At 35.0% G+C, this 57,671-nt stretch carries 44 protein-coding genes (1 of these 44 running past the window's edge); 16 read left to right on the forward strand and 28 right to left on the reverse strand.

Annotated features, from left to right (window positions below):
* The 7 genes from AB8B52_RS10700 to gcvT all read right to left on the reverse strand — a co-directional run.
* Positions 1-236, reverse strand: a 236-nt coding sequence (locus AB8B52_RS10700) for a hypothetical protein (RefSeq protein ID WP_406027929.1), incomplete at its 3' end; no start/stop codon positions are given.
* Positions 237-293: 57 nt separating this feature from the next.
* On the reverse strand, positions 294-1,511 hold the full coding sequence (locus AB8B52_RS10705) for a tyrosine-type recombinase/integrase (RefSeq protein WP_406027931.1): 1,218 nt from the start codon (positions 1,509-1,511) through the stop codon (positions 294-296).
* Between the two features lie 121 nt (positions 1,512-1,632).
* Positions 1,633-2,379, reverse strand: a complete 747-nt coding sequence (locus AB8B52_RS10710; RefSeq protein WP_406027933.1) for a YebC/PmpR family DNA-binding transcriptional regulator — start codon at positions 2,377-2,379, stop codon at positions 1,633-1,635.
* Between the two features lie 274 nt (positions 2,380-2,653).
* Positions 2,654-2,941, reverse strand: coding sequence for a 4a-hydroxytetrahydrobiopterin dehydratase (locus tag AB8B52_RS10715; protein WP_406027935.1), 288 nt, complete (start codon positions 2,939-2,941; stop codon positions 2,654-2,656).
* 96 nt (positions 2,942-3,037) lie between these two features.
* Entirely contained in the window at positions 3,038-3,172 is a 135-nt protein-coding gene (locus AB8B52_RS10720) for a hypothetical protein (RefSeq protein WP_406027937.1), read from the reverse strand.
* Positions 3,156-3,989 carry a sugar nucleotide-binding protein gene (locus AB8B52_RS10725; RefSeq protein ID WP_406027939.1) on the reverse strand — a complete coding sequence of 278 codons (834 nt, stop codon included), beginning with the start codon at positions 3,987-3,989 and terminating at the stop codon, positions 3,156-3,158. The genes AB8B52_RS10720 and AB8B52_RS10725 overlap by 17 nt, the downstream gene beginning before the upstream one ends.
* Positions 3,990-4,015: 26 nt before the next feature.
* Entirely contained in the window at positions 4,016-5,098 is a 1,083-nt protein-coding gene (gene gcvT / locus AB8B52_RS10730; RefSeq protein ID WP_406027941.1) for a glycine cleavage system aminomethyltransferase GcvT, read from the reverse strand.
* Positions 5,099-5,351: 253 nt separating this feature from the next.
* Here gcvT and AB8B52_RS10735 point away from each other — a divergent pair, with 253 nt between their 5' ends.
* From AB8B52_RS10735 to AB8B52_RS10745, 3 genes are all read left to right on the forward strand, one after another.
* Positions 5,352-6,614 (forward strand): putative DNA modification/repair radical SAM protein, encoded by a 1,263-nt coding sequence (locus AB8B52_RS10735; protein ID WP_406027943.1) that lies wholly within the window; start codon positions 5,352-5,354, stop codon positions 6,612-6,614.
* Positions 6,615-7,385, forward strand: coding sequence for a TIGR03915 family putative DNA repair protein (locus tag AB8B52_RS10740; protein ID WP_406027945.1), 771 nt, complete (start codon positions 6,615-6,617; stop codon positions 7,383-7,385).
* A 241-nt stretch (positions 7,386-7,626) separates the two neighbouring features.
* Positions 7,627-10,659 carry an FAD-binding and (Fe-S)-binding domain-containing protein gene (locus AB8B52_RS10745; protein WP_406027946.1) on the forward strand — a complete coding sequence of 1,011 codons (3,033 nt, stop codon included), beginning with the start codon at positions 7,627-7,629 and terminating at the stop codon, positions 10,657-10,659.
* A gap of 39 nt (positions 10,660-10,698) precedes the next feature.
* Here AB8B52_RS10745 and AB8B52_RS10750 read toward each other — a convergent pair whose 3' ends face one another.
* Positions 10,699-11,547: a hypothetical protein gene (locus tag AB8B52_RS10750; RefSeq protein ID WP_406027948.1), complete on the reverse strand. Its 849-nt coding sequence runs from the start codon at positions 11,545-11,547 to the stop codon at positions 10,699-10,701.
* 162 nt (positions 11,548-11,709) lie between these two features.
* Here AB8B52_RS10750 and aroC point away from each other — a divergent pair, with 162 nt between their 5' ends.
* From aroC to AB8B52_RS10770, 4 genes are all read left to right on the forward strand, one after another.
* Positions 11,710-12,780, forward strand: a complete 1,071-nt coding sequence (aroC, locus tag AB8B52_RS10755; RefSeq protein WP_406027950.1) for a chorismate synthase — start codon at positions 11,710-11,712, stop codon at positions 12,778-12,780.
* 467 nt (positions 12,781-13,247) lie between these two features.
* The gene (locus AB8B52_RS10760) at positions 13,248-14,573 is read left to right on the forward strand and encodes a dicarboxylate/amino acid:cation symporter (RefSeq protein ID WP_406027952.1); all 1,326 of its coding nucleotides are present in this window, start codon (positions 13,248-13,250) and stop codon (positions 14,571-14,573) included.
* 94 nt (positions 14,574-14,667) lie between these two features.
* Positions 14,668-15,477 (forward strand): sulfurtransferase, encoded by an 810-nt coding sequence (locus AB8B52_RS10765; protein WP_406027954.1) that lies wholly within the window; start codon positions 14,668-14,670, stop codon positions 15,475-15,477.
* Between the two features lie 3 nt (positions 15,478-15,480).
* A complete protein-coding gene (locus AB8B52_RS10770) occupies positions 15,481-15,816 on the forward strand; it encodes a hypothetical protein (RefSeq protein WP_406027955.1) in 336 nt (111 codons plus the stop codon).
* Positions 15,817-15,844: 28 nt separating this feature from the next.
* Here the strand turns inward: AB8B52_RS10770 and AB8B52_RS10775 are convergent, their stop codons facing one another.
* From AB8B52_RS10775 to AB8B52_RS10810, 8 genes are all read right to left on the reverse strand, one after another.
* Positions 15,845-16,411, reverse strand: a complete 567-nt coding sequence (locus AB8B52_RS10775) for a pseudouridine synthase (protein ID WP_406027957.1) — start codon at positions 16,409-16,411, stop codon at positions 15,845-15,847.
* Complete coding sequence (locus tag AB8B52_RS10780) at positions 16,411-17,226, reverse strand: DUF1853 family protein (protein WP_406027959.1); 816 nt, start codon at positions 17,224-17,226, stop codon at positions 16,411-16,413. The genes AB8B52_RS10775 and AB8B52_RS10780 overlap by 1 nt, the downstream gene beginning before the upstream one ends.
* 337 nt (positions 17,227-17,563) lie before the next feature.
* Positions 17,564-18,547, reverse strand: a complete 984-nt coding sequence (locus AB8B52_RS10785; protein ID WP_406027960.1) for a type IX secretion system membrane protein PorP/SprF — start codon at positions 18,545-18,547, stop codon at positions 17,564-17,566.
* 27 nt (positions 18,548-18,574) lie between these two features.
* Positions 18,575-26,788 carry a T9SS type B sorting domain-containing protein gene (locus AB8B52_RS10790; RefSeq protein WP_406027962.1) on the reverse strand — a complete coding sequence of 2,738 codons (8,214 nt, stop codon included), beginning with the start codon at positions 26,786-26,788 and terminating at the stop codon, positions 18,575-18,577.
* A gap of 69 nt (positions 26,789-26,857) precedes the next feature.
* Complete coding sequence (locus tag AB8B52_RS10795) at positions 26,858-29,533, reverse strand: PorP/SprF family type IX secretion system membrane protein (RefSeq protein ID WP_406027964.1); 2,676 nt, start codon at positions 29,531-29,533, stop codon at positions 26,858-26,860.
* A 1-nt stretch (position 29,534) separates the two neighbouring features.
* Complete coding sequence (locus AB8B52_RS10800; protein ID WP_406027965.1) at positions 29,535-30,998, reverse strand: gliding motility-associated C-terminal domain-containing protein; 1,464 nt, start codon at positions 30,996-30,998, stop codon at positions 29,535-29,537.
* Positions 30,999-31,082: 84 nt separating this feature from the next.
* Complete coding sequence (locus AB8B52_RS10805; RefSeq protein WP_406027967.1) at positions 31,083-32,399, reverse strand: hypothetical protein; 1,317 nt, start codon at positions 32,397-32,399, stop codon at positions 31,083-31,085.
* A 242-nt stretch (positions 32,400-32,641) separates the two neighbouring features.
* A complete protein-coding gene (locus tag AB8B52_RS10810) occupies positions 32,642-33,094 on the reverse strand; it encodes a hypothetical protein (protein WP_406027969.1) in 453 nt (150 codons plus the stop codon).
* A 505-nt stretch (positions 33,095-33,599) separates the two neighbouring features.
* On the opposite strand from AB8B52_RS10810, the gene AB8B52_RS10815 reads away from it, so the two are divergent.
* Positions 33,600-34,202, forward strand: a complete 603-nt coding sequence (locus AB8B52_RS10815) for a hypothetical protein (protein ID WP_406027971.1) — start codon at positions 33,600-33,602, stop codon at positions 34,200-34,202.
* Positions 34,203-34,411: 209 nt separating this feature from the next.
* Complete coding sequence (locus AB8B52_RS10820) at positions 34,412-36,142, forward strand: patatin-like phospholipase family protein (RefSeq protein WP_406027973.1); 1,731 nt, start codon at positions 34,412-34,414, stop codon at positions 36,140-36,142.
* A gap of 189 nt (positions 36,143-36,331) precedes the next feature.
* Here AB8B52_RS10820 and AB8B52_RS10825 read toward each other — a convergent pair whose 3' ends face one another.
* Both AB8B52_RS10825 and pta read right to left on the reverse strand, forming a co-directional pair.
* On the reverse strand, positions 36,332-37,516 hold the full coding sequence (locus tag AB8B52_RS10825) for an acetate/propionate family kinase (protein WP_406027974.1): 1,185 nt from the start codon (positions 37,514-37,516) through the stop codon (positions 36,332-36,334).
* Between the two features lie 13 nt (positions 37,517-37,529).
* A complete protein-coding gene (pta, locus tag AB8B52_RS10830) occupies positions 37,530-39,638 on the reverse strand; it encodes a phosphate acetyltransferase (RefSeq protein ID WP_406027976.1) in 2,109 nt (702 codons plus the stop codon).
* A gap of 334 nt (positions 39,639-39,972) precedes the next feature.
* Between pta and AB8B52_RS10835 the strand changes: the two genes are divergently transcribed.
* The gene (locus tag AB8B52_RS10835) at positions 39,973-40,164 is read left to right on the forward strand and encodes a cold-shock protein (protein WP_092467858.1); all 192 of its coding nucleotides are present in this window, start codon (positions 39,973-39,975) and stop codon (positions 40,162-40,164) included.
* A 107-nt stretch (positions 40,165-40,271) separates the two neighbouring features.
* Here AB8B52_RS10835 and AB8B52_RS10840 read toward each other — a convergent pair whose 3' ends face one another.
* The 4 genes from AB8B52_RS10840 to AB8B52_RS10855 all read right to left on the reverse strand — a co-directional run bounded on the left by AB8B52_RS10840 (position 40,272) and on the right by AB8B52_RS10855 (position 43,145).
* A complete protein-coding gene (locus tag AB8B52_RS10840; protein WP_406027979.1) occupies positions 40,272-40,655 on the reverse strand; it encodes a hypothetical protein in 384 nt (127 codons plus the stop codon).
* Positions 40,656-40,947: 292 nt separating this feature from the next.
* Positions 40,948-41,691: an acyl-CoA desaturase gene (locus AB8B52_RS10845; RefSeq protein WP_406027981.1), complete on the reverse strand. Its 744-nt coding sequence runs from the start codon at positions 41,689-41,691 to the stop codon at positions 40,948-40,950.
* A gap of 124 nt (positions 41,692-41,815) precedes the next feature.
* Positions 41,816-42,385 carry a Crp/Fnr family transcriptional regulator gene (locus AB8B52_RS10850; RefSeq protein ID WP_406027983.1) on the reverse strand — a complete coding sequence of 190 codons (570 nt, stop codon included), beginning with the start codon at positions 42,383-42,385 and terminating at the stop codon, positions 41,816-41,818.
* A 13-nt stretch (positions 42,386-42,398) separates the two neighbouring features.
* Entirely contained in the window at positions 42,399-43,145 is a 747-nt protein-coding gene (locus tag AB8B52_RS10855) for an arylesterase (RefSeq protein WP_406027985.1), read from the reverse strand.
* A 26-nt stretch (positions 43,146-43,171) separates the two neighbouring features.
* Between AB8B52_RS10855 and AB8B52_RS10860 the strand changes: the two genes are divergently transcribed.
* Positions 43,172-43,861, forward strand: coding sequence for an ABC transporter ATP-binding protein (locus AB8B52_RS10860; protein ID WP_406027987.1), 690 nt, complete (start codon positions 43,172-43,174; stop codon positions 43,859-43,861).
* 48 nt (positions 43,862-43,909) lie between these two features.
* Entirely contained in the window at positions 43,910-46,405 is a 2,496-nt protein-coding gene (locus AB8B52_RS10865; protein ID WP_406028016.1) for an ABC transporter permease, read from the forward strand.
* Between the two features lie 78 nt (positions 46,406-46,483).
* Here the strand turns inward: AB8B52_RS10865 and AB8B52_RS10870 are convergent, their stop codons facing one another.
* Both AB8B52_RS10870 and AB8B52_RS10875 read right to left on the reverse strand, forming a co-directional pair.
* On the reverse strand, positions 46,484-47,593 hold the full coding sequence (locus AB8B52_RS10870; RefSeq protein ID WP_406027989.1) for an acyltransferase: 1,110 nt from the start codon (positions 47,591-47,593) through the stop codon (positions 46,484-46,486).
* A gap of 107 nt (positions 47,594-47,700) precedes the next feature.
* A complete protein-coding gene (locus AB8B52_RS10875) occupies positions 47,701-48,576 on the reverse strand; it encodes a LytR/AlgR family response regulator transcription factor (protein WP_406027991.1) in 876 nt (291 codons plus the stop codon).
* A gap of 83 nt (positions 48,577-48,659) precedes the next feature.
* On the opposite strand from AB8B52_RS10875, the gene AB8B52_RS10880 reads away from it, so the two are divergent.
* The 3 genes from AB8B52_RS10880 to AB8B52_RS10890 all read left to right on the forward strand — a co-directional run bounded on the left by AB8B52_RS10880 (position 48,660) and on the right by AB8B52_RS10890 (position 52,351).
* Positions 48,660-50,003: a DEAD/DEAH box helicase gene (locus AB8B52_RS10880; RefSeq protein WP_406027993.1), complete on the forward strand. Its 1,344-nt coding sequence runs from the start codon at positions 48,660-48,662 to the stop codon at positions 50,001-50,003.
* A gap of 116 nt (positions 50,004-50,119) precedes the next feature.
* Positions 50,120-51,433, forward strand: a complete 1,314-nt coding sequence (locus AB8B52_RS10885; RefSeq protein ID WP_406027995.1) for a DEAD/DEAH box helicase — start codon at positions 50,120-50,122, stop codon at positions 51,431-51,433.
* 18 nt (positions 51,434-51,451) lie between these two features.
* The gene (locus AB8B52_RS10890; protein WP_406027997.1) at positions 51,452-52,351 is read left to right on the forward strand and encodes an EamA family transporter; all 900 of its coding nucleotides are present in this window, start codon (positions 51,452-51,454) and stop codon (positions 52,349-52,351) included.
* Between the two features lie 45 nt (positions 52,352-52,396).
* Here the strand turns inward: AB8B52_RS10890 and AB8B52_RS10895 are convergent, their stop codons facing one another.
* On the reverse strand, positions 52,397-53,734 hold the full coding sequence (locus AB8B52_RS10895; RefSeq protein ID WP_406027999.1) for an exonuclease domain-containing protein: 1,338 nt from the start codon (positions 53,732-53,734) through the stop codon (positions 52,397-52,399).
* 784 nt (positions 53,735-54,518) lie between these two features.
* Between AB8B52_RS10895 and AB8B52_RS10900 the strand changes: the two genes are divergently transcribed.
* Positions 54,519-54,920, forward strand: coding sequence for a hypothetical protein (locus tag AB8B52_RS10900; RefSeq protein WP_406028001.1), 402 nt, complete (start codon positions 54,519-54,521; stop codon positions 54,918-54,920).
* A gap of 49 nt (positions 54,921-54,969) precedes the next feature.
* On the opposite strand, the gene AB8B52_RS10905 is transcribed toward AB8B52_RS10900, so the two are convergent.
* The 3 genes from AB8B52_RS10905 to AB8B52_RS10915 all read right to left on the reverse strand — a co-directional run.
* On the reverse strand, positions 54,970-55,593 hold the full coding sequence (locus AB8B52_RS10905; RefSeq protein WP_406028003.1) for a hypothetical protein: 624 nt from the start codon (positions 55,591-55,593) through the stop codon (positions 54,970-54,972).
* 204 nt (positions 55,594-55,797) lie between these two features.
* Positions 55,798-56,958 (reverse strand): iron-containing alcohol dehydrogenase, encoded by a 1,161-nt coding sequence (locus AB8B52_RS10910; protein ID WP_406028004.1) that lies wholly within the window; start codon positions 56,956-56,958, stop codon positions 55,798-55,800.
* A 106-nt stretch (positions 56,959-57,064) separates the two neighbouring features.
* On the reverse strand, positions 57,065-57,671 hold the 3' portion of the coding sequence (locus AB8B52_RS10915; RefSeq protein WP_406028006.1) for an NAD(P)H-dependent oxidoreductase. It continues 26 nt past the right edge of the window; only the last 607 of its 633 coding nucleotides appear in the window; its start codon lies off the right edge, out of view; it ends in the stop codon at positions 57,065-57,067.

Consider the following 57,671-nt stretch of genomic DNA (forward strand, 5'->3'; position numbering starts at 1 on the left):
TCTATTAAAATATAGATTTTTTTGTTCTCAGATGTGTAACAAAATAAAATATCCGTTTCTCCTAATCCGAAATCTGTAACACTTCTCCAAGTCCCATTGTTTTCCGTTAGTTTTGGAAACTCCATTTCATTAATTAACCATTCACAAAAAGTATTATCAGTTGTTAATTCTTCCAAAAGTATCAAATCAACATCTCTTTCTTGAATTGCTTCTACTGGTAATATTTTATGTTCCATATTAGGCTTTTTTCGGCAATTGGCTACAACTGGTTATATAAAAACAAATATAACAGTTTACGGGTAATAATTTCGGGATAACAAAACTTCTTCTTGTTGTTTTTTGGATTTTGTTAACGCCTCAACTGTAGTGTCTAACGGACTAATAATTTGCATAAGATCTTTATGTGCCACATGCGTGTAAATCATCGTTGTCTCAGGTTTGGCGTGTCCTAATAATAATTGTATATGTCGTAAATCAACACCGTTTTCCATTAAATGAGTAGCATAACTATGTCGCAATACATGAGGTGTGACTTGCTTTTTGATTCCTGCTAATCCACAGCTCTTTTTTAGAAATTGCCTGATACCAGTGGCGGAATAAGGACCACCATCGCGACCTTCTATTACAAAACGCTCTGGTTTGTAGGTGTTTAGGTAGTTTAACATTAAAGGTTTTAATACTTCGCTCATTACAACACTGCGATCTTTACGACCTTTACTTTGGTGTACCCTTAAAGCGTTTCTGTCAAAATCTAACGCACTTATCTGTAGTTGTAATAATTCACCTATTCTGAGACCACAAGAATATAAGAGTCCGATAATCGTTCTATGTTTAAGGTTTTTAGTAACCTGAAGAAGTGCAATGACTTCTTCTCGCGACAGTACAACAGGTAGTTTCTTACTCTTTTTTGGTCGTGTTAAACTTTCTGTATTAAATTCTGGTAATTGTAAAAAGGAAATAAAATATTTTAAGGCGCTAACACTCTGCCTGTGGCTGCTAATACTGAAATTTTCACCAGCTAAAACAACTTCAAAAAAGTGATCTAGGTCTTTCTTAGTCATCGTTTCTGTAGATTTTGGTTTGTGAAAATCCAAAAATCGTAACACAAAGTAGCCATAAGATCTTATGGTACTTGTGCTAAGGCGTTTACCTTTTAAAAAACCAGTATAGGCTTTTAAATATTCTTTAGCGTTTAATGGTAGGGCAGCATACATTTGTGCCATGCTTAAACCTGATTTTAACTTTTTTACAGGTTGGTATTTCTTTTTTGTTCGGTTTGAAAGCTTACTGTAATCAACATAAAAGCCAAGGTCTTTAAAATAATTAAACAGTGTATTAACCGAATCTTTTGTATAAAGTATATAAAAAGTGCTTTTGGTTTTAGACCATTTGACTCCTTCAATAGCTAAGACAACTCTTTTTGTGTTTTCAGAATATGTAAAACCAATTGCTATTTGATTTGTACTTTTATGAAAGAGATGAGACAATGTAATGATAGCTGTACCAGACATTTATTTATGGATTAATAACTCTAAATTATATCAAAAACATAAAAAAACATAAGATTTTTATCAGTTACTACATTTTGTAGTTAAAAATTAACATGTCATTTATATGAATGCATGCTAAGGATTATTCCGAAAGTTCTTCCATTGTATGGTACACATTCTGCACATCATCATCCTCTTCTAACTTTTCTAAAAGCTTTTCTACATCCTCAGCTTGTTCTGCGGAAATCTTTTTGGTCACTTGCGGAATGCGTTCAAAACCAGAGGATAAAATTTCAATACCTCGCTGTTCTAATTCGGCTTGTATGGCACCAAAACTCTCAAATGGTGCATAAATCATAATACAATTTTGTGCATTGCCGTCTTCATCTTCGTCTGTATCTTCAAATACTTCTTCAGCACCAAAATCGATAAACTCTAATTCTAACTCTTCAGGATCCAAATCATCACCTTTAATCTTAAAATTACAGGTATGATCAAACATAAAAACCACCGAACCAGATGTGCCTAAACTACCATCCGTTTTATTAAAATAACTGCGCACATTGGCAACCGTACGTGTGTTGTTATCAGTCGCTGTTTCTACCAAAACCGCAATACCGTGTTGCGCATAACCTTCAAAAATCACTTCTTTGTAATCTCCTTGATTTTTGTTAGTCGCTTTTTTAATGGCACGCTCTACATTATCTTTAGGCATGTTTACAGCCTTCGCATTTTGAATAACAGCTCTTAAACGCGAATTACTATCAGGATCTGGACCACCTTCCTTAACAGCCATAACAATATCCTTACCAATACGAGTAAAGGCTTTGCTCATAGCAGACCAACGTTTCATTTTTCTTGCTTTTCTAAATTCGAAAGCTCTTCCCATAGTTTAGAGTTGTTTGTAATTATGTAATACTTAAAGTGTTTAAAGTGTATCGCTTTTTAGGCTGAACAAATTTAATAAATTATTGAAAGGGTTGAAGTACCCTTGAAGCAAATTATTAATGAATTTGTGTATTAATACTAAAGTGGTTTGATTTATGACAGATGTAGAATGATTCAAAAGTGATTTATAATGCTGTAAAATTTATCCAATTAATTATTATGAGTACTAACAACTTTCCCTTTTGGGGAAGTGTCCGCAGGACAAAGGGGCTTTTCTACTCCTCAACCTCCACAATAGCTTCTATAGCATTAGCCAATTTAAAATCTTTTTCAGTAACTCCACCAGCATCATGTGTGGATAGCGAAATTTTTAGCACATTATAAACGTTACTCCAATTAGGATGATGATGTTGCGCTTCACATTCAAAAGCAATACGGCTCATTGCACTAAAGCAATCTTTAAAATTATCAAATTCAAATTCCGCATGAATGGCATCATCAAAATAATCCCAATCTGGAAATTGTACCAATTTTTTTTCTATCGTGTCTTTATCTAATTTCATAATATGTGATTTTATGCATTTAAAATTATAAAAATTCAATGGCTACAACAACCAAAAAGGATGTCTTTTTTCATTTTTCAATTTTAATCCCAAAAGCTAAAGGAACGTCGTCACCTTCATCTTCAACATCATCTTCGTCTTCGTCTTCAACATCACCTTCGTCTTCACCTTCGTCTTCATCTTCAAATCGTCTTCACCTTCATCTTCGTCTTCATTACTTCGAAAGCTCATCCAAAACCATCTCACTAGTAATTTCAAGATGTTTCGGCAATTTATTAAACTTAGGCAATACGGCTAAATACCGATCTTCGTTTGTGGTAAACACCTGTTTAATAATCACTTTTTTCTGTGTGATGAGTGTTAATATGCGTTCTACAAATTCATCATGATGTACCAAATCGGTACTTCCTAAGTGAAACACTCCATGTTTATTGCGGTTGACGATGTAATGGATTTGTTGTGTGAGTTTTTTATCGAGCGTGACATTCATAATTAAATTCGGAAAAACTTCAACCGACGCAGCCACTTTTATCGTCTCTTTTATTTCGTGAATTCTTGGACAACCAGCACCAAAAATCATAGGTAATCTCACAATGGCCACTTGTTTTTTGGGTAAGCGTAACAACAAGTTTTCAATTTTAATTTTGAAATGACCATAAATACTATGGCTCAACGTTTTGTCTAACTCATAGCTTGGATATTTACTGTAGGCATCAAAAACATTGGCAGAGGATAAAAAGATAATTTTACAACCCGAAGCCATTACATATTCCGCAATATGTTGATGCGCAATCACCTGAGCGTTAAAATCTCCACGAAGTGCAGAAATAATTACTGTTGGTTTACAGGCTTCTAAAATCTCGTAAACATCATCTTCTTCAACCGTATAATGAAAAAATTGTTTGTTTTTTTCAAATTCTTTTTTGGGAGTACGATAAGTTCCAAATGTTCTAAAATAAGGTCCTAATTCTTTATAAATGGCATTACCAATATAACCGCTGGCACCAAGTATAAGGATGCGATGTTTGTACTCTAAATTCTTCTTCATTAATCCATCTTCAGCATTCAAAAAAATTACCCTTTATAAAATGGTGGTTTTATAACGGTTGCAGGTATTGCTTTTTTCCTAACCTGAATATGTATGTTGCTATCGACTTTAGAAAATAGGGTTGGAACATAACCCATGCCAATACCAATACCCAAACTAGGGCTCATAGTTCCGGAGGTTACATTACCAATCGTTTTGCCGTTACCATCTACAATATCGTAACCATGGCGAGGAATACCACGTTCGTCTAATTTAAAAGCAACTAATTTACGCTCAGGTGTGCGTTCTTTTTCAGCTTTTAAGGCTTCGCTATTTGTGAATTCTTTATTGAATTTACAAACCCAACCTAAACCTGCTTCAATTGGTGATGTGGTATCATCAATATCATTACCATATAAACAGTAACCCATTTCTAAACGCAAGGTATCTCTTGCAGCCAAGCCGATAGGTTTAATGCCAAAATCGGCACCAGCTTCAAATACTTTATCCCAAATTTGTTTCACTTCAGAATTTTTACAATAAATTTCAAAACCTCCACTACCTGTATAGCCAGTTGCAGAGATAATTACATTGTCTATTCCTGCGAAATCTCCAACCACAAAATTGTAGAATTTTATGTCTGCCAAATCATGACTAGACAGCGACTGCATCGCTTCAATAGCTTTGGGACCTTGTATGGCTAATAAGGAATAATCGTCGCTTAAATCGCGCATCGTAGCACCAACGTCGTTTTTAGACGTAATCCAATTCCAATCTTTTTCAATATTACTGGCATTCACCACCATTAAATATGCATCGTCCTTAATTTTATAGGTAATTAAATCATCCACAATACCACCATCATCATTCGGTAAGCAGCTGTACTGCGCTTTTCCAACTTCTAACTTAGACGCATCATTACTAGAAACTTTCTGAATTAAATCTAAAGCATTTGGCCCTTCAATTAAAAATTCACCCATATGAGAGACATCAAAAACACCAACAGCTTTGCGCACTGTGTCATGTTCTGCATTGACGCCTTCGTATTGAACAGGCATATTGAAACCAGCAAAAGGAACCATTTTAGCTCCAAGTGCTATGTGTGTTGAGGATAAGGCTGTGTCTTTCATGTATTATCACCTGCGAAAGCAGATATCTTTTTTAGTTAATAGTCAATTTTTGAATCACAAATTTAAGTAAATTTTATCAGCTTGGCTTTATCAAAATGAACATCCCTCTTAAGTTTTATCAAAATTTTATGAGATTGAATTTTTGTCGGAATTAGCATGAAATAACCTTATTACTACAAATAGAAGCAATAAAAAGCCTTTATATGTAGTATTTTTGAATCCTAAGATTCAAACTAAAAATAGACCCAAGCATTTGTCCTTTTTACGCACCCAAGAAAAACTGAAAATACTTGCAGACGCAGCCAAATACGATGTGTCTTGTTCGTCTAGCGGAAGCAAACGTGCCAACACTAATAAAGGTTTGGGTGATGCTACAGGCATGGGAATTTGCCATTCGTATACCGAAGATGGTCGCTGTGTGTCGCTACTCAAAATTTTACTGACCAATCATTGCATTTTTGATTGTGCCTATTGCGTCACCCGAAAAAGTAACGATGTCAAACGTGCGGCTTTTAAAGTGCAAGAAGTGGTGGACTTAACCATTAATTTTTACCGTAGAAATTATATTGAAGGCTTATTTCTCAGTTCAGGTATTTTTAAAAGTGCTGATTATACCATGGAACGTTTAGTAGCTGTCGCGAAAAAATTGCGCTTAGAAGAAAATTTTAATGGGTATATTCATTTGAAATCCATTCCTGGAGCTTCAGATGAACTCATGCGTGAAGCCGGATTGTACGCAGACCGATTAAGCGTTAATATTGAAATTCCGACCGAAGCCGGACTCAAAAAACTGGCACCAGACAAAAAGCGTGAAGATTTTATAAAACCGATGCTTAAGGTGAAAAATGAGATCATTCAGTACAATGCTGAAAAGAAAATTATTAAAAGCACACCAAAATTTGCTCCTGCTGGCCAGAGTACACAAATGATAATTGGTGCCAGTGGTGAAAATGATTTTCAAATCATGCAAACCTCTAATCAGTTCTACAAAAATTATAATCTAAAGCGTGTATATTACTCAGGTTATGTGCCTATTAGCTACGATAATCGTTTGCCACAAATAGGAAGTGCAGTGCCAATGCTGCGCGAAAATAGATTGTACCAAACCGACTGGCTCATGCGCTTTTATGGTTTTGATGTTAGTGAAATTGTGAACCAACAGCATCAGAATTTAGATTTAGACATCGACCCAAAACTAAGTTGGGCATTGCGAAATCTGCACCAATTTCCTGTAGACGTTAATGTTGCAGATAAACGCATGTTAGCCAGAATTCCAGGTTTAGGGATGAAATCGGTTTACAAAATTTTGAATGCCAGACGTTTTAGAAAATTGAATTGGGAACATCTTAAAAAAATAGGTGTGGCACTCAACAGAGCCAAATATTTTATGGTTTGCGATAGCAATCAGTTCGAAAAGCGCGATTTAACACCTGAAAAGATAAAGGGTTTAATCCTTCAGAATTCAACGAGTAAATATCAAAAAATGCTCAGTAACCAATTAAGCTTATTTGTTTAAATGCAAAACAAAACACTGATATACGATGGGACTTTTGATGGTTTTCTTACCGCAGTATTCCATGTTTTTGAACAAAAGTTGAAGGTTGTTAATATTCAAAATGAATTTGTAGTGCAACAAGGTTTATTCGCTGAAACGGAAACTGTTATAACAGATCATGTAAAAGCGAATCGGGTTTGGACAGGTTTAAAATCGAAATTATCTTCCAAAGGCAGTTACCAATTGTATTTTGCGTTTTTGAGTGAACAGGTTGGAGTAGAAGCCTTACTTTTAGATTATATCACCTATGCGTTTTCAAAAGCTAAAAATGCAGATAAAGATTATACACATCCTTCTGTTTTGAAAATAGCACAAATTGCGAAGTCTGTAAGCCGAGAAAAACACAGAATGGAAGCTTTTGTAAGGTTTCGATTGACAAAAGACGGAATTTATTTTGCCAGTATTGAACCCGATTTTAATGTACTGCCTTTAATTGAAAAACATTTTAAAAGACGTTATGCCGACCAAAAATGGGTGATTTACGATATGAAACGCAAATATGGCTTGTTTTACGATTTAGAAAAAGTAGAATTGATGCAGATGGATTTTCCAACACATTTCGATTTTACAAAAACAGATGATTCATTTTTTGCTACGCAAGAATTTGAGTTTCAAAAGTTGTGGCAAGATTATTTTAAGGCAACGAATATTAAATCACGTAAAAACATGAAACTTCATACACAGCACATCCCAAAACGCTATTGGAAATATTTGAGTGAGAAGCAGGTTTGATGGCAGGTGTTTATTTTAATGGTTTTCTAGTCTTGAAATGACCTTTAAAATCTTCATAGATATGTAGTAATTGATGTTAGGAAAAGCATTAGTTTCAATTACAGAAAAATTCGCAGTACAATTTACTCTAATATATTCTGAAATTTAAATTTCGATAAATTACCTTTGGTTAAAATATTACTTTTAGCAAATAAGTTCTGTTTCTTAAAGGCAGTAACTGAGTGCAATTCGATTTTTACTTATGCAAAATGTAAATGTTAAGGACTTAGAAATTCTAAAATCTAAATTAGAAGGAGAGCTGCATTTTGATGATTTAATGCGAAAAATTTATGCGACTGATGCTTCAGTCTATCGAAAATTGCCTTTGGCTGTCGCTTTGCCTAAAACTAAAAATGATATTAAGCAATTAATTGAATTTGCAACAACCCACCAAACCTCTTTAATTCCCAGAACAGCAGGAACATCCTTGGCTGGTCAATGCGTAGGTGACGGTATTGTGGTGGATGTGTCTAAATATTTTACGCGAATTTTAGACATCAATGAAACTAAAAAAACGGTAACGGTTCAGCCTGGTGTGGTGAGAGATGAACTCAATAATTACCTCAAACCTTTCGGTTTATTTTTTGGACCCAATACGTCAACATCTAATCGTTGCATGATTGGAGGTATGGTTGGTAATAATTCATCAGGCACCACATCCATTCAGTATGGTGTGACACGAGATAAAGTGTTAAGTCTGAAAACCATTTTGAGCGACGGAAGTGACGTCGAGTTTTCAAATTTAACGGCTGATGAATTTCAAGATAAATTAGAATTATGCACGCTTGAAGGTACTATTTACAAAACCTTATTAGAGGAACTAAAACCAGAAGAAGTTCAAAAGCAAATACAAGATAATTTTCCAAAACCAAGCATTCACAGAAGAAATACAGGTTACGCGATTGATGAATTGATTAAATCCGAAGTTTTTTCACCTTCACCTTCATCTTCATACTCAGTCACTGAACGTCGGTCACTGAGCGAAGTCGAAGTGACTAAAAACGAACTTTCAACTTCATCTTCAACTTCATCTTCTTCTTCATCCTCTTCAAAACTAAACATCTGCAAATTGCTAACAGGAAGCGAAGGCACCTTAGCATTCACTACAGAAATCACGCTACAATTAGACGATTTACCAGCTACAGAAAGTGCCATGGTTGCGCTTCATTATGAAAGTATTGAAACCTGTTTAAAGTCCGTTTTACCTTTGATGCAACACAATTTGCACACCTGCGAAATGATGGACGATTCCATTTTAAACCTCACGAAGCATAACAAAACACAGCAAGCCAATCGATTTTTTATTGAAGGTAATCCTGTGGCCATTTTAATGTGTGAACTTAAAGGCGATACACAAGACGCACTTCAAACTCAAATTGATGCGTTTTTAGAAACGGTAAAAACATTAGCGTTGAGTTATGCACATCCTGTTTTAAAAGGCGTCGACATCCATAAAGCTTTAGAGTTGAGAAAAGCCGGATTAGGACTGCTCGGAAATATCATTGGAGATAAAAAAGCCGTGGCTTGCATAGAAGATACAGCCGTAGCTCTAGAGGATTTAGAAGCCTACATTGCTGAGTTTACAGCCTTGATGAAATCCTATAACCAAAACGCAGTCTATTATGCACACGCAGGAGCAGGCGAGTTGCACCTTAGGCCAATTTTAGATTTAAAACAAGCCGAAGACGTTCAACTTTTTAGAGAAATCACGACAGCTGTGGCTAAATTGGTAAAGACATACAACGGTTCAATGTCTGGTGAGCATGGAGATGGTATAGTACGAGCTGAGTTTATACCACTGATGATTGGTGATGCCAATTATCAAATCTTAAAACGCATTAAATCAGCTTTTGATCCGCATCATATTTTTAATCCAGGTAAGATAGTAGATGCTTATCCGATGGATAAAAATTTGCGCTACGAAGCGAATAGAGATGAACCAAAAATTAAAACTTTACTCGATTTTTCTAGTTCTGAGGGTATTTTACGAGAAGCTGAAAAGTGCAACGGTTCTGGTGATTGTAGAAAATTACCAGAGTTTGGTGGTACCATGTGTCCAAGTTACAGAGCCACCAGAAATGAAAAAGATACCACACGAGCAAGAGCAAATGCACTGCGTGAATTTTTAACGAAAAGCGACAAAGCCAATAAATTTAATCATAAAGAATTAAAAGATGTTTTCGATTTATGTCTCAGTTGCAAAGCCTGTGCAAGTGAATGTCCAAGCAGTGTCGATGTGGCAAGCTTAAAAGCTGAATTTCAATACCAATATCAGAAAGCAAATGGCACTTCGTTCAGAACCAAACTATTCGCTTACAACAATAAAATTAATGGATATGCGAGTCGTGTTTCAAGGCTTACCAATTTTTTGTTTTCTAATGGATTCACGAGTTCAGTTATAAAATCTATTGGTGGTATTGCTAAAGAACGGAGCTTACCTTTAATATCGAATAAGACTTTATATGATGAATTTCAAAATATTGAAAATAAATTAGTGACAAAAAATTATATTAAGGAGGTATGCGTGTTTAATGACGAATTCACCAATCATCTAGATACGCAAATTGGTGTAGATGCTATTGTGCTTTTAACTGCACTTAATTATAAAGTAAATCTCATTGCGCATTCAGAATCTGGACGAGCGATGTTGTCTAAAGGATTGCTTGAACCTGCTAAAAAAGTTGCGAATGAGAATGTTTCAAAATTCAAAAATCTAGTCACTAAAAACACACCTCTGATTGGTATTGAACCATCGGCAATATTAACTTTTAAAGATGAATATATTCGGTTAGCAGATGATAAAGCATCGGCAAAATCTATCGCTAAACATACCTTTTTAATTGAAGAATTTCTACAACAAGAAATTGAATTAGGCCATATTACATCCGAACAATTCACGAAAGAAACAAAAACCATCAAATTTCATGGGCATTGCCATCAAAAAGCCTTGTCTAATCAGAAATCGAGTTTTAACCTACTCAATTTGCCAAAAAATTATAAAGTGACCCTTATTCCAAGTGGCTGCTGTGGTATGGCAGGCAGTTTTGGTTATGAAAAAGAACACTACGAAGTTAGTATGCAAATTGGTGAGCAAACCTTGTTTCCTGCCGTTAGAAAAGCTTCAAACGATACTATAATCTCAGCGAATGGAACAAGCTGCAGACATCAAATTAAAGATGGTACAGGCAGAATTGCACAACACCCAATTTCTATTTTAAGAGATGCACTTATTTAAATAGTAATATTTTGCGCTTCAAATAAAATTTAGAACACCTTAATCTTCGCTAACGATATAGCTTTCGAGCTCTTGTATATTATCAACAGAGGCACTTGTTGGAAATTCCCCTCCAGCACCAGAAGCATTTAAAAACGGGAGAAAGGTAGGACTTATCGTAAAGCTTTGATTGGCATCCGATTTAATAAGACCAACATTTTCTGCGTAATAATTATTTAAGATTAAGACGTCTTGCGATTCTAAGATAGCTTGTGTTATTGGGATTATGATGGTAATTACAGTACTTATTTCAAGATTAGCTCTAATTTCTGTATGTATTACATTTGTGTAAGTGACATCGTTTACGGTCAGTTCATTTAAATTGGCGACGTGTGTATTAGTGATGTCGTAAGCTGTAGTAATGGGAAGTGTTTGTCCGTCAAAATCTAAATCTTGTGTAAAACTATCCTCAGTGCTGTAGAGCTCAGTATTTGCAGCAGCATTGAGATCATAAAGTACAAAATCAGTTAAGGCAATATCTGACTCTGGTAAGATATCTAAAGCTCCGAGTGCTGATAAATCACCAGTATAATTTAATGTTGAATTGGTTTTTGTGAATATGCCTGTGCTAAAAATAGAATTCATGGTGCCGTTTGCAGGCGCAGTATCATCATTAACTTGAAGTGTAAACGTGTTACCTGTTGCTGAATTGATAGTAACCACATCTGTTGCCATAAAGTTGAATTCAGGATTAGTGGTGCTATTGTTTTCTACATTATACGTCCAAGAATCATCAAGGCTAGATGGAAAATAGTCGCCAGAAATGATGCCATTGTCAGTTTCTGAATCATCCGAACTACAGCTAACCATCAAAAGACTACAAATTAAAAGTAACATATAAGATTTCATACCGTAAACTAATTATGTGTGTGAAAACAAAAGTAAACAATAGTCATAAAAACCCTATTTTAAATTCCATAATCTCGAAGAACGTTCATTTTAGGCTTATAAAATGGAATTACAATTTTTGTTTCTCTTAGAATACATTTACATTAGCATAAAATTAGGTTGATGGCAGGAAATTCGTTTGGTAAATTATTTAAACTAACTACGTTTGGTGAATCGCATGGAGCGGCAATTGGTGGTATAATTGATGGTTGTCCGTCTGGAATACAACTCGATTTTGACGCCATTCAAAATGAATTAAATCGCAGAAAACCAGGACAATCTAAAATTGTAACCCAGCGTAAAGAGCCAGATACGGTTGAATTTTATTCTGGTATTTTTGAAGGATTGACGACAGGAACTCCGATTGGTTTTGTGATTCATAATACCAACCAAAAATCTAAAGACTACTCGCATATTAAAGATGTGTATCGTCCAAGTCATGCCGATTACACCTACGATAAAAAATACGGAGTCAGAGATTATAGAGGTGGAGGTCGTAGTTCAGCGCGTGAAACTGCTTCGCGAGTTGTGGCTGGTGCTATTGCAAAACAGATGTTGAATGCAATTAAAATTAATGCATTTACGTCTTCAGTTGGTGATATTTTTATAGACAAACCGTATCAAGATTTAGATTTTAGTAAAATCGAATCTAACGTAATTCGTTGTCCAGATGAAGCCACTGCCGAAAAAATGATTACTAAAATACAGGAGATAAAAAAGCAGGGAGACACCATTGGTGGTACGATTACTTGTGTGATTCAAAATGTGCCTGTCGGATTAGGCGAACCGGTTTTCGATAAGCTACATGCCGAACTCGGAAAAGCCATGCTTTCTATAAACGCTGTAAAAGGTTTTGAATATGGCAGCGGATTCTGTGGTGCCAGAATGAAAGGCAGTGAGCATAATGATTTGTTTAACGAAGATGGTAGTACAAAAACCAATTTATCTGGTGGAGTTCAAGGTGGCATTTCAAACGGTATGGATATTTATTTTAGAGTGGCGTTTAAACCTGTGGCGACCGTAATACAAAAACAAGATGCCTTAAATAGTTCGGGAGATATTGTGGAAATGCAAGGCAAAGGCAGACATGATCCTTGTGTGGTGCCAAGAGCTGTGCCGATTGTTGAGGCTATGGCTGCTTTGGTAATTGCGGATTTCACACTGCTGCGCAGGCAGGAGTCTCGTGAGTGGTAGCATAATTCCTGCGCAGGCAGGAATCTCAGGAAAATAAATGTATATTATTAAATAAGACCTCAAAGGTTTTTAAAACCTTTGAGGTCTTGCAAAGCTTATGTTTATAACAATGATTAAAAAAAATCATGTTTTAAAAAAATAAAGAATTGGCAGTATTAGATTCGAAAACATAAAAAGACTAACACTAGATATTGAAATAAGAAGTTCGTAAAAGGTTTTATAAATGAAAGTAATCAAAATACAAGTTCTAATTTTAAAAGAATTAGTAATTTAGAATGTTTCAGACCTTTCAGGTTTTTAAAACCTGAAAGGTCTTACTTTTATGAAAATTATTACACTATTAAAACTGAGTTATGTTTTAATTAAAAACCTTAGTGTTAAGTCATTTATTAATCACTAATACCAGATATTAACTAAAAAAAATCCCGTTTTATTAAGGATCGATACGGAAATAAATTCAGCATAACATGAAAAAACTAGCATTACACTGGAAGATTATTATAGGAATGGTTCTTGGAATTATTTTCGGATTTATCATGAATTCATTTAATGGTCAACAATTTGTCACCGATTGGATTGCTCCTTTTGGTACTATTTTTATCAATTTGCTTAAGTTAATTGCGGTGCCTTTAATTTTAGCGTCCCTAATTAAAGGGATTTCAGACTTAAAAGATATTTCGAAGATTAAAAGTATGGGTTTGCGTACTATAGCGATCTATATTGGTACTACGGTTATTGCTATCGTTATTGGACTTTCAATAGTTAATATTGTAAAACCTGGTGCTGGAATGCCAGCTGAAACCATCGAAAAAATCAAGCTTAAATACGAAAATGATGCAGGAGTTACCGATAAGCTAACAAAGGCTAGTGCTCAAAAGGACGCAGGACCGTTACAAGCTTTAGTTGATATTTTTCCAAGTAATATTTTTCAAGCAATGGGTGAAGCTAAAATGCTTCAAGTCATCTGTTTTGCGCTTTTAGTTGGTATTTGTTTGCTGCTAATTCCTGAACGGAAAGCCAAACCAATGATCGATATTTTCGACTCGCTAAATGAAGTGATTATGAAAATGGTCGATTTAATTATGCTATTTGCTCCGTATGCTGTATTTGCATTAATGGCTAATGTAATTATCGCTTTCGATGATACTGAGATATTACTCAAATTAGTGCAATATGCATTGTGCGTTGTTGCTGGTTTAATTTTAATGATCGGGTTTTATATGTTACTTGTTAAGGTCATTACTAAAAAATCACCATTATGGTTTCTAAGTAAAATGAGTCCTGCTCAATTATTAGCGTTTTCCACAAGTTCGAGTGCTGCAACGTTACCAGTTACTATGGAAAGGGTAGAAGAACACCTTGGAGTTGATAAAGAAGTTTCAGGTTTTGTGCTTCCTGTTGGTGCAACGGTAAATATGGATGGTACAAGTTTATACCAAGGTATTGCAGCAGTTTTTATAATGCAAGTGATTTGGCCAGAAGGCTTAACATTTACCAATCAATTAGTGATAGTTTTAACGGCATTATTAGCATCTATAGGTAGTGCTGCAGTACCAAGTGCAGGCATGGTAATGTTGGTAATTGTATTGGAATCTATAGGATTTCCAGAGGAATTATTACCAATAGGATTGGCCTTGATTTTCGCAGTAGATAGACCTTTAGACATGTGTAGAACAGTCGTTAATGTTACTGGTGATGCCACAGTATCCATGATTGTAGCCAAATCTTTGGGGAAACTACATGACCATCCTAAAGCAAAAGAATGGGATGATAATTATGATGCTGTGAAATAGGAATAATTCGCAAGCATTGATACCTCCACGCATGTACGGACAAATCCCTAGTACGGACAAGTCGCGACTTGTCCCAACAGATGAATAAACAAAAATGAAAAATCACCATAACATAATATCCGCAAATCAACTGCATAAAAATCAGAATGATCCGAATTTAATTATTCTAGATGCCACAATAAATAAGGTAATTGATAAGGCTTCAATAAGAATACCAAACGCCAGATTTTTCGATATTAAGAAAAAATTCAGTGATATTTCTGCACCTTTTCCTAGCACGTTGCCTTCAAAAGCGCAATTTGAAACAGAAGCTCAAAACCTTGGCATCAATAAAGCATCGTGGATTGTTGTATATGATGATAAAGGCATCTATTCTAGTACTAGAGTTTGGTGGTTATTTAAAGTGTTTGGATTTAAGAATGTAGCTGTTTTAGATGGTGGCTTACCGGAGTGGCAACAGCATAATTTACCAGTTGAAAATTATACGAATGAAAGTTATACTAAAGGTGATTTTGAAGCCGATTTTCATACCAACTTAATGACTAATTTTGAAGGTGTGAATCAATTTTTAAAAGACGAAAACACCCTAATAATAGACGCACGTTCTCAAGCGCGTTTTCAATGTTTAGTAGATGAACCTAAAGCGGGTTTGCGACGTGGGACGATTCCGAATTCAAAAAATTTACCTTATCCGGATTTGTTTGAAGGACATACATTAAAATCGGTAGTTGAATTATCCAGAATCTTTAGTAACTTAGTAGAAGAAAAAAAGACGTTGGTGTTTAGTTGTGGCTCAGGCATTACGGCTTGCATTTTAGCTTTAGCAGCGACACTTTGTAATTTTAAAACAAATTTAATTGTCTATGATGGCTCATGGACAGAATATGGAAGCTTAACGGATTAAACTATGAACACAATCGACTGGACCAAAGACGAACTTGTCGCTTATATTTTATTATTTGCTGCAAATGCTGATTTTAAGGAATCGGTAGAAGAACGAGATTTAATTATCTCTAAAGTAGATTTGAAAACGTTTCAAGAAATTCATGACGAATTTAAAAGAGACAACGATTATCAAGGTCTCAAAAAAATAACAATAAGCTTAGAACAGCATAATTACGATAAGGATGATATTGACCTTTTAATGGAAGACATAAAAACCTTATTTTTTGTTGATGGAGACTTTGATATTACGGAGCAAAACATGCTCAAATCGCTTAGTCGTTTGTTTAAAACTGTTTAGTCTTTATAAATTCAAATAAGACCTACATCTAAAATTTGGGTTCAATTTTTAAAAGTTCACCAGGTTTTAGTTGGTCTAATTGATAAGCTCCAATCCGAACTCTTACCAATCTTAGTGTTGGAAACCCAACTTTGGCAGTCATTTTTCGGACTTGTCTAAACTTACCTTCCTTTAAAGTAATGGACAACCATGAGGTTGATCCATGTCTGTCGTCCCTTACAAAGCGCTCTACAATATGAGAAGTATCATTTAAAATTTCGGCTTTACAAGGTTTTGTAATATAGGATTTGCCTTCTACTGAAATTTCAATGCCGTGTTGCAATTTTAAGATCGCTTCAGGTGTAATGAGACCATCTACCATAACATGATATTCTTTTTCAATTTTAGAACTTGTAATGTAATTACTGAATTTACCGTCTGTGGTTAAGAGTAGTAAGCCTTCAGATTTTTCATCTAAACGCCCAACAGCCATTAGGTTTTTAGCAGTATCTATCAATTCATTTAAAAGTTTTTTGTTACGTCTTTTGTTTTGATGATTTACAAATTGACTGAGATAGCCATAAGGCTTATATATTTTATAGTAGTGCTGTATCATTACCACCAAGTTATAAAACATTTTTGAAGTGCGTTGATATCGTTTTTTATCCAACAAAGCGGAGAACGTTTGTTTTGAATTTGGGTTTTAATCAAATCGAAAGCGTCATCAAAATGAAACCAAGTCACTTTAGGTTTTGGTGTACAAAGCCATTCTAACTTTTCAGGAATATAAAATTGAAATTTTCGTAATTCATCAATGCTTTCAAAATTTAAATACCAACCACTAACACAATCAGAATTCAAAGGAAAAACATCTATATGCTGCTTTTTATAAGGCAGAAAAAGCTGTGCTTTGAAGCAAACCTTCTGTTTAATAGTATCCACATCTAACGAATGACGCTCTAAAGCTAACGTTGTTTTTGGATGGTAGAGTAGAGGTAATTGTTTTTCTTTAAGCTTATTGAGTTTGTAAATTAAAGCATCATTTTTATTCGGCCCAACCCAAGGATCTAAAGCATTGGTGCTGTCTTGTTTTGGATTATATAAATAGAATTTATAGACTATTTCTAAATGAATGGGTTGTTGCTTTTTTAGAATGACGAGATCTAATTCTCCAATTGTAATCTTATGGTCTTTAATTTGTAGATTTTCTTCTAGAATTTTAATAGTGGCATCCTTTTGTAATTGAAATGCTATAAATTTTTCAACCCATTTTCCTAAACGGAGTTGTTTTGGTTCTGCACTTTGCGTAAAATGATGACTTGTAGATTTTGGTTGAAATTGCTCAAAATTATAGACTGCAGAGCGTTCCCAAAGTAAAGCTGTGTTCTGAAAGCCTTCAAATAAGTCTTGAAAATTGATATGATCTTTCAATGAAACTTTTTAGATTTTGATAAAAATAGAATTAATAGCAGATAAAACAGGCTTATTAAAAATAAAAAAAGCACAGCTTATAAATAAGTGTGCTTTTTTGGTGTTATGCTATTTGATAGAATTTTCTCTAATGTTGTTTAAAATTCTTAACTAAGCGTATATTATTTTTCCGAGATTAGAAGATAGTTACCTATCGGAATTGATAATTAATTAGCTGCTGTCTGGTTGAGCGCAGTCGAAACCTACAAGAAACACATCAATAGTTCTCGACTGCGCTCGAACAGACAATTATTAATAATTCAAATATCATTTAATTATGATCAATTTTTAGCGCTTATTATCTATAATAACTCTGACTTGTCCCTCTTGTACAGGCACAATTACTGATGCCTTGTAAGAAATCTAAACCGATAGTTACCATATGCGTACCACTATTAAAACCAGATAAATCGTTTAAGGTGAGCTGATATGAATATGCAAAAAACAACTTGTCGTAAGTGATGCCTGCCATTGGGCCAACATTTAAAGGCGTAAAGAATTGATCGTTTAAAAAACGGTAAGACCCACCAATAAAATAATAATCTCCCAATCTGTTAAACTTTCGGTATTTAAAGTTAATGTCAGTACTAGAACGTCTATCACTATCAAACATTTGGTAAAATATAGAAGGTTCAAATTCTACATCTTTATTTTGTTTATTTTTAATAACCAAACCTGTATAAATTTGATAATTTAAAAGTTGAATAGGTTCAATGCCAGTAAAAGCATCTAAATCTTTTTTCATAATATTATTAGCATTAAAGCTAAAGTAAAAGGCTTTCCAACGGTATAAAAACCCTGCATCAAAGTTGTTGTTATTGATAGATCTGTCATCTGTAATCGTTGGGTCTAAAATTGGACCTTGGTTAGCATTATCAAAATCTTCAATAGCTACTCTAAAACTATTTAGATTATAGGATAGTCCGAAAGATAGAAACTGTTTCGATTTGTAATCTAAAGTCAAATGATGCGCAAACGAAAACTTTACTCCTTTTTGTCGTGTATTTCCGTTTCTATCATTGTAAGCAGAAACACCAATTCCAGAACGGTCGCCAATTCTAAAATCGCCATAAATCGATTGATTATCGGGAGCATTTTTAATACCGACCCACTGGGTTAATCCGTTGGCTCTTATTTTTAAATTATCACCAATACCAGCATAGGTTGGTGAAATAACAAAGTTATTATCGGCTAAGTATTGGGTAAATACTGGTAGATTTAATTCTTGTGCAGAGCTATGTGCAAAGACCAAGAAAAGAATGTAAAGTGTGAGTTTTTTCATAATGCTATCTTTTAAAGTACTTCGCTTTTATCTGTAAAGTGTAAAGTGTCCAACAAATTCTTTATCGTATTCTGAGTCATTGGTTTGAACCACATACCAATAATCTCCCATTGGTAATTCGGTACCATTATATCTACCGTCCCAAACTTCGCCCACATTGTATGTAGCGACTTTTCGTCCGTAGCGATCAAAAATATCAAAGGTGAGGTTTGGGTAATTTTCTGTACAACCGGGTGCCCAAGTATCAGATTGACCATCACCATTTGGTGTAAACCAATTAGGAATACAGATGTCTGTGAATTCCAATTGTATTTGTGCTGTAGCAAAACAACCAGCACTGTCTGTTACTACAACTGTATATAAACCAGATTCAGTGATGATGTAAGTGTTTTCGTTTCCATAATCTTCACCATTCATGGTAAATTGATAATCGCCTTCACCACCTGTAGCAGTAGCAATAAATTCATTTAAGTCACCTTCCGTTAAGGTTAAGGTAACAGGTGCAGTAGGCTGAATATCAAAGAATTCTGTAGATTGGATACAGCCATTGGTATGTCTTACTTCAATGTAATTATCGGTTCCAACAGGGACGTTTATAAATTTATTTTCAACTTGATAAGGACCTCCATTCAGAGAATAATCAAGTTGTGTTAAATCTTCAATTGAAGCATCAACCGTTACGGTGACAACATTCCCTTGTGTATTATTTTCACAGATATTTTCAATTAAAATTTCTGGTAGAATACTTACAGATTCAGGGAACGTGATATTCCATTCAGATTCACAACCTTCAGCATCTCTAACAAATACGATGTGATCTCCACCAGCTAAATTTGTAAAATCAAATTGGCTTTGCGTTGCAGCTCCTGTGGCATAAACTCCGTCATAATCATCAAGACTCACGCTATATGGTAAGGTACCTCCAGTAATAGCGATGCTAAATTCGCCATCAGCATCATTTGTACAAACTTCTGGGAAGAATGAATCTGCAACAATGCTTAGAACCACTGGATTCGGTTCAGAAATAGCGACACTAAACATTAAGAAACAACCCAACTCATCTTGTACCACAATATCATAAGTTCCTGGTGCAAGGTTTTCAAAAGTATTGGTTTCAAAAAATTGATTAAGCTGTGGTGAAATGGCATATTTAATAACACCTGTTCCACCTGAGGCTAAAATTTCGATAGAGCCATTATTGTTTCCTGCACAACTTACATTATTCACATTAAAAGTGGCGTCAACAGGTGCATCTGGTTCTGTAATACTGATTGGAGCAAAGGTTGCTACACAATCTCCACTTTCTACAAGAACACTGTAGTTACCAGCAAAAAGCTCTGTAAAATAACCTGGAGTGTTTTGAGTTGCTGTAATCGTATTCCCTAAATTATCTTGCAAAGTATAAGTATAATTTCCTAATCCACCAGTCGCTGTTGCTATAATGGCACCATTATTATCACCAGCACAATTAATAGTTGGGTTAATAGATTCTAACGTCACTTCAAGATCTAATAAAGGATCTACTGTAATTTCGTTTGATACGTTATTAACACAACCATTAGCATCTCTTACATAATAGGCATAAGTGCCGTCAGGAACAGAAAATGTCGTGGCTGTTGTAAATGTTCCGATAATTGGCGTGAATGATGGATTGTCACTATAGGAATAAATTCCTGTTCCACCAGTAGCGCTCAATGTTAACGTCGATTCTGTTAAACAGGTTTGCGTTGTCGTTCTCACTAAACTTGCCGCAATTGGGTCTGGTTCCGTTATAACAATATTGATTGATGTAAATTCACATTCAAATCCATCTGTAATTCTTACAAAATACGTCCCAGGACCTAAGTTTTCAAATACATTAGATGTTTGTGGACCTGAAACACTTGGTGTAGGTAACACGGTATTTAAAGTATAGGTGTAATTTGTGCCTTGTCCACCAGTAACATTGCTAATCGTAATACTTGCGTTTTGATCTCCAAAGCAAGATAATACTGTTGTACTTGGAGTAAAGGTGGCATTTATTGGTGTAGGCTCTTCGAGTAAAATATTTTCTGATGCGATACAACCTTGAGAATCTCTTACGTTCACTGTGTAGTTTCCAGCGGATAATCCTGTAAACGAATTGTTAGAAGAATAAGCTACAGAAGCAGCTCCTGTAAGTTCATATTCTAAATCTCCCCAGCCACCAGTTGCAATTGCTGTAATAGTGCCTTCGCTATTGGTACAGGTAACGTCAGATGTTTCAGAAAGACTAAGCGTAAGAGGAGCTAAAGGTGATACAATAACAACACTTGCTTCAGCAGAACAGAATGGAAAGTCAGTTTCGGTAATTACAACTGAAAATGTACCAGCTTCCATTCCTGTTACAGTCATTGGATTTATTGTTGTATTTGCAGCAACTAATCCTGTTACAGACGTATTAGAACTATTAAAAACCTCATAAGTATAAGCTCCTGAATAATTGGCTACGTTGAGTTCAAATGATCCAGAGTTATCACCAAAACAAGTCACATTGCTTGGTGCTAAAGTAAATGATGGTAACGTGGCTTCTGCTATAGTTACTGAAACCTCTTCGGTACATAATGTTACGGTATCTGTTATTGTAATCGTATAGGTTCCTGACGGTAGACCAGAAAATATATTGCCAGTTAAGTTCACAGAAGCAGGGCTTGGTAATATGCTATAAGCATAAGCACCAGATCCGCCCGAACCTGTTACGGTAATTTCTCCATCATCATTATTACACGATGGTAAAGCAGTAACTTCTGGAATAATTTCAATAGGTGCAACAATATCTATAGAAATGGTATTTCCACAACCATTAAGATCTTGAATAGCAATAGTATGTGTCCCTGAAAATAAATTTGAAAGGGTAAAAGGAAATGTTTGAGTTTGAAATGCTCCACCATTAATACTCACGCTATACGGAGGAATTCCTGGTGTATCTAAAGTGATATCAATTTCATACTTACCTTCAGTAACTGTACATTGGTTGGTTAAAGTTCCTGAAATTACAGGCGTATCGTCCATGTCTAAAACTTGAACAGGACTGGTAACAATACAATTATATGCATCAATAACATGGACATAATAGCTACCAGCATCTAGGTTGAATGTGCTAGCAGCATTCCAAGCTCCATCAGTGGCTAGTGGAGCAGCAGCTGTGGTTGTAATTTGATATTGGTAAGGAGGTGTTCCGTTAGAACCAATGGCACTAATCACTCCAGAATTGGCATTACAATTTGCATTTTGGTCAATAGAAACGGCTAATTCTAAAAGAAAAGTAGACTCTGTAATATTAAAAGGAATCGTAACTACTCCACAACCAGCATTAGGTCCCGAAGTTTCAGTTACCGAAACAAAATAGTTACCAAATGGCAGTGGTCCAAGATCAGTGACGTTTAAGGAACCATTTGCAGGCACTGAACCTGATCCAGAAATACCAGTGGTGTTTAATGATAAGGAATCAAAAATTTCATAAGTAACATTAACGCTACTTGTATAGATGCTGTTTACGGTAAAAGATACATTTCCATCAGCACTTCCTGTACAAGTAATATTATTTGCACTTAGCGCTGTTGCTGTTAACGTAGAATTGGTAGGAATCGGAATTGAAGACGGTTCGTAGTAACTACAGTTTGTAGATTGGTCAAAAACAATGAATGTATAGACCAAACCTGGTGTTAAACCTGTAAATGTAGCGGACTGACTTCCAACAGCATCTTCGGCTAACCAAGTTCCGGCAGGATAAACTGTTGCAGGACCTTCATAAATTGCAAAGAAGAATGGGCCTGCACTTGCTAATGTTGAACCAATACTAACTTCAGCAATACCACCAGTAGAACAATCTACTGTAGATGTAATATCAATATCTAAATCGGTTGGAGGTGAAGCTACTAGTACATCTTGAACTAAAAGAGAACAGCCATTAGCATCAACCACATTAATTTGGTACAATCCGAAATCAACAACATCAAAACTGATAGATGTAGAGCCTGTATTATTGAGTTCAGAATTTGAATAGCCATTAGTTCCTGTTACAAAATAGTTGTAAGGAGACGTACCGCCTACTACTGAATTTATAATTACAGAACCTTGAGAAATACCCGAAGCATCACAAGTAATATCAATAGCATCATAATCAATAACAATCGGATCTGGTTGATCTATTGTTACTGTTTCAGTTGCTGTACATGATTTAGAATCTGTAACAGTTACAGTGTAAACTCCAGCCGTTAAACCAGAAGTTTGTGTCCCAAAATCTGTACCTGTAGTATCATTAGTGACATTAATTACAAATGGAGGTGTGCCAACTGAAGTATCAATAGTAACATCGATAGCTCCATTAGTATCTCCATTACACAAAATAGGTTGCGATTGCGCTACCAAACTTAATGCTGGTAAGGATAAAGGATTCACTGTAATTACAGAAGATTCTGCTGTACAACCGATAGCATCTGTAATTTGTAATTGATACGTCCCAGCATTTGGTGTCGTATAATTAAACGGTGTTGCCGTTGCACCTAAATCTGCATAAGCAGCACCATTAATAGACACAGCATAGGTATATGGTGCTGGTCCTGTAATGTTTCCTGTTAGAACCGCATCTGGAGACGCATCACAATCTAAGCTTTCTGCCAATACTACTGATAATGTTGGAGTAGGAATAGGAGCAATTGTGAAGGATTCACTATAAACACAATCTGTTTCATCAGTCACTTGAAACGTGTACGTTCCTGGCTCTAATCCTGAAAAGGATGCAGAAGTTTGAAAACCTGTAACAGCCGAAGCTGGTGCTGTAATTTGATATTGTAAAGTTCCTGTACCACCTGTCGTTGCAGTAATTGAAACTGTTGAGGTGTTTGTAGGGCAGGTTACAGGAGAACTATCAAACTCTAAATCCGTTGGAGGATTTAAAGCTTCAACAGTTATTTGATTCATTGCTGAAGAACAACCACTCGCATCTTGTACAATAATGGTATAGGTTCCTGCAGTTAAATTACTAAATGAATTCCCATTTTGAAATGTGACACCGTCAATACTATATTGGTAAGGTGCATCGCCACCTGTAACATTGGTTACTGTAATAGTTCCGTTAGACAGACAGGTAAAAGGTGCGCTTAAATCTGCTGTTCCTGTTATAGCTGTTGCCGAATTAATAGTAACAGTTTGTGGGTTAGTTTCACAAACATCAGAACCTGTTGTATATTGAAGTACCACCTCATAATCACCAACTGTTAAATTGGTGAAGGTGTTTGAGTTGACAAATGTTGTTCCGCCATCAATACTATAAGCAATACTACTTCCATTTGCATTAGTGACATTAATCGTTAATGCGCCAGAATTTACAGCATCAGCACAAGCAATATCCGTTATACTAACATTAAAGTCTGGTTCTAAAATAGCATCAACATTAATAGTGACATCTGCAGCACAATTGTTTGCATCTACAACAGTAATATTATAAACTCCTGCTGAGGTCACAACAATTTGAGGCACTGTCTGAAAATCAGTAGTGCTATTTACAAAATAGAAGTAAGGAGGTGTGCCTCCAACCGGATACACTGTAATTTCTCCATCAGTACAACTTAATGGACTCGTTAAAGCTACAGTAGCTGTTAATAAAGGTGGCTCTATAATGGTTACTTCGTCAGAGAATGTACATCCATTTTCTGAAGTTATCGTAACTGTATAAGTGCCTGTGTTTAAATTTTGAAACGTATAATTATTATCTACCACAGGACCTACGCTATTAACTAACGTACCGTTTTCTAAAATTGAGAACGTGTATTGTGGATCCGCATCATTAGCAGCAATATTAATACTTCCTCTTTCACCGTTACAGAGTGGTTGTGTTACAATGGTCGAGCCTGTAAATTCACGATCTCTAATCTGAACATCTGGAATCGTAAATACACATGGATTTGAAGCTACTCCGATTTGTCTTACATATACGGTGTATATTCCTGCAGTATTTACAGTGAATACGTTACTATTTTGAAAATTGGTATTGTCTAAACTGTATTCGTAATCAGAAGGCACTCCATTAACAATGATGCTTCCATCTGTATCACAAATTATATCAGTGGCACTAACGGTTGGATTCAATTCATTTTCATAAATATTGAAATAAAACTGCACAAAACAACCACCAGGATAATTGATAGTCATTCGGTATTGACCCGAAGTATCTGCTAAAAAATTAGCACTAGTCGCAACTTCATTCCAAGTACAAGCGCTATTCTCATTAGCACAATCTGGATCGGATACGGCAGCACAACTCGATTCATCTAATCGTTCCCAAATAACAGATGTTGAATCTGAAATATTGGTTTCTATTAATCTTGAATCATTAGCACCACATAAAAATATATTTGGTAATAACTTACCATCGTTAGGACACGTAACTACTTCATCTGCATAAGGAATAACAGGATTAGTGGTGTTAGAGCCAAAAAGTTGAACATTAAATTGCTGTACAATTGATTGGCAAGGAGCAATAGCAGTGTTATATGAATAATAAGTACCTGTTGCTGTAACAGTAATGCTTTGGTTGGTACCAATTACAGGCACACCTGTAGGACTTGTAGACCACGCATAAGTATCATAACCATTAGCAGCCGTTAACTCTAAACTATCACCACAAAGAATTTCTTCTTGATCAAACGTACAATCAAGATCCGCTAAGAAATTAGTGGCTTGTGGAGTAATTAAACAACCTGTATTAGTACTTAAACTTGGGTCATCTGTAATAGTGAAATCAGGATTAACGGTGCCTTGATAAGATGCAAAAGCTTGATTATTTATAATGTTTGAACAGGCATCTGCAAGTTGGCCACATTCATCTACAACTCTAGCTTCGATGCGTATTTCGTAAACAGGATCATTTTGTTCTACTAACGAATTATCAATATTGAAGACTAATTCTCTAGTGGTTGGATTGTAACTAGAAACGGTCACTCCAGCAGGTAAGACTAAATCAGTAGGATGATTATAAATAATATTAACAGGAAGAATATCCCTAATTTGAAAGTTGGTAGCATCATCATTTCCTGTGTTTTGAAATCCAATGACATAATTTAAATCAGCACCCAAGCCAACGAGCTGACCTCCAATATTGTTTCCTAAATCATCTTCCACAATTTTTGTTAGTACAATATTAGGAGCAATAATTTCAATGGAGAACGCACTAAAGTAGTAATAGTAAATATCTAAATTACTACCTAAACTAATATCTGCTGAGGTTGCATTATTGGCAATAAGTGAATTTCCGGGATTAGGTACATTTATAATACCAGCATCAAAACCCATGGTATTGGTACTACTAGGCGTTCTGTCTATAAATAATTCGGCAGTGTTTGTTACTGGATCAATATCCGAAACAGAACTGTTAAAAAAGTTATTACCAGGTCTAATAATAGTACCAGCATTATTTGTAGCATTGATAGTGGTTCCGTTTAATCTTAAATAATCACCAGTATAACCACGATCACCTTCAATAGTTCCAAAAGCAAATTTTGCACGTACAGGACCTGTAGGTATGGTATTAAAACCACTAACAGGGAATGTTTCATTTATGCTACTTGTAATTTTTGTAAATCCATCAAATGATGTAATATATTTACTTGGTAAAAGAGGATCTTCATAAATGACAAATAAAGACCAACCAGCAGAAAGACCTTCTGAATTTGGTTTTGGACCCACTAAAGTTGAAATATTACCGACCGTATAAGTACCTTCAGGATTTGGCAAAGCGGTTACTAAATCTGTAACATCGTGATAATAAGCATAGGTGTTAGATTGATTATTGTTAGCTGCATTTTGATAATATATTTCTGTCCCAGAGATATCAACATAATTTCCACCAGGCACTTTAAATTTTACATCAGATATGGGTTCATCTCCATCTACAACAGCACTCCAATATAAACCAGCATACACAACAATATAACAACTTTCGTCACTAGGAACATCTAAATTGGCACTACTAGAATTAAACGTAGATGCATCACCATCAATATCTACATATACAGCAGCATCTGCTTGGTCATTAGTTGCATTTCCATTGTAAGGGTTTGAAACATGTAATCCCACATTACTGTTTCCTATTAAAAGCATGTCGCCCTTTATGGCTTGATTGTATCTTGGCGAAAATGGCACCAGATTTTGAGCAAATAGTTGTTGTCCCAAAATGAGAAAGAACGCTAGTATAGCTATTCTTGAAAAAGTAGGTTTTTTCATGATATGTAATTTATGTCTTTACTTTTTTCCTCAGGGCAGAGATCAAAGTAAAGGGTGGCTTAACACTTATTAATTTTCAATTTTTACAATAGACATTTTTTCGTTATAAGGTCTATTTCCTTTAGTTTTTAATGCTTGATTTGCGTTTTCAATAGTTTCAAATTTGTCATAAAATATATAATATTTACTAGTAGTAACATCGTGGAAAAAGTCGACATCAGTTCTTCCAGAAGCTACTACATTGGTGACAAATTCATTTCGCTTTTTGGTGTCACTATGCACCGCTATGATTAAATAATAACCGTTTTTAACATTTTTAATATTCTTTAATATTTTGATGCTATTACCTTGTGCTTCACCAAAATCAAAGTCTTCCACTGTTAAAGGGGTATCACTTAAAACAGTATTTTCTTTAATGTTTTTCAATAGCGCTCTATCTTGACTGTAGCGATCTGATTCACTGCTAAAGGCAGCACGTTTAATACGTCTTCTTTTTTCAAAGTCGGTTGCAGTTTTAATCGCTTGAAGTTTAGTATCTAATTTGGCTTTGAGCGTAGTTGCTTTAATTTGTTCTGACTTTAAACGTTCAATTTCTTTTTTATAGAATAAAGTGACTTCATCCATTTCGAATGTTTTGAATTTAGTACGTTCATCATAAAGTGTTTTTAATTCCTCAATTTTATCGTCTCTTGTCTTAATCACATTATTTAAATCCGATACAATAGCTGCTAGAGCATTATTTTCTGCCGTAACACTCTTGAAAGCCTTAGGCTGAACCACAATACCTTGATCGCTTAAATCATTTTCTTCTTTTAAATCCTTAAGATCTTGGTCTTTAATGGCGACAATGTCATTGAATTGTTTTAATAATTCGTTTTGAATAATCTTACTTTCCTCAGTAGACTTCGTTAAGGTTTGCATCGATTTTGCTAGAGCATCTGTTGGATTTGAAATGACGGTTGCATTCGCTTCTTGTTCGTCAATTGGCTGTTCTTGTGCATCTGTATCTTCTTTGGCCTTTTGGTCTGCCATTTGTTGCGCTTTTGCTGCGGCTTCATCTTTGGCTTTTTGCTCTGCCATTTGTTGCGCTTTTGCAGCGGCTTCATCTTTGGCTTTTTGCTCTGCAATTTGTTGTTCTTTTGCAGCAGCTTCATCTTTAGCTTTTTGTTCTGCTATTTGTTGTGCTTTTACAACAGCCTCTTCTTTAGCTTTTTGCTCTGCAATTTGTTGTGCTTTTGCAGCGGCTTCTTCTTTAGCTTTTTGCTCTGCTATTTGTTGCGCTTTTGCAGCGGCTTCTTCTTTAGCTTGTTGTTCTGCTATTTGTTGTTCTTTTGCAGCAGCCTCTTCTTTAGCTTTTTGCTCTGCTATTTGTTGTGCTTTTGCAGCGGCTTCTTCTTTATCTTGTTGTTCTGCTATTTGTTGCGCTTTTGTAGCAGCTTCTTCTTTGGCTTTTTGTTCTGCTTGTAATCTAGCTCTTGTTTCAGCTATTTCTTTAGCTTTCTTATCAGCTTTAATCTTTTCGGCTTTAGCTTGTTCATCAGCTATTAGTTTAGCGTTTTCTGAATTAGCTTTTGCATCTTTTTTCGCTTGCGATTCTTTTTCAAGTTTTTGTTGTTCAGCTAAACGTTTTGCATTTTCTTCAATTTCTTTTTTAGCTTTTGCTTTTTCGGCAGCCACACGTTTGGCTTCTGATGCTGTGTTAGATTTAACTTTTTGAGACGTCGTTGACTTTGGAGATGCAACTCTTGACTTAGAGCTTTTAACCACACGACGTTTTTTCTTGTTTTTAGAAAGAATACTACTGACTTCATCTTCGTGACTATAGCTATAATACTTATCATTTTTAAAACGGTAGGCTAAGGTAATTTCATGAGATGGTCCGAACGTAGTGAAATCTCCAAAAGTTCTTTCGAAATTATATTCCATAGCAATTTGTGTGGTAATATTGAGTCCAGCACCAACTGAAGCTCCGTATAAAGAATTATAACCACCTTGAAACCAAATACCTTTAGGAACAGAAATCATGGCTAGAGCAGAGTAAATAGATCTGTCATTTTGAATTTCATATCTTATTAAACCAGTAAATTTACTTTCATCAAAAAAGCCTTTTGCATTCATATAACCTGTGTACATAACATGCGCTTGAATGCTTTGCGCCATATTATCTTCAATTAGCGCTGATGCTTCAAAATTATAAAGGGCTAGATTATTTATAGAGAATCCGAAATCTAAAAACTCATTACCATAATTAATACCAGGATTAATGGTCATTAAAAAATTCTCTGGTACATTTTGTAATGATGGATCGGCAAAATTGGTCACAACATTTGCGGTGTTAATACCACTTTTGTAAGCGCCAACATTAATACCAAAAGTAAGGTTACTATCTTGGCCAAGTCTGGCGTTATATGCAAAATTTAAAATACCACCAAAGGTCGTAAGCACTCCAAAATTTTGTTGAAATAATCCTAAACCTGCACCAATATTTTCACCAAATCTTCCAGAGTAGCTAGCTAAGTAGGTGAGTGGTGGATTTTCAAATTGCACCCATTCTCTTTTATTATAAATACTGATGTATTTGGTTTGTTCTCTAACAAAACTAAAGGTTGGGTTTATAGTATATCTATTAAACGTCAAAGAATTCCGATTTGGAATTGCAAGCGAAACCACTCCATCCGTTTCTTGGGTATGGAATGTCTGTATAGAACAGAGACATATAAGTAATATCGAAAGATATTTTTTCATATTATTTCACGACGGTTATTGATCCTTTTTTAGTTTGATTATCCGATGTTTTGATGACGTAATAATACACCTGATTAATAGCAGTTAAGTTTAAATCATTTTCTGGCCAGTTGTTTTGATAATCATTAGTTTTTAAAACCACTTTTCCTTGATTGGTCATTATAATGATTTCAGTATTAGTACCACTGACATAAGCAGTTGGAATAATCCATGTATCATTTATTAAATCTCCATTTGGACTGATTACATTCGGGATTTTTTCAACCTCTGGAAATAAATCGAAAGCCTCTTCAATGGTAAATAGATATTCTATTGATGCATTACAGCCTTCTGTTTCAGTAATAACAACGCTGTAATCACCAAATTCAGTAGCTTCAAATGTTGCCGCATTAGCGTTAGAAATTAAAGTATCATTTAAATACCATTGGAAGATCGGATTCTGAGCAGTTGTGGTTACGTTAACTAGTAACGATTCTTCTTCTAGCATTTCATTGAATTCTGGGACATCGATAGAACTTTCAAATAATTCGCTCACCAAATCTATAGAGCCTGAGGCTGAACATTCGCCTAAATCTACTTGAACTGAAAATAGTCCAGATGCATTAGTTTGGTACATTTGATCTGTAGCATCTACAATCATATTACCATCCTTAAACCATTGGTAGCTGTTACCAGCGATTGTATTTAAAATGGTAAATCCTTGTTCTGGACAGTATGGATTTCCTAAACTAGACACAATAGTGGCATTAGCTTCACCAGCTACAGCCTCAGTAATGGTGACACGGTTAGAAAAAGAATCTGACGTACAAGTGCCATAATCTGTTCTAGCAAAATACGTTCCTTCGGTATTAACGGATAGCGTAGCACCATCCGCTACGAAAATCGATGTGGTAGGACTCGTTTCTCTAAACCACTTAAAACTCAAGTTTGGGTAGAGTAAAGGAGATTCGTTATTGCCAGTTCCAGGATTATCGATAGTTAATAAATAACTTCCTCCTGTGCAAAATACACCTGTAGAGACTAAGTTATTAATTGAAAAAGGAGCATCTTGAGATTTAAAATAGGCTGCAAACGGCTCTGATCTTGCACTTGTTGCCACTGGAGCACTACTTTTAATTTTTATTCGATAATTTTCTCCTGCTGTATCTTCTGGTATTGAAAATTGTACTGTTGCTGGTGAACTGGTTATTGCACCTGCAGTTGAAGTAAATATGATGGTTGAGTTTTCAAAGTCACCATTTGCATCTGATAATTCTATGCTAAATTGATTTGAAGCATCTAAAACCGTATCTGGCGAAAAAATAAAGGTTGTACTGTAGTTGTTAAATGAATTACTTGCGCAGGCTTGACTAAAACCTAAATTTGGCGCACCTATAACCAACTGCGCGTTTGCAGATGCTTGCCATAATAAAGAAAGGCAGCAAAATATAAACAGGATTTTCGAGGGGTTCGTAGGTTTAAGCATTAGTTTTGGGATTGTAGATGTTTAATCTATAAGCTGTTTTGGGTTTAAAGTTTATTACTATTTAAAATAAGGTTGGTATAAATCTTAATTGTCATCATCGTCAAATTCTCCATTAGAAGCAATAATTTTATTAATTCGTAATCTAAAATCTGGATATCTGCTATTATGCGCGTCTATAAACGTTTCGTCATCTGGTGCTTTAGAGTACACGTTGTCAAAAGCTCTGCTGCCATACCAGCTTTCTAAATCGTCATTATTAGTGTAATTTTTTCTAAAAATATTTCCTTTACAGTTATTAAAGTAGGTACGTGTAAAGTTTATTTTTTCTAAATTTTCGCTGTTGATTGAAATTCTAGCATCCAATATAACGGCTGGTTTAAACCCAGAGATCACGCTTTTGTCTATTGTAAAAGCGGCATCTGGTCCAATATAAATAGCTTCTTGTACCAGCCCAACGCTAATATCTGATTTTAGATCATTACTAACATTGATTAACGTTACATTTTCTGCATTTACAAAGGTGTCTTTTTTAGTAGCGTCTGCATTTTCTTTGATGTCATAAGAATTAATAGACATACAACGCGAACCATCAGCACTAGAAATATAAGGTGATCTTATGGCTAAAGCATTTGTAATGTTACATTGTGTGCCTTTATCAAAATGATAATCATTTTTATTTGCTCTAAAGGACACCGTTTGTGTTAAATCTACCGAACCACCTAAAACCGTGAACGAGTTACCTTGGCAGTAGCTCACCATAACGTGATTGATGTGAGTAATTAAACCAACGCCTGCAAGTGTAAGTCCGCTGAAATATCCAAATTCTTTCGTGTTTTTTCCTGCATACTCAATTCTAACATATTGTAGAATTCCTGAATCACTAAAGGTGTCTTTGCCACCATAGCTAATGTGCTCTGTGGAAGCTGCTTTTAAACCGTAGTTAAGTGCTGTTAATTCACCAAACGTATTAATGGGTGCGCTTCCAAGAATAAAAAGTCCTCCCCAATCTCCTGACTTCTTATCCATTCGACTAGACGTGAAAATAATAGGATCCGTAGATGTACCTTCAGCAACGATTTTAGAATTTTTGCTAATGGTTAAAGAGCCTTTTGTCTTATAATCTCCAAGGATTACTGTACCAGCTTCTATGGTTAGAGTGGTGCTGTCTATTACAAAAACATCTCCTAAAAGCAAATATGTGTTGCGCTTGGTGAGTGTCGTGTTTTCTGAAATATTTCCAGTAAGTATTTGTGTTGGTTTCTCGTAGTTAGCTTGGTTAGGCTTAAAGTCGGTCCACGTGTCTAGCCAATTGTTATAACCCGTAATGCCTTTTTCTTGTTGGGCAAAAGCATTACCAGCAACCACAAGCAGCATTAGGATATTAAGCGTAATTCTTTTCATAGTAGGTTAATTTAATACGTTAGATTTTTGGGGCTTCTAAACTATATAAGACAAACATAGTAATAATACCTATGAAACACAAATAATATCGATGAAATACATAATTTAATATTGAATGTAGTATAATTCTTTCTAAAATGGTGATTTTAACGTCAATTTTTTTAACCTTGACAATAGTCTTTAAAAAAACCCTGACAAACTAATGTCAAGGTTCTTTAAAAACACATAAATATATAAACTAACTAATCTTTCTTAAAATCGTCGTAAGTATGTAATGCTTTCAGTGTAGATTCATAAAACAAAATTGCGGCAATTAAATCTGTGGTATCAGAGTAAGGCAAAATGGTTTTTTGAAATTCTATAGTACTATCAAAATAAGAGGTAGATGCATTAATGTTATCCTCTAAAGCTTTTTTGTTATCTTTTGTTTCTGGTATTCCAAGAGATTCCATAGTTACACCTGGCTTCGTAGCAAATGCAATATTTGGTAAAATATTTACAATAACCTCTATACGCTCGATGTAAAGGTTTAGAAGATCTCCTTTTTTCATTTGTTTTAAGTCTTCACGACTGTGGTATTTCGATATGTTTACTTTACCGCTAATGATACTTTGTGTTTCGCCCTTTTTTTGAGCAAAACCCATACTAATCACTAGGAAAAAAAAGACACAAAATAAAGTAGATTTGGTAGTCATATTTATACTTTTTATTTATTCTTAGAGCAACAAATCTATACAATTTATTAAATAAAACAACTTTATTTCATCATTTTTTATAATTTTTTTCACATATGAAATGCATATTTATACGTTAAAGTGCTTATTTTATTGATAAAAAGCACATTTTATCGATAAAATACTTTTTGTGTTTTTAAGTGTATTTTCAATTTGAAATCCTCGATTTAATCTAAAAAAGGATGCATTTACTTTTTAAAACAGGGCTTATTGTTATCATTAAAAGGTGTTCTTTTTTTGACTAAAATTTATCTTAGAAGTTGGAAGCTTTAAGTTGAAACTTAATGTCTTAATAAATAGACATGCGTTTTTATAACAATGTCTCTATTCTAAATGAAAACACCGTATTTAGTCGAACATATCTGTTACGTTTTTCGGTTTATCGTAAATATTTAGCATTGGTATTATTTTTAAGGTGTTACGAGTTAAAAGTCCTAATTTTAATGTAAACTAAATATTTATAGCTATGAAAAATATAATCACTTTCTTTTGTACTTTATGTTTTATTGTAATCACGCAAACGAGTGTTGCTCAAAAAGCAAATGCCGATTATAGTGCTATAACTGATAGGGCAGAAGCGCAGTTAAGTAACACGGATACAATTCCAGATTTTAGATCTAAAATCAATCAATTAAAATTAACAGGTATTGTTTACCAAAGTGATGGTGTCACTCCTGCTAAAGATGTTATTCTTTTTATTGAACAGCCAGATGAAAATGGAAATTTTGATTTAAGACATGCCGACGATAACCGTTACGTGTTTCATAGAAGTTGGGTAAAAACAGATGCTGATGGTAGATACACCTTTTACACCTTTGTACCAGGTGGCGACAGGCGTTTTAATCAGTTGCAACAAATATTTCCTTTAATAAAAGCACCAACTCAACCAGCTTACGCATTAGAAACTTTTCTATTTGATGAGGATCCTTTACTAACTAGAACCTGCAGAAAGCGTATGGCTAAAAAAGGTGATCCAACACGTGTTTTGAAACCAACTCTTAAAGATGGCATTTTGGTTGCCGAACGTCATATTACATTAAAGACTGATCTTGACTTAGCAGAATTATAAAAAGCTACTGATATTATATACAAAATGTCCTCTACATTATGTTGAGGACGTTTTTTTATGCTTTTATTTTAAAGATAATTTTAGAATAATGACGTTTCAGCTCGTATCTGTTATAGAATTCTATGGGATAAGTATTGGTATGCTTTTAATGTTAAGCATTAAAGCTCTATTTTTAGAACGCATAACACCAATTTCAAAATTATCGATCTATGAGCAAACAAACATTCCATTTAGGATTAACCATGGCAGGTGCAGTTTCTGCTGGTGCGTATACGGCTGGTTTTATGGATTATATTTTAGAAGCACTTTCGGAATGGGAAAAAGCTAAAAAAGAACCTCTAACAGATGCTAACCACAATATTCCGAGGCACGAGGTTGTTATTGATGCTATTGGTGGAGCTTCGGCAGGTGGTATGGTAGGTATGATTACCACCTTAGCATTATATGCTGGGAATTGGAAACCTGTAAAAAAAGTATCTCACGTTAAAACAGGTAATATCCTTTACGATAGTTGGGTGTTTTTAGATGATGACGATAGTCTTTATACCAAAGAAAAATCAGGAAAAACTACCTTCGACAAAATGCTAACGACTGAAGATATTGTCTCAGATAAACGTGCTCCGTCATTATTAAATTCTAAACCCATCGATCATATTGCCGAACGCGTTTTTAATAATTTACCTGAAGACGCTAGTTTAACAAAATTTCCAAGTTACATTTCTAAAGATTTCAGATTACTGATCACCTTAACCAGTTTAAGACCTTTAGATTATAAGGTGAAATTAAGTCGCCTGAAATCTAAGTTTTTAGACGAAACACCAGCCCATCGTATTAGCAGTCATGATGTGGTTGCACATTTTAAATTAGATTATAACACAGAAGACAGAGAACACTATTTACCTTTTGAGCCACTTAAATCATCCTCTCGCGACTTTTTAGCCAAAGTGACTAAAGCCACAGGAGCCTTTCCTTTTGGGTTACAACCACGTTATTTTGATGCAAGTTTTGAAACCGCTTATTTACAGAATAATCTCAGAGTTAGAAAAGCCTTTGACAAAGATATGGCTGTACATTTTGATGACATTGATGCTCCTAATTTTCAATTCACGGCAATTGATGGTGGTACTATTAATAACGAACCTTTTGATGAAGTTTTACGGCATTTAGTTCAAAAGCATGGCAAACCTAACGAAGAACATCCGCAATACGGAACCATATTAATAGATCCTTTCCCTAATTTCTTTGAATCTGCCGAAACCACCGCACCAAATTATAACAAGACCGATTTATTAAGTGTGCTTGGCAGTTTGGTACCAACCATTTTAAACCAAGCTCGAAATAAACAAACGGATACGTACGGCATTGGTTTATTTAAATTAATGGCATTTCCAAGAAAGTTAAAACCAGGTGCAAGAGCGCTGCGAGATCATCCTCCATTAGCAACAGGTGGTATTGGAGGTTTTGGTGGATTTTTAGATATTGAATTTAGAAAGCACGATTTTTTTCTAGGTAGAGATAACGCACGTAATTTTCTACGAGGATTTCTATTTTTAGAATGCGATAGGGAAGACCCAAATAATTTGTTTTATGGTGTTAGCGACAGTGCTATTGAAGATTTTCAAAGAAAAATAGAACAAGCCGATGGTAGCGAGAAAATATACATGCCAATTATACCAGATGTAAGTAAGCTTACTGGTGATACCAATCCTTCTAAGTATGAAGTTGAAGAGTTTCCTAAATTTAAGGTTGAAGCATTTAGAGCTTTAAAAAAACCAATTAAAAAGCGTATTAAAGCTATTTTGAAAGCCGAACTTAAAGGCAGAATTAAAAGTGTTTTATTACGACCTGTAATTTCAGCCTTAATAGGCATTTTCGCCTCTAAAATAACAAGGTTGGTGATGCAGAAAGTTGAAGCTGATTTTAAACTTCGGAAAATGTAGCTGTTCTTATTGAATTTTATTTTAGCTATTTATCTTCCTGTGGGACATCATCTAATTTTGATTTGAAAGTAAACATCATATAAGTCATTTAGTTCTCGACTGCGCTCTAACGGATAGTAGACTATTCAATTAATTAAGCCTGTAAGAAAAATAATGGGACTTATAACTTAAGCCGTTTTATAATAAACATTAATTCAAAAGTTGAAAAGCTTGTTTGGCAATTTCTAATTCTTCATTGGTAGGAATGACTAGAATTTTGGTTTTCGACGTACTGGTATTGATTTCTCTTAAATCTTTAGAACGGATTCTATTTTTTGCATCATCTAAAACTAAACCAAAATAATCCATATCCTTACACGCTAATTCACGAAGCACTTTCGAGTTTTCGCCTATACCAGCCGTAAATACAATGGCATCCAAACCATTCATAGCAGCAACATAAGCACCAATGTATTTTTTAATTCTGTAAGCCGTCATGTCTAAAGCGAGTTTACAATCGTCATTTCCTAATTCAGCTTGTGTTTGTATGTCGCGCAAATCGCTATATCCCGTTAAGCCTAGTAAACCACTTTCCTTGGTGAGCAATGTGGTGACTTTATCTAGACTATAACCCAAACTATTTACTAAATAATAAATAATCGCATGGTCAATATCTCCACTTCTGGTACCCATTATTAAACCATTAGAAGGCGTAAAGCCTAAGCTGTGATCCTTACTTTTACCGTCAACTGTGGCTGTTATGCTGCAACCATTACCTAAATGAATGGTAATAATTTTAGAAGTGTTTAGCTGTAAATAATCCAATGCTTTTTCAGTGACATATTTATGACTCGTACCATGAAAACCATAGACTTGAATGCCATGTTTTGTGTAAAGTTCATTCGGAAGGGGATACTTTTTAGCTTTTTCTGGTAAGGTTTGAAAAAATGCTGTATCAAAAACAGCGGCTTGTTTGGCATTAGGAAATAAGGCTTCAGCAACACGAATACCTTCAAGATTATTAGGATTATGCAAAGGAGCTAAATTAGCATAATCATCAATTTTTTGTTTGACGGCATCTGTGATAAGTGTGGTATCAGAAAACGAATTTCCACCATGCACTACACGATGCCCAACAATTGAAATCGCATCGGTATTTTTAATCACACCTTTTTCAGCATCTAATAAAAATCCGACGACCTTTTTTAACCCTTCATTATGATTTTTTATAGCAGTCGTTTCCTGAATATCAAACCCATCGGTTTTATAATTAATAACAGCATCCTTGTCTCCAATACGTTCTACAAGTCCGCTGCAAACTAAAGCTTCAGAAGGCATTTTTATGAGTTGAAATTTTATAGAAGAACTACCTGAGTTAATGACTAAAATATGCATAGTGATATAAGATTTAGATGCCTTGTGCTTGAATTACAGTCACAATGACCGTGTTAAAAATATCTTCGGTCGTACAACCACGACTCAAATCATTAACGGGTTTATTCAAACCTTGAATGATTGGGCCAATAGCTAAAGCCTTCGTTTCACGTTGTACCGCTTTATAAGTATTGTTTCCGGTATTAAGATCAGGAAAAATAAACACATTCGCTTGACCTGCTACTTCAGAATCTGGAAGTTTTGTTTTTCCAACCTTAATATCTACAGCAGCATCGTATTGAATTGGCCCTTCTACTTTTAAATCGGGTCGTTTGGTTTTTACAAGTGCTGTGGCTTGTCTTACACGTTCTACATCTTCACCAACTCCAGAAGCACCAGAAGAATACGATAACATGGCAATTTTAGGATCAATACCAAAGGCTAAACTTGTGGTTGCTGAGGATATAGCAATTTCAGATAATTGTTCTGCATTAGGATTAGGATTAATAGCACAATCGCCATAGACCGAAACCCGATCTTCTAAACACATAAAAAATACGGATGAGACGATAGAGGTTTCAGGTTTGGTTTTTATAAATTGAAGTGCTGGTCTTATGGTATGCTGCGTGGTATGTACAGCACCAGACACCATACCATCAGCATCTCCTTTATGCACCATCATCGTACCGAAGTAGGAGACATCTTCCATTAAATCTTCAGCCATGGCTAAATTTACATTTTTGTGTTTTCTCAATTCGTAAAGCGTTTCTGAATAGGCCTTAAAGTGAACTGACTCAATAGGATTGATGATCGTAACACGATTTAAATCAAGCGAAAGGTCTAACAGTGCAATTTTATTTTCAATTTGTTTTCTATCTCCAAGTAAGGTAATATTTACGGCATCAACATCGATTAATTGTTTGGTCGCTCTTAAAATACGTTCGTCTAAGCCTTCGGGTAAAACAATATGTTTTTTGTTCAATTTGGCGCGTTGCAATAAATTATATTGAAACATGCGTGGAGTAATTCCTTTGGTTTTGAAAGTAATAAGGCGTTCTACGAGTTCGTCTGTATGCACATGTTTTTCAAATTCTTTAACAGAAGTATTGATTTTTTCGGTATTCTGAGCGTAGATTTGAGATTTAATAGATCCAATTAAATTGGCTACGGCAAACGTGCCTTCTTTAGCAGATATAATAGGAACAATATCCGAAAGGCCTTTAATCAGTTTTATAATAGAAGCTTCAGGTCTAAGCCCTCCTGTAAGTACAATGCCAGAAAGTGATGGATAATTATCCGAAATATGAGCTTGCAACGCACCAAGTATAATATCTGCACGATCACCTGGTGTAATCACCAAACCATTTTCTTTTAAATGGGTTAAATAATTACGTAGTTGCATGGCTCCGACGCTAAAGTTACCAGCTTGATTATTAATATAAGCTTCGCCAAATAAAACATCCGCATCAAGTGCCTCTACAATTTCTTTGATAGATGGATTGGCTAAAATGGAATTTAACGGAATGGCATTTACAATAACCTTAGATGGCAAGTCCTTTTTTAACTCTGTAATGACTAAATCTTGATTTTGAGGTTCTACTTTATTGGCAATGACCGATAAGACTTCAACCCCTTTATCTTTAAAAGAATCGAAAGCCATATGCAAATTACCAACAAGATCCTCTAAAGTTTTGCCAACACCACTAGCTAAAATAATAGCAGGAATACCAAGGTTTTTAGCAATTAAGATATTGATATCGAATTCAATAATAGCGCCTTCGCCAATAAAACTACTGCCTTCAACTAAAACAAAATCAAACCGTTCTTCAATTGCTTTATATTTTTCAATAATGGTGCTAATAATAGCTTCATCTTTATTATCGTTTTTCATTTTAATAACGTCACTTCTTGTAAATGCATAGGCATCTTCAAATTTTAGATCGAGATTAAAATGAGTGGTCACTGTATTAATGTGGTTATCAACTTTTCCTGTTTCAAAATCATCAACAATAGGTCTAAAGTAGCCCACTTTAGCAGCTTTACCTAGTAATAATTGCATAAGACCTAAGGATATAATAGACTTTCCACTATGTGGTTCTGTTGTAGCAATATAGATGGCTTTATTGGTAGGTGTGGTGTTCATTTTATATGGAAATAACGTTGGTTTTTAAAGTATAATAGTCAATAACAAATTTAACACTTTAGAAGGTGTTATCCATGAGTTATTCTTGGTATTTCGAGTGAATACGACTTTGCTTATAACAAACAACGTTCATTTTTAAATGCGAAGAATAGTAATGACAAGGTTTAACCTTTTTGCTCTAAATATCAGTGGTTTCCGTTATTTTAACTCGATAAAAGTTGGGTATTTTACTTTAAAACGCACAATAAATTGAAAATAAGTAGATTAAAATAGTTTATCTAAAAAAATGGCACCATCTTTGCAATTCAATAAGTATTATAAATTAAATTACATTATGAGTAAAGGAACAGTAAAGTTTTTCAACGATGCCAAAGGATTTGGTTTTATCACTGAAGAAGGAGTAGACAAAGATCACTTCGTACACATTTCTGGATTAGTTGACGAAATTCGTGAAGGCGATGAAGTTGAATTCGATCTTGAAGAAGGTAAAAAAGGATTAAACGCAGTAAACGTAAAAGTTATCTAATACATATACTACAAAGTTTAATGAAAAGCCCATCAGTAATGATGGGTTTTTTTATGAGCTAAAGCGAAGTAGTTCCTATTTTACTTGTTTTGAAATGGCAGATGCTCTTAATTCAACACATAAGTTAAGCCAAGTGTTGGACCAATACCAGAATATAGATTGTTTATGTTATCTGAAGTGATATTTTTGGTACTTATGTACGGAATGATAATTTCGAGTCCAAATTTTTCATTAAAAAAATAATTTCCTCCAAGTCCAATATTTAGCACAGAAATGCCTCCGCTAAGTTCTCGATGCTGAGCATTAGTAGCATCGTTATTATTGGCTTCGTATTTAATAGTACCAAAGCCAAAACCAAATTCAGCAAAAATTCGCATTTTTTCTTTATTAGCAAAATTATTTCGCAATGTGGGAATAAAAGCATAAGAGTTATAATATGAATCGACATTACCAACGGTTAAATCGTTCAACGTGGCATAAGAAAAATTCAAATCAATAGACGTTTTATCGGAAATAAAATAACCTATCGCAGGTTTTATAACAAGTCCGTTTATCCCAGATTCAAATCCATCTGACGACCCAAAAAGCGGTAATGCTGAAACGGTAAGTTTAAGATCATTTTTTTTAGATTGACCAAATCCATTTAAGAGTCCAACGGCTATAAATACTAAGACTAATACGTTCTTCGTCTGATTTTGTTATATTTAAAATTATAGAAGATGATGCATCAACAACCGTTCCTTAGTGGTTTTACTGAGAAATAAAAATCACATTTAAAATAGCTTACTTCGATTTCACTCTAATCGGCTTCAGTTGAATGCAACCGACAGTATCCAAAATCTTTATAATAACGTACGTGAGATCAATTTCGTACCATTTTACGCCAAAATTAGCTCTACTGGCATACTTGTGGTGATTGTTGTGGTAGCCTTCGCCCATCATAAGAAAATCGAAACGAAATAAATTTTTACTTGTATTCTTCATTTTGAAATTCACGTAGCCATAAATATGTCCAAACCAATTGATAATTACACCATGAATAGGAGCCATTAAAAACGTAATTGGTAACAAAAACCATTGCCAAGTAGCTGTGGTAAAAAGCACAAAGAATAAAACATAGAAGGAAATCCAAAGAACGCGCGATAAACGGGAACTTGCAAAACGATCAAAACCTTTCCATTGTGGTACATTTTTAGTAAAACGTTCATCTATTTCAATTCGATTTTGATTGATATCTTGATAGATGGTTTTGGTTTTCCACATCATGGCGAAGAGATTGGCATCGTGTGATGGAGAATGCGGATCTTTTTCGGTATCTGTGTAGGCATGGTGCATGCGATGCATAATACCGTAACCATAAGCACTTAAGTAACTTGAACCTTGGAAAATCCAAGTCAGCACAAAAGTGATACGCTCCATAGTTTTAGACATTGTAAACACCTGATGCGCTGCATAACGATGTAAAAAGAAGGATTGAAAAAATAAACCTCCGTACCAAAGTACGAGTACAAATATGATGATAGCCATAGCTTTTTTTACAAAGATAAATGGCAGTGGTGTGCTAAACAATGAACCCAAATCAATTAATTGAGTTGTGAGTTCAGAGTTTATAGTTCATAGTTCAGAGTTCAGAGTTTTGAGTTGGGAAATGTTAGACGCGCTTTCTTATTCTACTTAAGGCTTGTGCTGTGACACCGATATAAGAGCTGATGTATTTTAACGGAATTACTTTTAATAATTCTGGTCGTTCTTTAAATAATTTGAGATAGCGTTCTTCAGCCGATAAATTTAATAGGTTTTGTTCGCGTTTAGACTTCAATAAAAACAAACGTTCAGCAGTAAGTCTGCCAATAAGATTCCCTATTTGCGTGTTGTTATAAACGTCTTGTAAATCCGCATAAGTGATACTTAATAGGCTGGTTTCTGTGAGTGCTTGTAGCTGATAAGCCGAAGGTGTTTGTGTTAAAAACGAATCGTAAGCACTGATAAATTGATTTTTAAAACTAAATCCAAAGGTAATTTCTTTATCCGGATTTTCTTTAGGAATAAACAAACGTACCACACCAGATTCTATAAATGATATGTGATTTTCAATCGCATTCAATTGCAGAAAAATGGCTTTCTTTTTAATCACTCTAGGTTGCAGTTTTGAGGTGAAAAAATCCCAATCTGAAGTCGATATGCTTGCTATTTGATCTAAGTAATCCTTTATTTGTTGCACGTATATTTTGGTATTACTTGGTTATAATTGGCTTTAGCACATCCCAAACGGTTTGCGCTACGATTTGATGACCTTCAACCGTAGGATGAATACCATCACTTTGATTCAGAGTAGCAATACCACCAACATCTTTTAAAATAAAAGGAATAAACGGTAAATTGTTCACTTTTGCTAAGTCTGAATATAATTGTCTGAACTCACTCGTGTAATCTTGTCCCATATTTGGTGGTAGTTCCATACCTGCTAATATAATGGTGGTTTCAGGACTTTTTTCGTTTACAGCATCAATAATGGCTTGTAAATTAGTCCGTGTTTCAGATAATGGCACACCACGTAAACCGTCATTAGCGCCTAATTCTAGTAAAAAAACAGCAATATCTTGATTTAAAATCCAATCAATTCTACTTTTACCACCAGCTGTCGTTTCTCCACTTAAACCAGAATTTACAACTGTATAATTTAAGTTCAATGTATCTATTTTTTCTTGTAGCAACGCAGGAAACGCATCATCACTATCCTCTAAGCCATAACCAGCGGTAATACTATCGCCAAAGCATAAAATCGTTTTAGACGTCGTTTTTGCTGTTACAGCTTCATTTGTTACTGAATCAGATTCAGCCATAGGTGACGTTTCTTTGGTTTTGGCATCTCCACAGGCTAAGACTAAAAAGCAGCTTATAAAATAACAAAACTTTAAGATTTTAGAAGCCAATGCTACTGGTAGAATTGAACGCAATTGATTATTTTCAGCCTTCGACATAAGGTGTCAATTAAATTAAAATTAATATGCCAAAGATATTAAAGATAACTGGGCTAGAAAAGACATATTCTAGTGGTAACAAACAATTAACGGTTTTGCAAAATATCTCTTTTGAAGTTGAAAAGGGACAAACATTTTCTATAATTGGGCCTTCAGGAAGTGGGAAAACGACCTTATTAGGCTTGTGTGCAGGTTTAGACGAACCCAATGCTGGAACTGTAGAATTATGCGGACAAAATTTAAGTGACTTAAACGAAGATCAGCGTGCACAATTACGCAATAAAGAGGTGGGTTTTATTTTTCAAAACTTTCAATTATTACCAACATTAACGGCTTTGGAAAATGTGAGTGTGCCTTTAGAACTTCAAGGTCATAAAAGTGCTGTTAAAAAGAGTATGGCCTTATTAGAAAAAGTAGGTTTGGCAGACCGTTTTCATCATTATCCATCACAACTTTCTGGTGGAGAACAGCAGCGAGTGGCTTTAGCAAGAGCCTTTGCAAACACTCCATCTATTTTGTTTGCCGATGAACCAACAGGCAATTTAGATGAAGAAACAGGCGAAAAAGTTATTAAACTATTGTTTGATTTGAATAAAGAAGCTGGCACAACGTTGGTCATTATTTCTCACGATTTAGATTTAGCCAACCGTACCCAACAGATTTTACGACTTAAAGGTGGACAAATTTTAACCAACCAACTGACGTCAGTGTCTTAATTTAAGGTGAATCAATTTATGACTTCAAATACAACATGGTTATTTAAAATGGCATGGCGCGATGCTAAGGCGAGTCGTGTACGATTACTATTGTTCATGGCTTCTATTATTTTGGGTATTGCAGCCGTGGTGTCTATTCAATTATTTAGCACCAATTTAAAAGACAATATACGCGTGCAGTCTAAAGCTTTAATGGGTGCAGACTATATTATTGATACCAGACAGCAACCAACTCCACGTGCTAAAACTATTATAGATTCGTTGCAACCTGATGCTTCAGAAGTAAATTTTGTCTCCATGATCGCCTTTCCTAAAAATGGTGGCACCAAATTAGTACGTGTACGCGGTATGCAAGGTGATTTTCCATTTTACGGAGATATTGATACGCAACCCACCTCAGCAGCAACTACATATCAAGATTTAGGTGGAGCTTTAGTTGATGCGACTTTATTACTACAATTTAATATAAAACCTGGTGATTCTATACAAGTTGGTGAACTTACGTTACCTATTGTAGGAGCTTTAAAAGCGATTCCAGGAAGTACAGCGATTTCAACCTCTGTTGCACCACCAATTATTATTCCTTATCGTTTTATTGAAGATACTGAGTTACTTCAATTTGGAAGTCGTAAAGAATATCAATTCTTTTATAAAGCGTCTGATACTTTAAATTTAGAACGCCTAGAAAAAGCCTTACAGCCAATGCTCGAGGATGAAAAAGCAGATTTAGATACACATACAAGTACGAGTCAGCGTTTGGGACAGCGGTATGATAATGTTGGGAAGTTTTTAAATTTAGCCGCTTTTATTGCCTTACTCTTAGGTTGTATTGGTATTGCTAGTTCTGTTCATATTTACATTAAAGAGAAATTAAGAGCCATTGCCGTTTTAAAATGTATGGGAGCTTCAAGAAAACAGAGTTTCCTCATCTTTTTAATTCAAATTGCAGGTATTGGTGTGGTTGGTGGGTTGATTGGTTCGCTTATTGGCATCGCATTACAAGAATTATTTCCATACATCTTGCAAGAATTTCTTCCGTTTACGGTTGAAGTCAGTATTTCAGCACAACCTATTGTTATCGGAGTGTTTCTCGGCTTATTTATGTCAGTACTATTTGCCTTGTTACCATTATTAAGAACTTGGTATGTGTCTCCATTAGAAGTACTGCGGGTTGACGAACAAGCCACACAAGAGCCTTTAAAAATCAGACTTCTGGTGTTTAGTGCTATTTTAGGTTTTCTATTTTTATTTTCATTTTGGTTGCTTCAAAATGCCGTTTATGCTTTGGGTTTTGTGTTGGCTACACTGGTCACATTTGCTGTTTTAGCAGTGGTGGCTACACTTTTTATTAGAGCGATTCGCCGTTTTTTTCCAAAACGTTGGAGTTTTACAGCACGCCAAAGTTTATTAAACTTATTTAGACCGAATAATCAAACCGTGGTATTAGTCGTTGCTATTGGTTTAGGCACATTTTTAATTAGCACTTTATATTTTACAAAGGATATTTTATTGGCAAAAACTGAGGTTGGCGATACGTCGGCTAATGCCAATGTGATAATTTTAGATGTGCAAACCCAACAACGCGAAGCGATTGGAGAGTTAATCAAAGCGAAAGACTTGCCTGTACTTAACAATATTCCATTGGTTACCATGCGTATGCACAGTATTAAAGGCCAATTGATTAATGCATTGCGACAAGATTCTACACGCCAAATTAGACGCTGGATTTTAAATCACGAATTTAGAACCACCTATCGTAATGCTTTAATTGATTCGGAAACACTATTAGAAGGAGAGTGGACACCAGAATTATCCAAGGACGATGCTATAGTCATTTCCATTTCAGATAACTTAGCAAGAGATGCCAAAGTTGCAGTTGGTGATGCTATTGTTTTTAATGTACAAGGCGTGTTGATGGAAACTACCGTAGGTAGCATCCGAAAGGTAGATTGGGGACAATTACAACTTAATTTTTCTATTGTTTTTCCTGCAGGTGTGTTAGAAAAAGCACCACAGTTTAATGTCATAACCACAAAGGTACCAGATGAAAAAAGTTCGGCAGATTTACAGCGCGATTTGGTGTCAAAATATCCAAATGTTTCTATTATTGATTTAAGACAGGTTTACACGATTGTGGAAGACATTTTAGATAAAGTCTCTTGGATAATTAATTTTATGGCTTTCTTTAGTATTCTTACAGGTATTATTGTGCTAATAGGTTCCGTGCGCACTAGCAAATATCAACGCATTAAAGAAAGTGTGTTGTTACGAACCTTAGGTGCAAAGAATGCTCAAATATTAAAGATTTCGGCTTTAGAGTATCTGTGTTTAGGACTTTTAGGAAGTTTGGTAGGCATATTATTAGCTTTATTGAGTAGTTTATGTTTGGCCTTATTTGTGTTTAAAGCTCCGTTTGTACCTTCTTTAGTACCGTTTTTAGTGTTTTTACCAGGTATTACACTTTTAGTTTTAGCGATTGGATTGAGTAATATTCAAACCGTATTAAAAAGTTCTCCTTTAGAAGTTTTACGACGTGAGGGTTAAATAAATGAAATGAGCTGATTTTTTTAATCATATCTCATGACAACCATATTTTGAATATAATTTACGGTTCAACCCTCATTAGTCTTTCTTTTTCATGCCGAAAAGTAATCTTGTGATTCTAAAAGGATAAATGAACACACGGTATATCGTTAGTGTCAAGATAAATGTTATACTTAATAGCAACAAGAGTTTTATCGGTATACCGAGTTCTAACTGAACTATATAATAACCTACAACCACTATAAGAGTTTGGTGTAAGATATAGAATGGATAGATGGCTTCGTTGCAACGTTGAAGTAAGTTACTATTTTTATCGAACCACAGTTGACCATAACCCAATAGTGCAATGACAAAGGTCCATCCTAAAAGTGCACAAAGGGCATACCACAAACTCCATCGTGTTTCAACAGAAAGGTAAGGCGCAATTATGCTGTTAGGCATAAAGTAGTAACTGTAGAATAATGCGCTACTTATTAAAAATACACTAGCATTAAATTTTCTATGCGTTTTTAAGTTATTCCAAATATGAGACGAACTAGCAAATAGCATTCCTGAAACAAAAAAGTAACTGTAATAAAATGTTGAAGACAAGTTAGTGATGTCTTTTGAATCTGACGCATAGTGTTTCTTAAGATATACGTTAATCAATAATAAGGGTAACACACCTAAAAAGAGGCCTATTTTTTTGGAAGATAACCTTTCAAAACGTTTTATGAAGCTATCAGATTTTGAGGATTTTAGCACTAGTATTAAAGGAATAAAAAAGATAGACATTAGAAATAGGTTTTCTATAAACCACAGATGATTGACATCAAAAGAGAAATTTCTATAAACATCTGCATAGGACGTAAAATTTGCTTTGTGTTCAAAATAAGTTTGTGGAGGTATGATTATTAGGATTCCGAAAAAAAGAGGAATTAATAAGCGTTTACTGCGTTCTTTTATAAATTCAAACGATGTTCGTTTTGAAAAAGCAAACATGGTACCTATTCCTGAAATTAGAAATAATAAAGGCAATCGAAATTGTTCAAAAAAGACCATCATATCATCAAGCACTTTACTTGATTCTAAGTTCATAATATGAAATTTATCACCATTAAAAGGCATGCCAATATGGTGCAGAAATACGGCTAAAATGGCAATGACTCTGAGCCAGTCGATGTCGTAGCGTCTTTTTTTTATCTTCAATTTAAAAGGTGTTTAGTAGAAAACGTAAACTTAATAATAAAGGGCTTAGCGTCACGCGATTTGTGACTGCTAACAATCTTAAGTGACGAAATACAAAGCAAGTTAAATTATAATTTACTGTAAACGCTATTAAAATGCTTTACTAAAGAACGTGATACAGGAATAATATCGGTGCTGTGTTTTAAGGATAATTCGTAACCTTGCGCATTTCCAGCTATCGATGTCACCATATCTAGATTTACAATATACGACCGATGTGTTCTTAAAATTTGTGAATATGACTCTAGTTGTTTTTCAAAATCTTTAAGTGTGATCCGGATAAGCATCTTAGATACATTTTTATCGGAGTAGGTATACACTTCCGTGTAGTTACTTTCTACTTTAGCGTATAAGAAATTAGTAATCATCAGCTCAAAACTATCATGAGATGTGCTGTTTTTTATTAACACTTTTTCTAAATATTCCTTTTTATCCTGAGAAATAGTAATCTGTTTTAAAAGCGATTGATGCTTGTAAGTAAGACGTTCTAAATTTAAAGGTAAAATAACGGTTATAAGCAGTATACCTACTAAAAATGTATTTCGTATTTCTTCATAAAAATAACGCAGCGACCAATTGTTTGGATTGGTATAAACAACATCTCTAATTAAAAAACTGCAAATACCAAGGCTTAAAAGTAGCATCGATAGTACTAAAAATTCTTTACCGATAGTCCATTTAGATATATGGTGTTTTCTTAAATTAACCATGCTAAAGTAGAAAAACGCTATTGGTAGAGGGAGAAATGCGTGAATAAGCAAAATATAGAAGGATGGAATTTTGTGTTCTGATGCATTAACTTCAAAAGGTTCAAAAAAATATGAGAATCCAAAACTCAAGACACTAATAAGCCCTAAAGACACTAATAATCGTGTTTTATTATCATAGTAATACGGATAAGGTGCTTTAAGGTATTGCTTAATGTTTGCGAAAATTAATGTCATATTAAAGCGAAATTAGCTGTTTTACTAGAACTTATAAAATTTTTATAGACACAGTATTGTTACCTTTGGCAAAATTATTTTTTATGCCAACTTCTTTTTCGGATTTAGGAATTCATAAGCAGCTCCAAAAAGGCCTAGCCGATTTACAAATTACAGTACCAACCGATATACAGGAAAAAACCATTCCTGTGGTATTGAATCAGAAAGACGATGTGGTGGCTTTGGCTAAAACAGGAACAGGAAAAACAGCCGCTTTCGGATTGCCTTTATTACAATTAATAGATACAGACCATACCGAAATACAAGCCGTAATCTTAACACCAACGCGCGAACTGGGACAACAAATTGGCACTAATTTAGAAGCCTTTGCGAAACACATGCCAAGTATTTCAATCGCAACCGTTTGTGGAGGTATTCCCATAAAACCTCAGATCGAACGTTTAAAAAATACCACACATATTGTAGTGGCAACACCAGGACGTTTAGCCGATTTGGTAAAACGAAATGCCATCGATATTTCAAAAATAACCTACTTCATTTTAGATGAAGCTGATGAAATGGTGAGCGCTTTAAAAGAAGGCTTGGATGCTATTATTAAAGAAATTCCGAAAAAGCGACGTACGCTGTTATTCACGGCAACCATGCCAGGCAGCATAAAACAATTGGTACAGAATTACATGTCCAAAAACGTGGTGCATATTGAAGCTGATATGGCAACTGTTGGTCATCAAGGCATTGATCACCAGTTTGTGGTGGTAGAGCCTATTGAAAAACTAGATGTATTACTTCATTTTTTAAATAGCAAACCTGGACAACGTGGTATTATATTCTGTAAAACCAAGGCAGCGGTTAATAAATTAGCAAAGAATTTAGCGATTAATAAATTCTCTTCTGGTGCTTTGCATGGTAGTTTGAGTCAAGGCATTCGTGATCGGATTATGGGACAATTTCGAGACAACCATATTGATATTTTGGTTGCTACCGATTTAGCAGCGCGTGGCTTAGATATCAAAGATGTAGCTTATGTTATCAATTATCATTTACCAGATACTTATGATGCTTATGTGCATCGGTCTGGAAGAACCGCTAGAGCAGGAGCCAAAGGTTTAGCTTTAACGATTTTACAACAAGAAGAAGTCATCGATATTGCTGATTTTGAAGATGAATTAGGCATTGTGTTCAAAGAACATAAAAAAGCAGACGCTAAAAGTATTGAAGAGAACAAAACGATGTTATGGGCTAAGAAAATATTTAAGACCAAACCGAATCGTGATATATCAGAAACGTTACGACGCGATGTGAGAACCGTATTTCATCATTTAACCAAGGAAGAGTTAATTGAAAAAATATTGGCAAATCAATTGGCACAAACCACATTAGCTGAACCAAAGGAACGTGATTCTAAAGCTAAGAAAAAGAAGAAATAGGTATTAAGTTACTTATCATTAGATACATAGTTATTAGGTTATTTAGTTATTTCGGCATAAACTTAATAACCTAATAACCTAATAACCTAATAACCCAATAACCCAATAACCCAATAATGGCAAATAACATCAAAGCACAACAAGAGATTCTTGAAAAACTGAGTATCTATCAACTCAATCCGATGCAAGAACAAGCCTTAGAAGCCATAGAGAACAACGACAAAACCATACTCTTATCTCCAACAGGAACAGGGAAAACCTTAGCGTTTTTATTACCATTGCTCGAGCGTTTAGATCCAGACTGTGAAGAAGTACAAGCCTTAATAATTGTACCATCGAGAGAATTAGCCATTCAGATTGAAACGGTTATCAGAGATATGGGTTCTGGTTATAAAGCCAATGCTATTTATGGTGGTCGTGCTATTTCAAAAGATAAAATTGAATTAAAGCATACGCCTGCCATTTTAATAGGTACACCAGGTCGTTTGGCAGATCATTTTGAACAAGCGCGTTTTACAACCAAATTCATAAAAACTTTAGTGATTGATGAGTTTGATATTTCTATTGAAGTTGGAGCAGGAGGTGAAATGAAATTTATTATGGGTTATTTAGCCAACGTCAACAAGCGCATATTAACCTCTGCAACACAAGGAGCTTCAATACCTAAGTATCTGAAAATGGATGGTGGTAAAACGTTAAATTTTCTAACGGAAAAGCCAAGTTCTAAATTAGACATTAAAACAGTGGTTTCGCCTTCAGCAAATAAGCATAATACGTTGGTCGATTTATTGCATCACGTTGGTAGTGATCCTGGTATTGTGTTTTGTAATAAAAAAGAACGTCTCGAAGATTTAAGCCGATTTTTAGATAAAAAGAATGTGGCACATACCTGTTTTCATGGTGGTATGGAGCAACGCGATCGTGAGCGTGCATTGATAAAATTAAGAAATGGTTCTGTATCTGTTCTTGTGGCGAGTGATTTGGCGGCTCGAGGCATAGATATCCCAGAAATGAGTTATATTATTCATTACGAAATTCCAGAAGCTATTCAAGAATATACCCATAGAAACGGAAGAACTGCCAGAGTCAACTCTAAAGGAACGGCTTACTTAATTAAAGGTGATCGTGAAGTGTTTCCAGATTTCATTGAAAACTCTAAAGTCATTCGTATTAAAAGTGGAAGTGAAATTAAACCACCATTTTGGACGACTTTATTTATTTCTGGTGGGAGAAAAGATAAAATTTCTAAAGGTGACATCGCAGGTTTATTCTTTAAACAAGGTCACATTACAAAAGACCAATTAGGTGTTATTGAATTGAAACAAGATTGTGCTTTTGTTGCCGTTCCTTTAAGTATTGCAGATCGTTTAGTTGATAAGCTCAATAATGTACGCTTAAAGAAGAAAAAAGTTAGAGTACAGGTTATTTAATATATTGTCAACTAAACCATGCAAAAGCCAAGTTCTAAGTCGCTCATCATTATTGCATTTATTGCGATCTACCTAATTTGGGGTTCGACCTATTTACTTAATAAAATATCAGTAACCGAATTGCCGCCTTTATTTCTGGCAGCCATTCGCTTTTTTGTAGCAAGTCTTTTAATATTTGGTATTGCTAAAGCCTTAAAGTTTAATCTCAAAATCACGAAAAAACAGCTTTTAAATTCAACGTTTGTTGGCTTTTTATTTTTGGTTTATGGCAACGGTGTTTTTGTATGGGCTTTAAAATATATCGATAGTGGCTTTGGAGCTTTGTTAGCATCCACACAACCTTTGTTTGTCTTATTGCTTATGCGATTAATAGATAAGAAAAAGATGCGACCAAAATCCTTAGTTGGCGTTGGTCTTGGTATTATTGGCATGTATTTGCTCGTTAGCCAAAAGGAATTGGTGACCAACGAAGAAACGCTATTAGGTATTTTTATGATTTTTACCTGTGTGTTGAGTTGGAGTTACGGCAGTGTGTTTGTCTCTAAAGCCGATGTGCCCAAAAACTATTTTGTGAGTACAGGCTATCAAATGCTCATTGCGAGTATCATGTTAGCCGCTGCCAGTTTGTCTTTAGGCGAAACATGGTCGTCTCCGTTAACTTGGAGTCCTAAAGTGCAACTCACCATGTTGGCACTGATTACCTTTGGAAGTATTGTCGCATTTACGGCTTTCAATTATCTGTTAAAGCAAGTTTCTACCGAAAAAGTATCGACTTCAGCATACGTGAATCCTATTGTAGCGATGCTCCTAGGTTGGTATGTTTTAGATGAAACACTCAGCACACAGTCGATCGTTGCAGCAGCTGTATTATTGACAGGTGTTTATTTTATCACGACACGAAAAAAACGTGGTGTTTAAGATTTTAAAGCTATACGTTTTGAATGATCCGCTAGCTTCCATAAGCTACAACTTCATCAAATGCGGACGTAATATCTTCTGAATATCAATATTATCTTTCTGTGGAATTAAAAACGCTTGTAAATCATCAATATGGTTAATAGGTTCCGATTTTTCTATAAAACCATAACCAACATAAGCACCACCTTTAATCATTACAAAAGCATCTTCATTGGCTTGTCTGCCTTTTTCTTTCATAACAATATCTTCTTTATGATCCGATATATCGTAAATCGCTTCTAAGACGCGGTTGTTGTACTCTTCAACAGATTCTTCATCACGACAAATACCGTTACAGTTTTTAATACTATAATGCGAACATTCTGAAACCGCTTCTTGCAAATGGCAGTATTTAGGACACAAATTATACTTTGCGCATAGTTTTTCGGTAAAAGCACGCACCTCTCTAATATTGTAAAACGTAATGATGGGATTTGGTACCAAACGGCCTTTATTACTCGCTAAATGCAGAATCCCTTTCCGATCTTCATAAGAGAATATGGAAAACGACTGAATGGTGCGTTTCGACACTTTGTTATACACAGGAAAGTGATGTTTAATCGCTGCATCTTCCATAAGTAATGCCACGAGTTCGCTGCCAGAAGTTTCAAAGTCAATATCACCTGTTTCGCGCACCATATCTTGTGCTTTCTTGGTTTTACTATAGAAATGACTGAGGACACGTTTTTTAATGTCTTTGGCTTTACCTACATAAATGACGTTGCCCTTTTTATCTTTAAAATAATAAATACCAGCAGTATTTGGCAAGGCCTCAAACGTTGCTTTTGGTAGGTTAGGAGGTAAGGTGGCTTCTCTAGACTTTTTATTTAGAAATGCTGTAAAAACGGCATCTGCATCAGGTTGTTGTAGGAGTAATTCAAACAGAATGGTGGTGGCTTCAGCATCGCCTCTGGCTCTGTGTCGATCCACCAAATTAATATTAAGGTCTTTACATAGTTTCCCTAAACTGTACGATCTGTGTCCTGGTAATAATTTACGCGATAAGCGAACGGTACAAAGCTTTTTTCTCGCAAAATCAATACCTAAGCGTTTGAATTCTCCATGAATTACATTAAAGTCGAAATTAACATTGTGCGCTACAAAAACAGCATCTTCTGTAATACTGAGAATGTCTTCTGCCACATCTTCAAACGATGGAGCATTGGCAACGGTTTCATTATCAATACCAGTGAGTGCTGTAATATGCGGTGGAATAAAACTATTGGGATTTACCAACGATGTAAATTCATCTATCACTGTGGTACCATCGTATTTAAAAACGGAAATTTCAGTCATGCGATTGCCTTGTCCTGTGGTTTCAACGTCTATTATGGTGTAGCGCATTTATTTGTTTTTATTGTGAATTTGAAGTTACTGCAAGATAATTGGTTTTGGTGGGATTTTGAAATTTAGTAGTAGGATTTAGGTTTAGATTATAATAATCACGGCGCACTTTGAGAAACAGAAACACACTTGAACACTATCTAATTTGATTGCAGTAAGAGTTTTCCATAGCTGACCCGGCGCATACCCGAAGGAGACCCGACGCACATACGGTTTAGATACGGCTTAGATACGGCTGAACTCTGGTTGAGATATGCTTATATGATCAAGCAGCAAATAATTTCTACTGGGATTATAGAAAACACAACGTGTTTGATACCATAATTCCGTGGACTTTAGAATGGTTTGTATATTATGAATTATATCTGATTACAGGGAAATGGGAGCAATCCTTTTATTGCTCATCGAGTGAGCTAGAAGTATAACTACTTAATTTTATCTTGTTTTATGAAATTATTTACCCGTAATGAGAAATATGTTATTTTTACTAACTTAATTCAGCCGAAGGAATATCGACTTTCTTGGCAGCAATAAACCACAAAAAGGATTCAATCCAAACAAACACCAACTTTCAAAACAATCCCATTCAATTCCTCTCAAATTCCTTCATCATAAGCCTTAGGTGATGGCTTAAAAACCACAAAAAATTGTTCTTAAGTTATACATAAGGTTTGGCTACCTAGAACATTTAAAGTAATAAGTTGACCTGTATGGCATCCATCGAATAAAGTGATGCTGCCTTTAAAAAAGGAATTTGTATATTTAAATACTAATTAAAAATAATATGAAAAACATTAAAATCATTATGTTGGCCTTGTGTATAGGTCTTAATGGATTCTTAGCAGCACAGACTTATGTTTCGCCACAACAAAAAACCACGACTAATGGCTTTACCAATAGAGTTGAAACAAAACTAATTAAAAACATTAGTATTGCAGACGGTAAGATTATAGCAGAGCTTCCAGAGGGAGGTACTTTTACTGCCGATATAGAATTGTTTAAAACCATAGAAGGTGTTAATGACGAAAATCGAACACTATATATTATTGCATCAGGCGGTATGCTCTCTATTAATGATGATTTAGTAGATGATAACTGGGACTGTATTGTACTGAACTTATTATCAACTCCAAAAAAGAAACACTATACATTTTGGCTCACCGAAGGAAATAAAGGTGATGATTAGTTTTTAAAACGACTATGGCGTTCATTAATATCATAGACGTGATTGCACTTTAGTCTACACATGCATCTTCTTTTAAAGCTATGGCATTAAGTTGTTTCCAAATCGGTTGACCATAAGCCTTTGGTGAGAGCTTAAAAATTACAAAAGCCTTTCCTGAAGTTTTACATAACCTCTGACTACCTAAAATTTTAACAGTGATGACTTTACCAGTGTGAAAGCCATCAAAAAAGGTCATTTCACCTTTAAATTGTGTACCACTTTCAGAAACTTCTAAATCACTTAATGCTAACTCAGGATCTGGAAATTCTTGAGCCCAATGATTGGGTTTCATGAGTTCCGTAAAATAATGATTGAGATTAAATTGTAAATCTTCTAATGGAATTTCTGTTTTAGTTTCTACTTGCCAAGACATTACGAGTGTCCAAAATTCTTGATGGTTGACGTTGTTCCAATTTGGTGCGAACCGTAATTCTTCAAAACCTGAGTAGGTGATTTTTGTAGCCCAGTCTATAGGAAATGGAATAATCTCTGTACTCCATGTGCTATCGGCTTTTACAATGGCTTGTTGCTTTTCGTTTTGCGCACTAATGCCAACTGATGAGCATAATAAAACTAAAGCGACTAAAGGTTTTAATGAGCTTAGGTGTTTTGAAAATAACATGACTCTACACATACTGTTTGTTTTGGTAAATGTAGGTTGCTAGAGTTTTCTAAATGTGAAAAAAGTGTAAAACGTTTGTAAAAGGATCGTTGTTCAGCGTTTTTTAATAAGTAAAGCATCACATTGAGCGCTATTCATAATAAGGAGCACTTCATTTTCTTAAGCATTTCAACTACGCTCAATGTGACTTTATACTTGTAATACCAATACCTTGTATTAATACGCCATTTTCACAATGCTTTCTACTTTATCTGGCGATAAGGATTTGTGTTCGCCTAAGGCCACCCAACCACGTGTTGTAAAACGTTCTGAGATGTTTTCAGCAGTACCCTCGTAATCTTTGGTATAATCTGACAGTTTGGTGTTAATACCTAATTGATGGAAGAAGGCTTCCGTTTTTTCAATAGCTGCGTTGGCTTTGTCTTCAATGCTACCTTCAGTAATGTTCCAAACACGCTCTGCATACTGTGCTAATTTTTCCTTTTTAGTTTCAAAATTAAACTTATAATGACTTGGTGCAATTATAGCTAAAGTACGTGCATGGTCTATACCGAATAAAGCGGTTAGCTCATGTCCGATGGCATGAACTGCCCAATCTGTTGGCACCCCTTTTTGTATTAATCCGTTTAATGCCATGGTACAACTCCACATAAAGTTAGAGGCTGCTTTATAATCTGTAGGATCTTTGAGTACTTTTGGTGCGACTTCAATTAAGGTTTGTAAGATACTTTCCGCAAAACGGTCTTGTAGTAAGGCACCAATTGGGTAGGTCATGTATTGTTCTAAGACATGTGTAAAGGCATCGGTTAGTCCGTTTGCCAATTGCCGTTGTGGAATTGACACGATGACCTGAGGATCTAATATGGAAAACTCTGGAAACAAACCAGGACCTCCCATGGCTAGTTTTTCTTTGGTTTCGGCTCTGGTGATTACGGAACCCGAATTCATTTCAGATCCTGTTGCTGGCAATGTTAAAACCGTTCCGAAAGGCATTCCCTCTTCTGTTCTGATGTTTTTAGATAAGATATCCCAAGGTCTATCGCCTTCAAATAATGCGGCAGACGCTAAAAATTTGGTGCCATCAATAACAGATCCGCCACCAACAGCTAGTAAATAGGTGATGTTTTCGTCTTTAATGATTTTTAAAGCTTCTAGTAAAACGGCATATTCCGGATTTGCAGGAATACCACCAAATTCTAAAACGTCTACTTTCGCTAAAGCTGTTTTGACTTGATCGTAAATACCGTTTTTCTTAATACTTCCACCACCATAGAGCAGCAGGACTTTGGCATCTTTAGGGATTTCGTTTTCTAGTTTTTCTATGGTGTTTTTTCCAAAAATGATTTTGGTCGGATTTTTAAATTCAAAATTGTTCATTGTTGTTTGTTTTATTTTAAATAAGTTCTTTTTAAGACTATATTTTAATGCGTTCAGACCTTTCGACTGCGCTCAAGGTGACCTATAATTTAAAAGAAAATGAGTTTTACTCCATAACCGTTACCAAATCTGTCATCGGTTTTCTCACTTTAACCAAGTTCACTAACCAATCCGCATCTTCCTTTCTATAACCTATTGGTAAGAGTACTGTGCTTCTTAGGCCTTTTTCGCGTAAGCCTAAAATGTCATCGATTTTGTCTGCGCTAAATCCTTCCATTGGTGTACAGTCTACTTTTTCGTAAGCTGCAGCAATCATGGCTGTACCTAAAGCGATATAAGCTTGCTTTGCTGCATGATTAAAGCTAATTTCAGGATCTTGTTGCGGATACGCGTTTAATAGCATTTGACGGTAGTTTTCCCAGCCTTCATTTTTAAAACCACGAATCTCGTTGGTTAAATCGAACATATAATTAATACGATCTGCCGTATAATGATCCCAAGCTGCAAAGACGAGTAGGTGAGAGCATTCGGTTACTACGGATTGGTTCCAAGCTTCTGGCCTAATTTTTTCCTTTAATTCTTGATTCTTAATCACTATAATTTCAAAGGGTTGCAATCCACTCGATGTTGGTGCTAAGCGCGCTGCTTCTAATATGCGATCTATTTTTTCTTCTGCTACGGTTTCGCCATTCATGGCTTTTGCAGCATATCTC

The sequence above is a fragment of the Winogradskyella sp. genome, assembly GCF_045105575.1.
Taxonomy (GTDB): Bacteria; Bacteroidota; Bacteroidia; order Flavobacteriales; family Flavobacteriaceae; genus Winogradskyella.

Excerpts from the sequence above, each read along its gene's own strand:
- AB8B52_RS10760 (WP_406027952.1), top strand. The coding sequence starts at position 13,248 with ATGAAAAAACTAGCATTACACTGGAAGATTATTATAGGAATGGTTCTT.
- AB8B52_RS10815 (WP_406027971.1), top strand. The coding sequence starts at position 33,600 with ATGAAAAATATAATCACTTTCTTTTGTACTTTATGTTTTATTGTAATC.
- AB8B52_RS10900 (WP_406028001.1), top strand. The coding sequence starts at position 54,519 with ATGAAAAACATTAAAATCATTATGTTGGCCTTGTGTATAGGTCTTAAT.
- AB8B52_RS10810 (WP_406027969.1), bottom strand. The coding sequence starts at position 33,094 with ATGACTACCAAATCTACTTTATTTTGTGTCTTTTTTTTCCTAGTGATT.
- AB8B52_RS10825 (WP_406027974.1), bottom strand. The coding sequence starts at position 37,516 with ATGCATATTTTAGTCATTAACTCAGGTAGTTCTTCTATAAAATTTCAA.
- AB8B52_RS10875 (WP_406027991.1), bottom strand. The coding sequence starts at position 48,576 with ATGACATTAATTTTCGCAAACATTAAGCAATACCTTAAAGCACCTTAT.
- AB8B52_RS10895 (WP_406027999.1), bottom strand. The coding sequence starts at position 53,734 with ATGCGCTACACCATAATAGACGTTGAAACCACAGGACAAGGCAATCGC.
- AB8B52_RS10710 (WP_406027933.1), bottom strand. The coding sequence starts at position 2,379 with ATGGGAAGAGCTTTCGAATTTAGAAAAGCAAGAAAAATGAAACGTTGG.
- AB8B52_RS10740 (WP_406027945.1), top strand. The coding sequence starts at position 6,615 with ATGCAAAACAAAACACTGATATACGATGGGACTTTTGATGGTTTTCTT.
- AB8B52_RS10770 (WP_406027955.1), top strand. The coding sequence starts at position 15,481 with ATGAACACAATCGACTGGACCAAAGACGAACTTGTCGCTTATATTTTA.
- AB8B52_RS10790 (WP_406027962.1), bottom strand. The coding sequence starts at position 26,788 with ATGAAAAAACCTACTTTTTCAAGAATAGCTATACTAGCGTTCTTTCTC.
- pta (WP_406027976.1), bottom strand. The coding sequence starts at position 39,638 with ATGAACACCACACCTACCAATAAAGCCATCTATATTGCTACAACAGAA.
- AB8B52_RS10765 (WP_406027954.1), top strand. The coding sequence starts at position 14,668 with ATGAAAAATCACCATAACATAATATCCGCAAATCAACTGCATAAAAAT.
- AB8B52_RS10910 (WP_406028004.1), bottom strand. The coding sequence starts at position 56,958 with ATGAACAATTTTGAATTTAAAAATCCGACCAAAATCATTTTTGGAAAA.
- AB8B52_RS10835 (WP_092467858.1), top strand. The coding sequence starts at position 39,973 with ATGAGTAAAGGAACAGTAAAGTTTTTCAACGATGCCAAAGGATTTGGT.
- AB8B52_RS10715 (WP_406027935.1), bottom strand. The coding sequence starts at position 2,941 with ATGAAATTAGATAAAGACACGATAGAAAAAAAATTGGTACAATTTCCA.
- AB8B52_RS10865 (WP_406028016.1), top strand. The coding sequence starts at position 43,910 with ATGGCATGGCGCGATGCTAAGGCGAGTCGTGTACGATTACTATTGTTC.
- AB8B52_RS10905 (WP_406028003.1), bottom strand. The coding sequence starts at position 55,593 with ATGTGTAGAGTCATGTTATTTTCAAAACACCTAAGCTCATTAAAACCT.
- AB8B52_RS10805 (WP_406027967.1), bottom strand. The coding sequence starts at position 32,399 with ATGAAAAGAATTACGCTTAATATCCTAATGCTGCTTGTGGTTGCTGGT.
- AB8B52_RS10750 (WP_406027948.1), bottom strand. The coding sequence starts at position 11,547 with ATGAAATCTTATATGTTACTTTTAATTTGTAGTCTTTTGATGGTTAGC.
- AB8B52_RS10820 (WP_406027973.1), top strand. The coding sequence starts at position 34,412 with ATGAGCAAACAAACATTCCATTTAGGATTAACCATGGCAGGTGCAGTT.
- AB8B52_RS10720 (WP_406027937.1), bottom strand. The coding sequence starts at position 3,172 with ATGAGCTTTCGAAGTAATGAAGACGAAGATGAAGGTGAAGACGATTTG.
- AB8B52_RS10705 (WP_406027931.1), bottom strand. The coding sequence starts at position 1,511 with ATGTCTGGTACAGCTATCATTACATTGTCTCATCTCTTTCATAAAAGT.
- AB8B52_RS10800 (WP_406027965.1), bottom strand. The coding sequence starts at position 30,998 with ATGCTTAAACCTACGAACCCCTCGAAAATCCTGTTTATATTTTGCTGC.
- AB8B52_RS10795 (WP_406027964.1), bottom strand. The coding sequence starts at position 29,533 with ATGAAAAAATATCTTTCGATATTACTTATATGTCTCTGTTCTATACAG.
- AB8B52_RS10860 (WP_406027987.1), top strand. The coding sequence starts at position 43,172 with ATGCCAAAGATATTAAAGATAACTGGGCTAGAAAAGACATATTCTAGT.
- aroC (WP_406027950.1), top strand. The coding sequence starts at position 11,710 with ATGGCAGGAAATTCGTTTGGTAAATTATTTAAACTAACTACGTTTGGT.
- AB8B52_RS10880 (WP_406027993.1), top strand. The coding sequence starts at position 48,660 with ATGCCAACTTCTTTTTCGGATTTAGGAATTCATAAGCAGCTCCAAAAA.
- AB8B52_RS10745 (WP_406027946.1), top strand. The coding sequence starts at position 7,627 with ATGCAAAATGTAAATGTTAAGGACTTAGAAATTCTAAAATCTAAATTA.
- AB8B52_RS10890 (WP_406027997.1), top strand. The coding sequence starts at position 51,452 with ATGCAAAAGCCAAGTTCTAAGTCGCTCATCATTATTGCATTTATTGCG.
- gcvT (WP_406027941.1), bottom strand. The coding sequence starts at position 5,098 with ATGAAAGACACAGCCTTATCCTCAACACACATAGCACTTGGAGCTAAA.
- AB8B52_RS10725 (WP_406027939.1), bottom strand. The coding sequence starts at position 3,989 with ATGAAGAAGAATTTAGAGTACAAACATCGCATCCTTATACTTGGTGCC.
- AB8B52_RS10885 (WP_406027995.1), top strand. The coding sequence starts at position 50,120 with ATGGCAAATAACATCAAAGCACAACAAGAGATTCTTGAAAAACTGAGT.
- AB8B52_RS10845 (WP_406027981.1), bottom strand. The coding sequence starts at position 41,691 with ATGGCTATCATCATATTTGTACTCGTACTTTGGTACGGAGGTTTATTT.
- AB8B52_RS10855 (WP_406027985.1), bottom strand. The coding sequence starts at position 43,145 with ATGTCGAAGGCTGAAAATAATCAATTGCGTTCAATTCTACCAGTAGCA.
- AB8B52_RS10785 (WP_406027960.1), bottom strand. The coding sequence starts at position 18,547 with ATGAAAAAACTCACACTTTACATTCTTTTCTTGGTCTTTGCACATAGC.
- AB8B52_RS10775 (WP_406027957.1), bottom strand. The coding sequence starts at position 16,411 with ATGATACAGCACTACTATAAAATATATAAGCCTTATGGCTATCTCAGT.